The following is a 57671-nucleotide window of genomic DNA, read 5'->3' on the forward strand; positions in this document are numbered from 1 at the left end:
CGGCGTCGACGGCGGCGGCGACGTCCGGGTCCAGCTCGTGCAGGGGCGTGTTCAGAAGCGACATGCGTACGACCTCGTCATCTCAGCCGGCGGTGTGGGCGACGTACTCGTCGGCGGAGAGCAGATCGTCCGGCTCCTCCGCGACACGTACCTTGAACAGCCAGCCGCCCTCGAAGGGGGCGGTGTTCACCAGCGACGGGTCGTTGACGACATCCTCGTTGATCTCGGTGACCTCACCGGAGACCGGCGAGTACAGGTCGCTGACCGACTTCGTGGACTCCAGTTCGCCGCAGGTCTCGCCCGCGGTCACCGTGGAGCCCACCTCGGGGAGCTGGGCGTAGACGACATCACCGAGCGCGTTCGCCGCGAACTCCGTGATGCCGACCGTCGAGACGCCGTCCTCGGCGCCCGACAGCCACTCGTGCTCCTTGCTGTAGCGCAGCTGCTGGGGGTTGCTCATGGCCTGAATTCTCCTGTACGCGGGGGAGTGGTGATGAAAGGGGGGACTGCTGGAACCACTGTTGAGCAGCGCGGATGTGCCCAGTGTCACTCTCGGGGTCCGCACGGGTGCCGCTCGCGAACGACGGCCGTTCGAACGACTACGAAGGTGTCACTTCCGCCGCTTGTAGAACGGCAGCGCCACGACCTCGTACGGCTCGTGGCTGCCCCGGATGTCCACGCCCACTCCCGCCGTGCCCGGCGCGGAGTGCGCGGCGTCGACGTACGCCATGGCGATCGGCTTGCCCAGGGTGGGGGAGGGCGCCCCGGAGGTGACCTCGCCGATCACCTTGCCGTCGGCGACGACCGGATACCCGGCGCGCGGCACCCGGCGGCCCTGGGCGACCAGCCCGACGAGGACGCGCGGCGGGTTCGTCTCGGCCCTGGCGGCGGCCTCGGCGAGCGCCGTACGCCCGACGAAGTCGCCCTCCTTCTCGAACTTCACCACGCGGCCGAGCCCGGCGTCGAAGGGCGTCAGCGCGGTGGACAGCTCGTGCCCGTACAGCGGCATCCCCGCCTCCAGGCGCAGCGTGTCCCGGCAGGACAGCCCGCAGGGCACCAGGCCGACGCCCTCGCCCGTTTTGGTCAGCGCCTGCCACAGCTCGACGGCGTGCTCCGGCCGCACGAACAGCTCGAAGCCGTCCTCGCCGGTGTACCCGGTGCGCGCGATCAGCGCGGGGACCCCGGCGACCGTGCCGGGCAGCCCCGCGTAGTACTTCAGACCGTCGAGACCGGCGTCGGTCAGTGCTTTGACGATCCCCGGCGACTCGGGGCCCTGCACGGCGAGCAGCGCGTACGCGTCCCGGTCGTCCCGCACCTCGGCGTCGAACCCGGCGGACCGCTCGACGAGCGCGTCCAGCACCACCTGGGCGTTGGAGGCGTTCGCGACGACCATGTAGTGCGCGGACCCGGCCTCGGTCTCCGCCAGCCGGTAGACGATCAGGTCGTCGAGGATGCCGCCGTCCTCGCGGCAGATCATGGTGTAGCGGGCGCGGCCGGCCTTGACACCGCCGATGTCGCCGACGAGGGCGTAGTCCAGCAGCTCGGCCGCCTGCGGGCCGGTGACGGTGATCTCGCCCATGTGGGAGAGGTCGAAGAGGCCGGCCTTGGTGCGGACGGCGTTGTGCTCGTCGCGCTCGGAGCCGTAGCGCAGGGGCATGTCCCAGCCCGCGAAGTCGGTCATCGTCGCGCCGAGCGAACGATGCAGGGCATCGAGCGCGGTACGGCGCGGTTCGGCGAGGGGGCTACTGTTCATCGGTTCTGCTCCCAGGGCATGACGCATGACAGGCGAGGAAAGTCCTCCCCATCTGTCATCGGAACCTGAGAGGTTCACCACGACCGTACGTACCGGTGGTCGTGACTTGCACCGTGGGTGGAGCCGCCCCCTCCGGAGGAGAGGTGGGCCCGCTTTTCAGATGTGCCTCGCCCGCGCGGTATCTGGGCCTGAGAGATTCAAGGGAGGGACTTGCTCCTTCGGCGCCCCAGCGAACGACTGCTGAGAGCTCTCCCGCGCGGATTCAAGCGGCCGGTATGCAGTTGGCGCGCACATCATTGCACGCATCGACGCGGCACGGCAGGGGGACCTTTCTCAGGTGGGGGACAGCGACCACAGGGCGACACGGCGGTCCGTAGCACTCTTGTGGCAGTACGAGGACTGAACCAGGAGGGATCGGGCATTACCTTCTCTTTACAGTCTGTGGGGATGGGACCTCCATACCCTTGGGGAGGACGATCACGGTGAACAGGACCACGGCGTACGCGACGACCTCGGGCGTCGCGCTGCCCAAGCAGCCCGTCGTACCGGTGGGTGAGGCGTGCGGCCCGTTCCCGAGGGCGGTCGTCCGCGACCTCAGGGAGCGTGCCGGGCGCAGTCCCCACGAGCTGTCCTTCGGACCACGCGACCTGGTGGTGGTCACCGGGCTCCCCGGCAGCGGAAAGTCGACGCTGATGAGGCGCGCCGTGCCGGGTCCGAGGATCGACTCCCAGGACACGCGCGACCGCTTCGACGCGCGCTTCGCCCGTCATCTGCCGTACGCCGTCTACCGGCCCTTCGTGCGCCTCGCCCACTACGCGGGGCTGCGGCGCGCCCTCCGTTCGGGGGAGGGCGTCGTCGTGCACGACTGCGGGACGCAGGCGTGGGTGCGGGCGTGGCTCGCGCGCGAGGCCGAGCGGCGGGGCGGCACCCTGCATCTGCTGTTGCTCGACGTCACACCCGATGAGGCGCGCGACGGGCAGCGGGAGCGGGGGCGGGGGGTGTCGCGGTACGCGTTCGCCCGGCACAGAGGTGCCATGACGCGGCTGCTGCGGGCGGTGGAGAAGGGGCGGCTGCCGCAGGGGTGCGGGGCGGCGGTGCTCATCGATCGGGCCGCGGCCGATGTCCTGAAGCGGATCGACTTCGCGAAGTGAGATTTCGGGGATGAGCTCTGGGGGTGAGTTCTCGGGGGAGCGCGGGGGTGTGGTGTGTGGCGGGCCGCGGGCCCGTGGGGGTCGCTCGCGCGGTTCCCCCTGCCTCTGAAGGGGCGCGCCCCTGCCCCGGAAGCAATTAAGGTGCAGGGACAACAGCATCACGGAGCAAAGCGGTAGGCAGCAGATGGACTTCCCGGCGGACTTTCCGGCACAGGCGTATCCCCAAGGGCACGGCGGGTGGCCCGGCAATGAGCTGGAGGAGGTGCTGTCCGCGTCTCTCGGGGTGCCCACGGCCGGGGCGCGGATCGTGGAGGTGCTGGCCCGCAGCTTCGTGTGGGTGCCGCTGCCGGAGGGCGGCGGTCCGCAGAGCGGTCAGCTCGATCTGCCCACGATGGAGCTCGGCGGGCAGGCGTACGTGCCGGTCTTCAGCTCCGAGGAGCAGTTCCGCCAGGTCGTCGGCAACCACATGTCGTACACGATCGCGCCGGCCGTCGAGTTCGCGCGCGGGCTGCCCCCGCAGATCGGCCTCGCCCTGAACCCGGACGGTGTCGTGGGCATCCCGCTGCCGCCGCCCGCCGTGGCCGAGCTGTGCCGGGCCGGGCGGACCCCGCTGGACGGGTCGGCGAACGGCGCCCGGGTGCGGCTCTTCGAGCCGGACTGGCAGGACGACCCCGTGGACTTCCTCGCCGCCGCCTCGGCCGAGTTCGCCGGGACCGGAGTGGTCCTGTCCGCCCGGCGCTGCCTCGCCGCCATCGAGACCGCCGACCCCGTGCTGTTCATCGGCGTCGACCTGGCCTCCTGGGAGGCCGACCGCGCCCTCCCCCTCGCCGCCCTCGGCCGGGCGCTCGCCAAGAGCCCCGTGCCCTGGCCGGTCAACATGGTCTTCCTCGACGTGGCCCAGGACCCGGTCGGAGACTGGCTCCGCGAAAAGGTACGGCCCTTCTACCAACAGGGCTACTGACCCGCCCCGCAAGGGGCGCGGGCTGTGTCGATATGCGGCTCCGCCGTGTGGGCGCGACCAGCCACAACGAACCCCCGGCCCGCCACGCACGACAACCTCCGAGCCCTGACCGGCTCGACCCGCACACCACCTAAGCTGTCTCCTATAACCAGGGTCCAACACCGAAGGGCGGCCAACGTGAGCGCGAGCGGCAGCCGCATCGCCACCGGGCAGGTCGAGCACATGCTGCGCCAGGTGACGCCCGGGCGTTACGACGCCTACGAGGCGCTGCTGCGTGCCCTCGCCACCCCGTCCTCCGGCCAGATCTGGATGCTGCTCTGGCACGGTCAGGCCGGCTCCCCGGACGCCCAGTACGGGAACATGGAGGTCGACGGGTTCAACTACGCCCCGTGCGTGACCTCCGCCCAGGAGCTCTCCGCCAGCGGCTGGAACCGCAGCTACGAGGTGGTCGACGGCCTCGACGTGGCCCGCACCCTCTACCCCGACCACTACGGCCTCTGGCTCAACCCGCACGCGCCGGGCGGCGGCGTCGGCATCCCCTGGCTCGACCTGCGCCGGATCGCCACGGGCCTGGAGCGGCAGCCCGCGGGCCCGCTGCGGCTGTCCGAGCCGGCCATCGAGATCCCCCAGTTCTACGCCCTGCTGACGCAGAACGCCCACCGCACGCCCGCCGTGCGCTCGCTGCGCCGCGCCTGGGTGCAGCCCGCGCTCGGCGCGCCGTACCTGGCCATCGGCCTCGACGTGTACGACACCTCACCGCCGGCCGTCGATTCGGTGCGCGCGATGATGCAGCAGTCCATCGGCGCGGTCCCGGACGGTCTGCCGGTCTCGACCGTCGCCATGTCCGACGAGTACGACCCGGTCGCCATGTGGCTGCGCGCCGCCGCCCGCCCCTTCTACGACCGCGAGGCCCACGCGGCTCCCGCGCAGGCCCCGGCGGCGGGCGGATACGGGTACCCGGGCGGCTACTGAGCCGTGTGACGGTGGTATCCACCGCTCAACAGAGCGTCACGTCCGGATAGCGGAACCCTGCTGGCCACATCACGGTTGCGCATACATTCGCCGCCAAGTCTGGTGCCTGATCGCGCGACCGTTGAAGACTCCCCCAGAGCGATGGGGGGATCCGGCGAACGCGCTGTTCATACGGTGAAGTTCAGTGCCGTGCCTCCTCTCGTACCCATCAGTAGTCACAGAGCAAGAGAGCAGCAGTGGTGACGGACCGCACCGCAGACCCGGGCGGCCGTCAGGCACAGTCGGCAACCACCGGCACGGGCAAGCACGAGGGACGATGACCGCACCCATTGAGACGACCGGATCGCAGGCAGAGGCGCAGCCCGAAGCCGTGCTGGAAGGTGTCGAGGCCAAGAAGATCGAGGGCCGTTCGCTCGGCCAGATCGCCTGGACCCGCTTCAAGCGCGACAAGGTGGCGGTCGCCGGCGGTGTCGTCGTCGTGCTGCTGATCCTGATCGCGGCCCTCTCCCGGCCGCTGCAGTCGATGCTGGGGCTCGACCCCAACGCCTTCAACCAGGATCTGATCGACCCCAACACCTCCCTCCCCAAGGGCGACTTCGGCGGGATGAGCTGGGACCACCCACTCGGTGTCGAGCCCAAGTTCGGCCGCGACATCCTCGCCCGCATCCTGGAGGGCTCCTGGGTCTCCCTGGTGGTGGCCTTCGGCGCGACGCTCCTGTCCAACGCCATCGGTGTGGTGCTCGGACTGGTCGCCGGCTACTACGGCGGCCGGGTCGACACGGTCGTCAGCCGGCTGATGGACACCTTCCTGGCGTTCCCGCTGCTGCTGTTCGCCATCGCCATCTCCGCGACGCTCCAGGGCGGCGCCTTCGGCCTCGAAGGACTGCCGCTGCACATCACGGTGCTCATCTTCGTCATCGGTTTCTTCAACTGGCCGTACATGGGACGCATCGTGCGCGGTCAGACCCTGGCGCTGCGCGAGCGGGAGTTCATCGACGCCTCGCGCGGGATGGGGGCGGGCGGCCCGTACGTCCTGTTCAAGGAGCTGCTGCCCAACCTCGTCGCGCCGATCATCGTCTACTCGACGCTGCTCATCCCGACGAACATCATCTTCGAGGCGTCGCTCAGCTTCCTCGGCGTCGGGATCCAGCCGCCGCAGGCCTCCTGGGGCGGGATGCTCAACCAGGCGGTCGACTTCTTCGAGGTCGACCCGCAGTACATGATCGTTCCCGGCCTCGCGATCTTCATCACGGTGCTGGCCTTCAACCTCCTCGGTGACGGCCTCCGGGACGCCCTCGACCCCCGCAGCCGCTGACGTCTGCGGTCGCGGCCCGGTTGTGGCCCGAAGTCCCACTCAACTGTCCAACTACGAAGGGGAAACCGACCATCATGCGAAGGTCAGCAATGGCCGCTGTCGCGGTTGTCAGCAGCGCCGGTCTGCTTCTGTCCGCCTGCAGCAAGGCGGAAGACGGCTCGGACACTCCCAAGGGCGCCGGCGCCAACGCCGCGACCAAGGGTGTCGTGAACGAGTCCACGGCGAAGGGCGGCACGGTCACCTACGCCAGCTCCGACGCCCCCGAGTCCCTCGACCCGGGCAACATGTACTACGCGTACGGCTTCAACTTCAGCCGCCTCTACGCGCGTCCGCTCATGACGTTCAAGCCCGGCGCGGGTGAGGCGGGCAACGAGCTGGTCCCGGACCTCGCCGAGAGCGCGGGCACCCCGAGCGACGGCGGCAAGACCTGGACGTACAAGATCCGCCAGGGCGTCAAGTACGAGGACGGCACCGCGGTCACCTCCAAGGACGTCAAGTACGCCGTGGAGCGCTCGAACTTCGCGCGTGACGTGCTCTCCCTCGGGCCCAACTACTTCCAGCAGATGCTGGACGACCCGAAGAAGTACAAGGGTCCCTACGCGGACAAGAGCGACAAGGGCATCTCGTCCATCGAGACCCCGGACGACCACACCATCGTCTTCAAGCTGAACAAGCCGTTCTCCGAGTTCGACTACCTGGCGAGCATGCCGCAGACGGCTCCGGTGCCGAAGGCCAAGGACACCGGCGTCGACTACACCAAGAAGGTCGTCTCCTCCGGCTCGTACAAGTTCGAGAAGTACGAGGAGGGCAAGCAGATCGTCCTCGTGCGCAACGACCAGTGGGACGCCAAGACCGACCCGCTGCGCAAGCAGTACCCGGACAAGATCGTGGTGAACCTCAAGGTCAACAAGGCCACCATCGACAAGGACGTGATGGCCGGCGACACCATGATCGACATCCAGGGCACCGGTGTCGACGCCCAGACCCAGGCCCAGGTCCTGAAGGACAAGGACCAGATGGCCAACACCGACAACGCGCCCGGTGGCCGTCTCGTCTACACGGCGATCAACACCAAGGTGGCGCCGTTCGACAACGTCGAGTGCCGCAAGGCCGTCGAGTACGCGATCGACAAGACCGCCGTGCAGACCGCCATGGGTGGCCCGATCCGCGGTGACATCGCCTCCACCGTCCTGCCGACCGACGTCACGGGCTACGAGAAGGCCGACCTGTACGCCACCGAGGGCAACAAGGGTGACGTCACCAAGGCCAAGGAGCACCTGAAGGCCTGCGGCAAGGAGGGCGGCTTCAAGACCTCCATCTCCGCCCGCACCGACCGTCAGGGCGAGGTCGACGCGGCCACCGCGATCGTCGAGGCGCTGAAGAAGATCGGCATCGAGGCCGACATCAAGCAGTACCCCTCCGGCAAGTACTTCTCCGACTACGCGGGTGTGCCGGCGTTCAACAAGAAGAACAACATCGGTCTCATCATGATGCAGTGGGGTGCCGACTGGCCGACCGGCTACGGCTTCCTGCAGCAGATCGTGCACGGCAAGGCCATCGGTCAGTCCGGCAACACCAACCTGTCCGAGCTGGACGACCCCGCGATCAACAAGCTGCTGGACGACGCGATCGGCAACACCGATGAGGCCGCCCGCACCGCCGCGTACACCGAGGTCGACAAGAAGGTCATGGAGCAGGCCGCCATCGTCCCGCTGACCTACTTCAAGGTGCTGCTGTACCGCTCGCCGTACGCCACCAACCTGGTGTCGTCCTCGGCCTTCAGCGGTCAGTACGACTACCTCAACGTCGGTACCACGGAAAAGAAGTAGCCCCGGAAGGCAGGTGAAGGCATTGGCGCCCGCGGGTGACACACCCGCGGGCGCCGGCGCCGGTCCTCGTGATCTCGTACATCATCCGCCGGACGATCGCGGCGGTGATCCTGCTGCTCGTCGTCACCGCGGTCACCTTCGGCATCTTCTTCATCCTGCCGAAACTCGCCGGACAGACAACCGACCAGCTCGCACAGCAGTACATCGGCAAGAACCCCACGCCCGAGGACATCGCGGCGGTCAAGCGGAACCTCGGCCTGGACCAGCCGGTCTACGAGCAGTACTGGAACTTCCTCAAGGGGATCGTCTCCGGTGCCACGTACGACCTCGGCCCCACCACGGTCCGCTGCGACGCGCCCTGCTTCGGTTACTCCTTCAAGGACCACCTGGAGGTCTGGCCGCAGCTCACCAGCCGCCTGCCGGTGACCATCTCGCTCGCCGCCGGTGCCGCCGTGCTGTGGCTGGTCGGCGGGATCACGGCCGGTGTCATCTCGGCCCTGAAGCCCGGCTCGATCTTCGACCGGTCCGCGATGGGTGTGGCCCTCGCGGGCGTCTCCCTGCCCATGTTCTTCACCGGACAGCTGGCCCTGCTGCTGTTCAGCTACCAGCTGGAGATCTTCGGCAGGACGTACGTCCCCTTCACCGAGAACCCCTCGCAGTGGGCCAACACCCTCTTCCTGCCCTGGTGTTCGCTGGCGCTGCTCTACTCGGCCATCTACGCCCGGCTCACCCGCTCGGGCATGCTGGAGACGATGAACGAGGACTACATCCGCACCGCGCGGGCCAAGGGCCTGCGCGAGCGCAACGTGGTCGTGAAGCACGGCCTGCGCGCCGCGCTCACCCCGCTGGTGACGGTCTTCGGCATGGACGTCGGACTGCTCCTCGGCGGCGCCCTCATCACCGAGACCGTGTTCTCCCTGCACGGCATCGGCGAGTACGCGGTCCAGTCGATCACCACCAACGACCTGCCCCCGATCCTCGGGGTGACCCTGCTCGCGGCGTTCTTCGTCGTCTTCATGAACCTTGTGGTGGACCTGCTGTACGCCACGATCGACCCGCGGGTGAGGCTCTCGTGACCGAACTGTCCAAGACCGGGGCCGCCGTCGGCGAGCCCGCACGCGCCGGGGACGCCCCGCAGGCGTTCCTCGAAGTGCGCGACCTCAAGGTGCACTTCCCGACCGACGACGGTCTGGTCAAGTCCGTCGACGGTCTCTCCTTCCAGCTGGAGAAGGGCAAGACCCTCGGCATCGTGGGCGAGTCCGGCTCCGGCAAGTCGGTGACCTCGCTGGCGATCATGGGCCTGCACCGGCTCGGCGCCCGCGGCAAGAACGTGAAGATGTCCGGCGAGATCTGGCTGGACGGCAAGGAACTGGTCGGCGCCGACCCGGACGAGGTGCGCCGGCTGCGCGGTCGCGACATGGCGATGATCTTCCAGGACCCGCTGTCCGCGATGCACCCGTACTACAAGGTCGGCAGCCAGATCGTCGAGGCGTACCGCGTCCACCACGACGTCAGCAAGAAGGTCGCCCGCAAGCGCGCCGTCGAACTCCTCGACCGCGTCGGCATCCCGGAGCCCGACAAGCGCGTCGACAGCTACCCGCACGAGTTCTCCGGCGGTATGCGCCAGCGCGCCATGATCGCCATGGCCCTGGTCAACAACCCCGAACTGCTGATCGCCGACGAGCCCACCACCGCGCTCGACGTGACCGTGCAGGCGCAGATCCTCGACCTCATCCGGGACCTGCAGAAGGAGTTCGGCTCCGCGGTCATCATCATCACGCACGACCTCGGCGTGGTCGCCGAGATCGCCGACGACATCCTCGTGATGTACGGCGGCCGCTGCGTGGAGCGCGGCCCGGTCGACGACATCTTCTACGGGCCGCAGCACCCCTACACCTGGGGCCTGCTCGGCTCGATGCCGCGCATCGACCGCGCCCAGACCGACCGGCTCATCCCGGTCAAGGGCCAGCCGCCGAGCCTCATCAACGTCCCCTCGGGCTGCGCCTTCAACCCGCGCTGCCCCTACGCGGACGTCCCCAAGGACAACATCACCCGCACCGAGCGCCCCGAGCTGCGCGAGGTCGGCGGCCGGCACTTCACCGCCTGCCACCTGTCGCAGGAGGACCGCACGCGGATCTGGACCGAAGAGATTGCGCCGAAGCTGTGAGCGAGACTGAGACCCGGGACGGGGCGACGGCTGTGAAGAAGGCGTCGGCCGACGACGAGAAACCGCTGCTCAGGGTCGAGGGCCTGGTCAAGCACTTCCCCATCAAGAAGGGCCTGCTCCAGCGGCAGGTCGGGGCGGTCAAGGCCGTCGACGGCATCGACTTCGAGGTGCGCCGGGGCGAGACCCTCGGCGTCGTCGGCGAGTCCGGCTGCGGCAAGTCGACCATGGGCCGGCTCATCACCCGCCTCCTGGAACCCTCCGGCGGGAGGATCGAGTTCGACGGCACGGACATCACGCACCTCAAGACCGCCGGCATGCGCCCCCTGCGCCGCGACGTGCAGATGATCTTCCAGGACCCGTACGGCTCCCTGAACCCCCGGCACACCATCGGCACCATCGTCTCGGCGCCCTTCAAGCTCCAGGGCGTCGAGCCCGAGGGCGGCGTGAAGAAGGAGGTCCAGCGCCTCCTGGAGCTGGTGGGGCTGAGCCCCGAGCACTACAACCGCTACCCCCACGAGTTCTCCGGCGGCCAGCGCCAGCGCATCGGCATCGCGCGCGCGCTCGCCCTCAAGCCCCGGATGGTCATCGCGGACGAGCCGGTCTCCGCGCTCGACGTGTCCATCCAGGCCCAGGTCGTCAACCTGATGGACGACCTCCAGGACGAGCTCGGCCTGACGTATGTGATCATCGCGCACGACCTGTCGGTGGTCCGCCACGTCTCCGACCGCATCGCGGTGATGTACCTCGGCAAGATCGTCGAGCTGGCCGACCGGGACTCGCTGTACGCGGCGCCGATGCACCCGTACACCAAGGCGCTGCTCTCGGCCGTGCCGATCCCGGACCCCAAGCGCCGGAACGCCAAGAGCGAGCGCATCCTGCTCAAGGGTGACGTCCCCTCGCCGATCGCGCCGCCGAGCGGCTGCCGCTTCCACACCCGGTGCTGGAAGGCCACGCAGGTCTGCAAGACCACCGAGCCGCCCCTCGCCGAGCTGAAGCCAGGGCAGCGGGTCGCCTGCCACCACCCGGAGAACTTCGAGGACCAGCAGCCCCAGGACGTCGTCCTGCTGACGGCCGCGAAGGAGGCGGGCGAGCTGGTGCCGGACGCGGTGAAGAAGGTGGAGCAGCCCGCGAAGCCGGAGGTCCCCGCGAAGCCGGAGGTGCCCGAGGCCCCCGAGGAGCCGGAGGCGCCCAAGAAGCCCGAGGAGCCGGAGAAGCCCGGCAAAGAATGACGCCAGACGGTGTGCGCCTTGCATTGCAAGGCGCACACCTGTTTGCGGGGCAGAATATACGGGTGTCTCCCTACCCGCTCGATCTGATCGGCATCTTCGTCTTCGCCATCTCCGGCGCGCTGCTGGCCGTCCGCAAGAACTTCGACGTCTTCGGCATCGCCGTCCTCGCCGAGGTCACCGCGCTGGGCGGCGGGCTGTTCCGGGATCTGATCATCGGCGCCGTGCCGCCCGCCGCCTTCACCGACCTGGGCTACTTCCTCACCCCGCTGCTCGCCGCGCTCCTCGTCTTCTTCCTCCACCCGCAGGTGGAGCGCATCCAGACGGGCGTGAACGTCTTCGACGCCGCCGGGCTCGGCCTCTTCTGTGTCGCGGGCACGACGAAGGCGTACGAGTACGGCCTCGGCCTGACCGCCTCCGCCACCCTGGGCCTCGCCACGGCGGTCGGCGGCGGTGTGCTGCGCGACGTCCTGGCCAACGAGGTGCCCTCGCTGCTGCGCTGGGACCGCGACCTGTACGCCGTGCCCGCGATGGTCGGCGCCGGAATGGTCGTCCTCTGCATCCAGCTCGACGCCCTGAACCCCCTCACCTCCGCGCTCGCCGCGGTCACGGCCTTCGTGCTGCGGCTGCTGGCGATGCGGTACCACTGGCGGGCGCCGCGGGCGTGGAACCGGCGGTCGGCGGCGGTCGAGGAGGGCTGACGGGCTGGCCGCGTCTTTTCCTGGTGAAACGTCACCGCAACGCATAAAGCTACCGCTTAGTAATGGCTTGTTGTAGCGTACCGGCATGGCTCAGGCATCCCAGGCGATCATCGGCGACAGCGAGTTCGACCGCGACACCGCGGTCACCCGACGCGAACCCGGCGTCTACGACATCGACCTCTCCGCCGGTTGGACGATCATCAGCGCCGTCAACGGCGGCTACCTCCTGGCGGTCCTCGGCCGCGCCCTCGCCGACGCGCTCCCGCACGCCGACCCGTTCACCATCTCCGCGCACTACCTGACCGCCTCCCAGCCGGGCCCCGCGGTCGTCCGCACGGACGTCGTACGCACCGGACGGACCCTGTCGACCGGTCAGGCCTCGCTCTTCCAGTACGACGACGAGGGCCGCGAGATCGAACGCATCCGCGTCCTCGCCTCCTACGGCGACCTGGACACCCTCCCGGACGACGTCCGTACGACGGCGAAGCCGCCCGCGATCCCGCCGATCGACCAGTGCTTCGGCCCGCAGGACGCCCCCGGCCCCATCCCCGGCAGCTCCGCGATCGCCGACCGGCTGTTCCTCAAGCTGGACCCCGCGACCCTCGGCTGGGCGCTCGGCGCGCCGTCCGGCAAGGGCGAGATGCGGTCCTGGTTCGGGCTCGCCGACGGCCGGGACGCCGATCCGTTCTCCCTGCTCCTCGCGGTGGACGCACTGCCGCCGACCGCTTTCGAGCTGGGCATCAGGGGCTGGGTCCCGACGGTCGAGCTGACCGTCCACATCCGCTGCCGCCCGGCGCCGGGACCGCTCCGGGTCGCCATCGCCACCCGCAACCTCGCCGGCGGCTTCCTGGAGGAGGACGCCGAGGTCTGGGACAGCGCCGACCGGCTGGTCGCACAGTCACGGCAGCTGGCCCGGGTCAGGCTGTCGGACTGAGGCGCGGGGCAGGCCGCCGGGAGCGAGTGGCCGTTCAACTGCTCGGGAGGGCGCACCGCCGCTTCTGTCACGGGCCTGTACCAGGGGCGAGTTACGGGGAGGCGTGAAAGGCCAGGTCGGGCGGGGTGGGTCGGTGAGCGTTTTGCTGTTCGCACAGGTTTGGCACAGCGCGAACCCAAGGGAGCCCCAAGCTGCGTTGATTCGATGCCGCCCACGAACTCTTTCATCGCTCTTGGAGTTGTTCCTCATGAAGCGTGCACGTCTCGTCCCCGCCGCCGCCCTGCTGGCGGCCGCACCCCTCTTCCTTGTGGCGTGCGGCTCCGGTGACACGTCGTCGTCCACCTCGAACAACGGCGGCTCCGGCGGGCAGCAGAGCTGTCAGGCCCCGTCGGGCGCGCCGTCCGGGGCTCCCTCGGGCGGCCCCTCCGGCGCACCCTCCGCGAACGGGCAGGCGCCTTCCGGTGCTCCCTCGGGCGCCCCGTCCGGCGCGCCGAGCGGCGCCCCCGGCGGTGGTGGCCAGAACGGTGGCCCCGGTGGCGGTGGCGGCTGCGGTGGCCCCGGCGGCGGTCAGCCGGGCCAAGGCGGCCAGGCCTCGAGTGGAGCCCCGAGCCAGGAGGCCACGGCGTCGGCGTCGGCGTCCAAGGACAGCTGACCGGCACATACGCGAGGAGGAGGGCGCGCCGGCGAAGGGGCGCGCCCTCCCGCGCGTTCGAACCGCCCGGTGGGAGGCGGCCGGCGCGGGACGACCCGGTTCAGTCGAGCCAGTGACGGCAGCCGATGCTGATCAGCCGCATACGGCGGCTCGCCAGCCGGGTCACCCGGCCGCGCTCCTCCTCCGGCTCGTCCACCGCCTGGAGGAACAGGGAGGCGGTCACCAGCATCTGATCGACGTAGAGACCCGCCAGCATCAGCCGGTCGTCGTCGGTCCACCCGTCCGTCTCGGGCCGTCTGGCCAGCTCGCTGCGCACCTCCTCGGCGAACCGGGCCAGCTGCCCCTGGATGGCGTCCCGCACCGGCTGGACACCGCCGTGCCGCTCGCGTGCGATGAAACGGACGTGCGCGGGGTATGCGTCCACATGGCGGGCGATCAGATCGACGGCGCGATCGATGAGTTCGTCACTGTCGCCGACCGCCGACATCAGATCCCCGAGGACGGGGTGCAGACTGCCCAGCGCCTCCTCGACCAGCGCGACACCGAGGTCCGCGGTCGACCGGAAGTGGCGGTAGAACGCGGTCGGGGCGACGCCCACGGCCCGGGTGACCTCGCGAAGTCCCAGGCTGCTGAGGCTCTGCTCCTCCAGCAGACCGAGCGCGGCGTCCATGAGCGCCTGCCGGGTCTTCTGCTTCTGGACCTGCCGGACACCGAGAGTGTGACTCATGCCATGCAGTTAACAACTGTTCTCCGTAATTGCAAAGCCGGGCGACGCGCTAGACTTGGCAGTCAGTGAACAACTGTAACTACAACCGTTCACCGACCTGTAACGAGAGGCGTTCCCACGATGTTGTTCCTCGTCGCCGCACTTCTGCTGCTGGGTGTCGTCCTGGGCACCGTGGCCCATGTGCCGCTGGCCGTCTCGTCCGCCCTCGGCGCCGGCATCGCCCTCTGGCTGGCGGTCTTCGCCTACCGCGAGCGTCACGGTCGTCGCAGCCGCACCACCGACTGACCGGCCACCGACTGACCGGCCACTGCCCAGCGCCGATCGACCATCCACGAGAGCCTGTTGGGAGCAGACCGACCATGCAACTCACCGCCGCACGCCGGACCGGAACCCCCACCACCGCCCGCCCCCGAGGCCGCGACGCCGACGGCATGGCCGTCGCCTCCTTCGTCCTCGGCCTCCTCGGCCTCCTCGTCCTGAACCTCTTCCTCGGCCCCATCGCCATCGTCCTGGCAGCGGTCGCCCTGAAGCGCGGCACGACGAGGCGAGGCCGCGCCTTCCTCGGTCTCGGCCTCGGCATCGCGGACCTCGTGGTCCTGGCCACGCTGATGCAGACGACGAACACAGTGTCCTGGAGCTTCTGAGGGCCGAATTCCCCGGCCCGGCCGTCCCGTGGCCAAGTCCGGGTGCACCCGCCGAGGCCACCGGAACAGGGCCCGTAGAATCGGGCTCACCATGGCTTACCTCGACCACGCGGCGACCACCCCGATGCTCCCCGAGGCGGCAGAGGCCCTGACCGCCCAGCTGAGCGTCACCGGCAACGCCTCCTCGCTGCACGCATCCGGCCGCCGAGCGCGGCGCACCGTCGAGGAGGCCCGCGAAACCCTCGGCGAGGCCCTCGGGGCGCGCCCCAGCGAGGTGGTCCTCACCTCCGGCGGCACCGAGGCCGACAACCTCGCCGTGAAGGGCCTGTACTGGTCCCGCCGCGACGCCGACCCGGCCCGCACCCGGGTCCTCGCGAGCCCCGTCGAACACCACGCCGTCCTCGACGCGGTCCACTGGCTCGGCGAACACGAGGGCGCCACCGTCGAGTACCTCCCGGTCGACCCGTACGGCCGAATCCACCCGGACGCCCTCCGCGAGGCCATCGCCCGCAACCCCGACGACGTCGCCCTGGCCACCGTGATGTGGGCCAACAACGAGATCGGCACGATCATGCCGGTCCGCGAACTCGCCGATGTCGCAGCGGAGTTCGGCGTCCCGCTGCACGCCGACGCGGTCCAGGCCTTCGGTCAGGTTCCGGTCGACTTCGAAGCCTCCGGCCTCGCCGCCATGACCGTCTCCGGCCACAAGATCGGCGGCCCGTACGGCATCGGCGCGCTGCTGCTGGGCCGCGAGTACAGCCCCGTGCCCGTCCTGCACGGCGGTGGCCAGGAGCGCCACGTCCGCTCCGGCACCCTCGACGTGCCGGCCGTCGCCTCCTTCGCGGTCGCCGGACGGCTCGCCGCCGAGCAGCGCGAGTGGTTCGCCCGGGAGATCGGCGCCCTGCGCGACGGCCTGGTCGAGGCCGTCCTCGCGGCCGTGCCGGACGCCATCCTGGGCGGGGACCCCTCCGCGGAGGGGCGCCTCCCGGCCAACGCGCACTTCACCTTTCCCGGCTGCGAGGGCGATTCCCTGCTCCTCCTCCTCGACGCCCAGGGCATCGAGTGCTCCACCGGCTCCGCCTGCACCGCCGGTATCGCCCAGCCCAGCCATGTCCTCCTCGCCACCGGCACCGACCCCGACCTGGCCCGCGGCACCCTGCGCTTCTCCCTCGGCCACACCTCCACGGAGGCGGATGTCGAGGCGGTCGCGAAGGCCATCGGCCCGGCGGTGGAACGCGCCCGCACGGCCGGCCTGAGCTGAACGCGATGTCCGGCACCCGTCGAGGTCAGGCGGGCGTCGACGCCCCGGCCTTCGCCGCCTCGCGCACCAGCTTCATGTACCGGTCCCAGTCCCAGCCCTCGCCGGGGTCGGTGTGGTCCGTGCCCGGGACCTCCACATGGCCGAGGATGTGCTCGCGGTCGAGGGGGATGTCGTACCGCGCGCAGATCCGGGCGGTCAGCCGCGCCGACGCCTCGTACATCTCGTCGGTGAAGTCCTCGGGCTTCTCGACGAAGCCCTCGTGCTCGATGCCGACGCTGCGCTCGTTGTAGTCGCGGTTGCCCGCGTGGTAGGCCACGTCCAGTTCGCGGATCATCTGGGTGACATGGCCGTCCTTGCGGACGATGTAGTGCGCCGCCGCGCCGTGCGCCGGGTCCTGGAAGACCCGCACGGCACTGTCGAAGCTGCCCTGGGTGACATGGATGATCACCATGTCTATGCCGAAGTCGTCCGGCCGGTCCGCCAGCCGCCAGTTCGCGTCCGACGCCGCGACCCACTTCGCACCGGTGTAGTCGACCTCGCCGTCCTTGCGCGGCTTCTCGACGCCGGGCACCCGCCACCACGCGCGCGTCAACTCGTCCCGGGCCACCAGGGCGGTGCCGGCGGCGGCCACGGCCGTGCCGATGAGCAGGGCCCGGCGACCGATGCGCCGCCCCGCGTCCTTGCCGCCGGACGGACCCCCGCCGATGTCCCCGGAACTGTTCTTCGAAGCCCGTCTTGTTCCCACGAGACCGTCAACGGATACTCGCGGGCTCCGGTTCCCGGCGCCCCGTACCCTGGAAGGGTTATGACTGAGATCTCGCAGCGCCCCCGCCCCCTCCGTGTCCTCGCCGCCATGTCCGGCGGGGTCGACTCCGCCGTGGCCGCCGCCCGCGCGGCGGAAGCCGGGCACGACGTGACGGGCGTCCACCTGGCGCTGTCCGCGAACCCGCAGTCCTTCCGGACCGGCGCGCGCGGCTGCTGCACCATCGAGGACTCACGCGACGCCCGGCGCGCCGCGGACGTCATCGGCATCCCCTTCTACGTGTGGGACCTCGCCGAGCGTTTCCGCGAGGACGTCGTCGAGGACTTCATCGCCGAGTACGAGGCCGGGCGCACCCCGAACCCGTGCCTGCGCTGCAACGAGAAGATCAAGTTCGCGGCCCTGCTCGACAAGGCCCTCGCCCTGGGCTTCGACGCCGTCTGCACGGGCCACTACGCCCAGGTGATCGTGCGCGAGGACGGCACGCGCGAGCTGCACCGCGCCTCCGACATGGCCAAGGACCAGTCGTACGTCCTCGGCGTGCTCGACGACAGGCAGCTCGCCCATGCCATGTTCCCCCTCGGCGACACGGTGACGACGAAGGACGAGATCCGCGCGGAGGCCGAGCGCCGGGGCCTCGCGGTCGCCAAGAAGCCCGACTCCCACGACATCTGCTTCATCGCCGACGGCGACACGCAGGGCTTCCTCGCCCACCGGCTGGGCCGGTCCGAGGGCGACATCGTCGACGAGTCCGGCAACGTCCTGGGCACCCACGAGGGCGCGTACGGCTACACCATCGGCCAGCGCAAGGGCCTGCGCATCGGCACCCCCGCCCCGGACGGCAAGCCGCGCTACGTCCTCGACATCTCCCCGGTGAACAACACGGTCACGGTCGGCCCCGCCGCCGCCCTCGACGTCGACGCCCTGACCGCGATCAGGCCCCGCTGGTGCGGTGCCGCCCCGACCGGCCCCGGCACCTACACGGCCCAGCTCCGTGCGCACGGCGGCGAGACGGAGGTCCGGGCGGAGCTGGTCGACAGCGAACTCCAGGTCCGCTTCACCGAGCCGGTGCGCGGAGTCGCCCCCGGCCAGGCGATCGTGCTGTACGACGGCACCCGTGTGGTGGGGTCGGCGACGATCGCGTCCACCACGCGCGTGCGGGAGGGCGTCGCGTAGGGCTCCGCGTCACGATCGTCGCTCCCCGGGTAGCCGTCCGCCCGTCCACGGCGCAGGCTGCTGGTAGCGCTCCCTCCGGGCGCCGTGACGGCCCATGGCGGCCACAACGGGCCACGGCGGGCCCGTAGGGGACGTATGGGGGACGTAGGAGGTCGCGATGACAGCCACAGATCCGGCCCGGCAGCCCGGAAACCGGTCGGGGCCGACCGGGGACCCGTCAGGGCCGACCGGGAACCCGACCGGGCCGTCCGGGCCGACGGGGAGCCCGCCCGGGCAGGCCGGAAACCCGTTCGGGGGTACTTCCGCTCCCGCGTCCAGGGACCGCCGGAGTCTCACTCACCGGGTCCGTTACGTACTGCGTCATCCCCGGCGCGTGCCCGCGCACGCCCGGCGGGTGGCGCGGGACACCTGGCTGCAGCTGAAGCACCGCGACCACATCTCCTACTACCGGGCCGTCATGGCCGCCGACACGGCGCGCAGCCCGGAGGCCGCCGTCGGGCACAACCCCTCCGTCGAGAAGTGGGAACGCATCGGCCGGATGCAGTTCGAATACCTCCTGCGGCACGGGCTGGAGCCCCGGCACCGGATGCTGGAGATCGGCTGCGGGAACCTGCGGGCCGGGCGCCTGTTCATCGACCACCTGGACCCCGGGAACTACTACGGGATCGACATCTCGCCGGCCATCCTCATGGAGGCCCAGCGCACCCTCGCGCGCGAGGGCCTGCAGTACAAGGTCCCGCACCTGACGCTCGTCGCCGACCTCACTTTCGCCTTCCTGCCGGCCGGTCACTTCGACGTCGTCCACGCCCACAGCGTGTTCTCGCACTCCCCGCCGCACGTCATCGAGCAGTGCCTCGCCCACGTCGGCCGCGTCCTCGCCCCCGGCGGCTTCTTCGACTTCACCTTCGGCCGCACCGAGGGCACCGAACACCAGGTGCTCCACGAGGACTTCTACTACCGGACCGACACCCTGATCGAACTCGCCCGGAAACACGGCCTGTCCGCCCGCTTCATGGACGACTGGGAGAAACTGCCGCACCGCCAGTCGAAGATCCGGGTGACCGTGGCGAAGGAGGGCGACGAGCGACCGGCCCCCGATGTCGGTGGCACGTCCTAACGTGGACCCATGAACATCTGCGTCTTCCTCTCCGCCGCCGATCTCGCCGACCGCTACACACGCCCCGCGAAGGAGTTCGCCACGCTGATCGGCAAGGGCGGGCACACGCTGGTGTGGGGCGGTTCGGACGTCGGGCTGATGAAGGTGGTCGCCGACGGTGTGCAGGAGGCGGGCGGCAGACTCCTGGGCGTCTCGGTCGAGTTCCTGTCGGCGAAGGCGCGGCCCGGCACCGACGAGATGGTGGTCGCGCGGGACCTCGCCGAGCGAAAGCGGCTGCTGCTGGAGAAGGCCGACGCGGTCGTCATCATGGTCGGCGGGACCGGCACGCTCGACGAGGCGACCGAGATCCTGGAGCTGAAGAAGCACGGCCACACCGAAAAGCCTGTGGTCCTCCTCAACACGGCGGGCTTCTACGACGGTCTGAAGGAACAGTTCCGGCGCATGGAGGACGAGGGTTTCCTGCCCCGCCCGCTCACCGACCTGGTGTTCTTCGCGGAGGAGCCGGTGGGGGCGATGGCGTACCTGGAGGAGAGCCGGGGAGTCGCCTGAGCCGTTTCTCGTCCCGCTCCGGTGATGCGAGCATGACGGCATGGCTACTCATGTGATCACCGGGGCGGGTTCCGGCATCGGCGCGGCCGTCGCCCGACGGCTGCACGAGCGCGGGGACGACCTCGTGCTGCACGCGCGCGACGCGGGCCGGGCGAAGGAGCTGGCGGCGGAGTTTCCCGGGGCGAGGACGCTGGTCGGAGACTTGGCGGACCCGGACAAGCTGTCCTGGGCCTTCTCCCACCAGACCCTGCCCGACCGCGTGGACTCCCTGCTGCACATCGCGGGCGTGGTCGACCTCGGGCCGGTCGGCGAGCTGACGCCCAAGACCTGGCGCCACCAGCTCAACGTCAACCTCATCGCTCCCGCCGAGCTGACCCGGCACTTCCTGCCCCAACTCCGGGCCGCCCGTGGGCACGTGGTGTTCGTCAACTCCGGCGCGGGGCTCAACGCGCACGCGGACTGGTCCGCTTACGCGGCCTCCAAGCACGGGCTCAAGGCACTCGCCGACTCCCTGCGGTGGGAGGAGCACGGGAACGGGGTGCGGGTGACCACGGTCTACCCGGGCCGCACGGCCAGCCCCATGCAGGCCAAGGTGCACCAGCAGGAGGGCAAGGAGTACGACCCCGCGCGGTGGATCGCCCCGGAGTCGGTCGCCACGACGATCCTCATGGCCCTGGACCTCCCCCGCGACGCGGAGGTGAACGACCTGACGGTCCGCCCTGGGAGCGCCTAGGAACTCGGGGGTTCGGGTTCGTTGGCAGCTGCCGGCCCGGTGGGGCTTCTCGCGCAGTTCCCGCGCCCCTGAAAGATCAGGCCCTGCGGGCCTGAAGGGCGACGGGCCGTGGGCCGAAAAGCACGGGGCGCAGCCCCTGCTTTTCAGGGGCGCGGGGAACTGCGAGACCAGCCCCCACCGGAGCCGCGGATGGGGGTCGAAGGGGCGCAGCCCCTGGGGGACGGGTAGGGGCGGCGGGGGCGGAAAACGTAGGCTTCGGCACGTGACAAAAGACCTCAGCTTCGGCCCAGCCACCGGCATCGGCTCCATGCCCGGCGGCGACGCCAGAGAGGCCGCCAAGACCGTCACCGGCACCTTCGAGTGGCCGGAGACCGGCATGGCGTACCTCCCCGAACTCCCCGCCAGAGGCCCCGGCGCCGACATGATCGGCAGAACCGCCGGCATGCTCGTCGAGCTGTACGCGCGCGTGGAACCCAGCGGCTGGCGGATCGGCGACCGGCCGGGCCGGGACACCAAGCGGGCCAGGTCATGGCTGGGCGAGGACCTGGACGCGCTGGAGGAGTTCACCCAGGGCTACCAGGGCCCACTGAAGGTGCAGGCCGTCGGACCGTGGACGCTCGCCACCGCCCTGGAGCTGAAGAACGGCGAGGCCGCCCTCTCCGACCCCGGCGCCTGCCGGGACCTCGCCGGCTCGCTCGCCGAGGGGCTGCGCCAGCACCTCGCCGAGGTGCGGCGGCGCGTCCCCGGCGCCCGGATCGTGCTCCAGCTCGACGAGCCGTCCCTCGTCGCCGTCCTGCGCGGCCAGGTGAAGAGCGCGAGCGGCTACCGGACCCACCGCGCCGTCGACCGCCAGCTCGTCGAGGCAACGCTCAGGGACGTCATCGGCGTCCACGCCCCGAGCGGGGACACTGAAGGGGGCGAGACCGCGAAGGGCCCGGTCATCGTGCACTCCTGCGCCCCCGACGTACCCTTCGCGCTCCTCCGCCGCGCCGGTGCCGACGGCATCTCCTTCGACTTCACCTTGCTCACTGAGCGTGACGACGACATCATCGGGGAAGCGGTGGAAGGAGGCACGAAGCTGCTCGCCGGTGTCGTGCCGACCACCGAGGGGGCATTGTCAGACCCTGCCGGTAGCGTCATGGGTGTCAGGACGCTGTGGCGCAGGCTGGGACTGCATCCGGGGCTTCTCGCGGAGGCGGTCACGGTCACTCCGACGTGCGGGCTCGCGGGGGTCTCCCCGGCGTACGCGCGCCGGGCGCTCGCCCACTGCGTCAAGGCGGCGAGATCTCTCGCGGACAACCCAGAGTGACGGAGGACAAGACGGTGGCCGGCGACAAGGACGCACAGCCCACATCGGTACCCAGCGAGGCATCGGTACCCGCCGAGGCGCGCGAGAAGCACGCGCGGCTCGCCGGAGAGATCGAGGAGCACCGCTTCCGGTACTACGTGAAGGACGCTCCCGTCGTCAGTGACGCGGAGTTCGACGAACTCCTGCGCACCCTGGAGGCGTTGGAGGAGGAGTACCCCGAGCTGCGCACCCCGGACTCGCCGACGCAGAAGGTCGCCGTCGAGTACGAGACCGACCTCGCCGAGGTGGAGCACCGCGAGCGCATGCTCTCCCTCGACAACGTCTTCGACGACGCGGGGCTCGCCGCCTGGGCCGACCGCGTCGCCAAGGACGTCGGCACATCCGACTACCACCTGCTGTGCGAGCTCAAGATCGACGGCCTCGCGGTGAACCTGACGTACGAGGACGGCAGGCTCACCCGCGCCGCCACCCGGGGCACCGGACGGACCGGCGAGGACATCACACCCAACGTCATGACGATCGCGGAGATCCCGCACCGGCTGAAGGGCGACCGCGTCCCGCGCCTCGTCGAGATCCGGGGCGAGGTCTACTTCCCCATGGAGGCCTTCCAGGGCCTCAACGCACGCCGTGTGGCGGCCGGTGAGAAGCCGTACGCCAACCCCCGCAACTCCGCCTCGGGTTCACTGCGCCAGAAGGACCCGAAGGTCACGGCCACCCTGCCCCTGCACATGGTCGTCCACGGCATCGGCGCCCTGGAGGGCTTCGACGGCGGTTTCACCCGCCTCTCCCAGGCCTACGACCTGCTCAAGTCCTGGGGCCTGCCCACCGCCCAGCACAACAGGGTGGTCGACGACCTCGACGGCGTACGGGAGTTCATCGCCTACTACGGCGAGCACCGCCACTCCGTGGCGCACGAGATCGACGGCGCGGTCGTCAAGCTCGACGAGATCCCCCTCCAGGGCCGCCTCGGCTCCACCTCGCGGGCGCCGCGCTGGGCCATCGCGTACAAGTACGCGCCGGAGGAAGTCAACACCAAGCTCGTCAACATCCGTGTGGGTGTGGGCCGTACGGGCAGGGTGACGCCGTACGCCCAGGTCGAGCCGGTGACGGTCGCGGGTTCGGAGGTCGAGTTCGCGACCCTGCACAACCAGGACGTGGTCAAGGCCAAGGGCGTCCTCATCGGCGACACGGTGGTGCTGCGCAAGGCCGGTGACGTCATCCCGGAGATCCTCGGCCCGGTCGCCGACCTGCGGGACGGCAGCGAGCGCGAGTTCGTGATGCCGGCCGAGTGCCCGGAGTGCGGTGAACCGCTGGCGCCCGCCAAAGAGGGCGACATCGACCTGCGATGCCCGAACTCCCGCAGCTGCCCTGCCCAGTTGCGCGAGCGGCTCTTCTACCTCGCCGGGCGCAAGTGCCTCGACATCGAGAACTTCGGATACGTCGCCGCCGCCGCGCTCACCAAGCCGCTGGAGCCGCCCCAGCCGCCGCTCCTGGACGAGGGCGACCTCTTCGACCTGACCATCGAGAACCTGCTGCCCATCAAGGCGTACGTCCTCGACCAGGACAGCGGTCTGCCCAAGCGCGACCCGAAGACCGGTGAGGAGAAGATCGCCACGGTCTTCGCCAACCAGGAGGGCGCGCCGAAGAAGAACGCGATCGCGATGCTGGAGAACATCCGGGCGGCCAAGGAGCGGCCGCTCGCCCGCATCCTGACCGGCCTGTCGATCCGGCACGTCGGACCGGTGGCCGCCGAGGCGCTCGCGCGTGAGTTCCGTTCGATCGAGCGTATTGAGCAGGCGACCCAGGAGGAGCTGGCGACCACCGACGGCGTCGGGCCGATCATCGCGGCCTCGCTCAAGGAGTGGTTCGCGGTGGACTGGCACCAGGAGATCCTCCGCAAGTGGCGGGCTGCCGGGGTCCGTATGGAGGAAGAGAGCTCCGGGGAGGACCAGGGCCCCCGGCCGCTCGAAGGGCTCACCGTCGTCGTGACCGGCACACTCGAACACCACACCCGCGACGGGGCCAAGGAGGCGCTGCAGAGCCGGGGCGCCAAGGTGACCGGGTCGGTGTCGAAGAAGACCTCCTTCGTGGTGGTCGGTGAGAACCCGGGCTCCAAGTACGACAAGGCGATGCAGCTCAAGGTGCCCGTCCTGAACGAGGACGGCTTCGCCGTGCTGCTCGAACAGGGGCCCGACGCGGCGACGGAAGTCGCGCTTCCGCCCGAGGAGTAGGGGTTGAAGGCCACCCGTTCGGCGCATACCAGATGCATACGGGTGGCCGGTCGCATTCGGGTAACCGACGTCGACCGCTGCCCGTGGAAGCCTTGTGCGGCCTACTGTTGAGATGTGCGCCTGCCGTGCCCGGACGCGTGGTGGGTTTTCGGACGCGGTGCCGTTGAGGGTTGTCGGGAGCAACGGGCCGCGTGGCGTGGGCACCGCCGGCTGTGAGAGGGACGGGAATGGAACCGACCGAGAGCGTCGCCCCGGACTCACGGCTGCGCCTGCGCCGGGTGTCCGGGGCCTGGCGACGGGGGCGCTCCCTGCTCATGGGGGTACGCCCGTTCGAGGGAAGCCGGGAGCGGGTTCTCGGGCAGGCGACGGCGGACCCCGTGGTCGGGACGTCATGGCCGCCGGGCCGTGCGGGCGCGCGCGCCCACGGCTCCCTCGTACCCGGCCCGGCACAGCTCACCGTCGGCACCGCGGTCGGCACGGGCGGCGGCCCTTCCATCACCGGTGCGCTCAGCGAGGACCGGGGACACGAACTGCCGGGCCACGACGCCGAGCGGCACATGTCCTGGCCCGCGCTGCCCGCCGTGATCGTGGGTCTCGCGGGCGCCATCCTGGGCGCCGGTTTCTACCGGGCGTTCGTCGGCCAGCACGCGCTCTTCCCGTCCGGCGCCGTCGGCTGGTCCCTCGCCCTGCTGACCGGCATCATCGTCGGCCACCTCGTCGCCATGGGCCGCGCCCGCTGGTGGGGCGGCACCGGCTCCGGCGCCGCCCTCACCCTCGCCGTCCTGCTGCTGTACGGGTGGGTGGCCGCCGGGATGGTCAGCCTCACCGTCGTCGTCCTCGTCGGCGTCGCCCGCCGGGGCCGCTGGCGCCAGGGCGTGCTGCACGGCGCGGTCGACATCCTCGGCATCGGCGCCAGCGCCCTCGTCCTGAGGGTCTTCGGCCGTGTCCCCTCGGTCGAGCGGCCCTGGGACCCCGAAAGCTGGAACCTCTACTCGGCGCCCCAGGTGGCGCTGGTCGCCATCGCCTATCTCGCCGTCACCCGCGCTCTGCTCTGGTATCTGGCCGCGCCGCGCGGCGGTGTTCCCACCGTCGCGCGTACGGCCCTGGTCAGACAGGGGCTCGTCGCCGTCGCGCTGCTCGGTATCGCCCCGCTCGTCTGTGTCGTCGCCCTCGCGCAGCCCCTGCTGCTGCCGCTCTTCGCCATCCCCCTCATCGCGCTCGACTCCACCCTGTGGATAGCCCGCGCCCGCGCCGAGGAGCAGCTGCGCGACCCGCTCACCGGACTGCCGAACCGCCAATGGCTGCTCGAACGCACCTGGACCGCTCTGGACGACGCCGAACGCATCGGGGCCAGGTCGGCGCTGATGCTGATCGACCTAGACCGCTTCCGGTCCGTCAACGACACGCTCGGCCATCTCGCGGGCGACCGTCTGCTGTTGCAGATAGCCGATCGGTTGCGGGTCGCCCTGCCACGCGGAGCGGAGGCCGCGCGGCTCGGCGGCGACGAGTTCGCCGTCCTGCTGCCCGTCGCCGACTCCACGACGTCCGCGTCGCGCGTCGCACGCAACCTCGTCGCCGCGCTCGGCTCGCCGCTCGACCTCGACGGGCTCACCCTCGTCCTGGAGGCCAGCGCCGGGGTCGCCGTCTTCCCCGACCACGCCCTCGACGCGGAGGGGCTGCTGCGGCGGGCGGACGTGGCGATGTACCAGGCCAAACGCGACCGGACGGGCGTCGAGGTCTACGAGTCCAAGCGGGACTCGAACACCCCGGACCGGCTCGGTCTGCTGGGCGACCTGCGCCGCGCGCTCGACGCGCAGGAGGTCGAGCTGCACTACCAGCCGAAGGTCCGCTTCGACGGGCAGGTCGCCGGCCTGGAAGCGCTGGTGCGGTGGGTGCATCCGGAGCGCGGGAAGGTGCCGCCGGACGAGTTCATAGCGATCGCCGAGTCGTCCGGGCTGATGCCGCATCTCACGGAGTACGTCCTGGAGACGGCGCTCGGGCAGGTGGCCAGGTGGCGGGCGCAGGGGCTGCATGTGCCGGTCGCCGTGAACGTCTCCCCGCGCGATGTCCACACCCCCGGCTTCGCGGGCGCGGTGGCCGCGCGGCTCGCCCGCCACGGGGTGCCGGCCGGGTCGTTGCAGCTGGAGATAACGGAGCATGTGCTGCTCGAAGACCCGCAGCGGGCCGCGGACACCCTGGCCGGGCTGACCGGGCACGGGGTGAAGATGTCGCTCGACGACTTCGGCACGGGGTATTCGTCGCTGGTGCATCTGCGGCGGCTGCCGGTGAGCGAGCTGAAGATCGACCGGTCGTTCGTGGCCCGGCTGGCGATCGACAACGAGGACGCGGAGATCGTGCGCTGCACGGTCGATCTCGCGCATTCGCTGGGACTGCTCGTCGTCGCGGAGGGCGTCGAGGACGACGAGACGTGGGAGCGGTTGCGGGATCTGGGGTGTGACGCGGTGCAGGGGTGGCTGGTCGCGGCCGCGATGCCGCCGGAGGAGACCACGGCGTGGCTTCGGGCGCGGGGGTCTCGGGGGTGGCAGCGGCCGGCCGCGGCGTTGCCGGCGGCTACCGCCGAGGAGTGACGAGGGCGCCTGACCGCTCGGGGGGTGCGGGTTCGGTTGGCGGGTGCGGCTCCGGTGGGGCTTCTCGCGCAGTTCCCCGCGCCCCTGAAAAGCCCGGGCTGCGCCCCGAGCTTTCGGCCCCACCCGCCCGTCTTCTTGCAGCCCGCCCGCCCGTCGCCTTTCTGGTCCGCGCGGCTGTGGGTCTTCCAGGCCCGCAACGGCCTGGTCTTTTGGGGGCGCGGGGAACTGCGCGAGAAGCCCGACTTACCCGCACTCGCCGACGCTCAAGTACCCCCGAGCTATGCGGCGCCCCGGCCCAGCGGCGCGGCAAGCGCCCCGCGCCCCATAGGATTGGCGCCAAACCACACACACTCACCCCAGAGGATCGCTGCATGCCTGGCATTACGCGCGAGGAGGTCGCCCACCTCGCCCGGCTGGCGCGTCTGGAGCTGAAGCCCGAAGAGCTCGAACACTTCGCAGGCCAGCTGGACGACATCATCGGCGCGGTCGCCCGCGTCAGCGAGGTCGCCGACCAAGATGTACCGCCGACCTCGCACCCGCTGCCGCTGACGAACGTCATGCGCGCGGACGAGGTCCGTCCGTCGCTCACCCCCGAGCAGGCGCTTTCCGCCGCCCCGGCCCAGGAGCAGCAGCGTTTCAAGGTGCCGCAGATCCTGGGGGAGGACTGATCACGTCATGACCGACAGCATCATCAAGCTCACCGCGGCGGAGATCGCCGCGAAGATCGCCGCCGGCGAGCTCACCGCCGTGGAGGTCACCGAGGCCCACCTGGCCCGGATCGAGGCCGTCGACGAGAAGGTGCACGCCTTCCTGCACGTCGACCGCGAGGGCGCCCTCGCGCAGGCCCGCGCCGTCGACGAGAAGAAGGCCAGGGGCGAGAAGCTCGGGCCGCTCGCCGGTGTCCCGCTCGCGCTCAAGGACATCTTCACCACGGTCGGTATTCCCACCACCGTGGGGTCGAAGATCCTCGAAGGGTGGATCCCGCCCTACGACGCGACGCTCACCAAGAGGCTCAAGGACGCCGACGTCGTCATTCTCGGCAAGACCAACATGGACGAGTTCGCCATGGGGTCCTCCACCGAGAACAGCGCGTACGGGCCCACCGGCAACCCGTGGGACCTCACTCGCATCCCCGGCGGCTCCGGCGGCGGTTCCTCCGCCTCCCTCGCCTCCTACCAGGCGCCCCTCGCCATCGGCACCGACACCGGCGGTTCCATCCGTCAGCCGGCCGCCGTCACGGGCACGGTGGGCGTGAAGCCGACGTACGGGGCGGTCTCCCGCTACGGCATGGTGGCGTTCTCCTCCTCCCTCGACCAGGGCGGACCCTGCGCCCGTACGGTCCTGGACGCGGCGCTGCTGCACGAGGTGATCGCCGGACACGACCCGCTCGACTCCACCTCCATCGACGCCCCGGTCCCGCCGGTCGTCGAGGCCGCCCGCAACGGCAGCGTCGCCGGGATGCGCGTCGGTGTCGTCAAGCAGTTCCGCGGCGAGGGCTACCAGGCCGGTGTGGTGCAGCGGTTCGACGAGTCGGTCGAGCTGCTGAAGGAGCTGGGCGCCGAGATCGTCGAGCTGGACTGCCCGTCCTTCGACCTGGCGCTGGCCGCGTACTACCTCATCGCGCCGAGCGAGTGTTCGAGCAACCTCGCCCGCTTCGACGGTCTGCGCTACGGCCTGCGTACCGGCGACGACGGCACCCGTTCCGCCGAGGACGTCACCTCCCTCACCCGTGAGGCGGGCTTCGGCCCCGAGGTGAAGCGCCGCATCATGCTCGGCACGTACGCGCTCAGCTCCGGCTACTACGACGCGTACTACGGCAGCGCCCAGAAGGTCCGTACGCTCATCACGCGGGACTTCGAGAAGTCGTTCGAGAAGGTCGACGTCATCGTCTCGCCGACCACGCCGACCACCGCCTTCCCGATCGGCGAGCGTGCCGACGACCCGATGGCGATGTACCTCGCGGACCTGTGCACCATCCCGACCAACCTCGCGGGCAACGCCGCGATGTCCCTGCCCTGCGGTCTCGCACCGGAGGACGGGCTGCCGGTCGGGCTGCAGATCATCGCCCCGGCACTGAAGGACGACCGTCTTTACAAGGTCGGCGCCGCCGTCGAGGCCGCCTTCGTGGAAAAGTGGGGGCACCCGCTCCTGGAGGAGGCTCCGTCGCTGTGAGCAACGCACTGTCCAAGGCCAAGGACTTCCAGAAGTCCAAGTCCGGTACGTACGTGTCCATCGCCACCACCGCCTTCGGCGCGTGGGGCATCGCCAAGCGGATCAAGAAGGCCCGCGCCGAGCAGGACACACTGCGGCTGATCGACGCGTCCGTGGCCGCCGTCGGCATCGTCACCGGCCTCGCCATCCTGTACCGCGAACTGAAGCGGCTGGGCGACGACGACGTCCTGCTGGGCTGAGAGGGAAGTTAGACCGTGACCACCACGACCGACCTGGTGTCGTACGAGGACGCTCTCGCGTCGTACGACCCCGTCATGGGCCTCGAGGTCCATGTCGAACTCGGCACCAAGACCAAGATGTTCTGCGGCTGTTCGACCGAACTCGGTCAGGACGCCAACACGCAGACCTGCCCCACCTGCCTCGGTCTGCCCGGCGCGCTCCCGGTCGTCAACGCGATCGGCGTCGAGTCCGCGATCAAGATCGGTCTCGCGCTGAACTGCGAGATCGCCGAGTGGTGCCGCTTCGCCCGGAAGAACTACTTCTATCCGGACATGCCGAAGAACTTCCAGACCTCCCAGTACGACGAGCCGATCGCCTTCAACGGCTACCTCGACGTGCAGCTGGAGGACGGCGAGACCTTCCGCGTGGAGATCGAGCGCGCCCACATGGAGGAGGACACCGGCAAGTCGACGCACGTCGGCGGTGCCACCGGCCGCATCCACGGCGCCTCGCACTCGCTGCTCGACTACAACCGCGCGGGCATCCCGCTCATCGAGATCGTCACCAAGCCGATCGAAGGCGCGGGCGAGCGGGCTCCCGAGGTCGCCAAGGCGTACGTCCGTGAGCTGCGCGAGGTCATCAAGGCGCTCGGCGTCTCGGAGGCCCGTATGGAGATGGGCCAGATGCGCTGCGACGTGAACCTGTCGCTGCGCCCGAACGGCACCGAGAAGTTCGGTACGCGTTCCGAGACGAAGAACGTGAACTCGCTGCGGTCCGTGGAGCGGGCGGCCCGCTTCGAGATCCAGCGGCACGCGGCCGTGCTGAGCGGCGGCGGGACGATCATCCAGGAGACCCGGCACTTCCACGAGGACACGGGGTCCACGACCTCGGGCCGCGTGAAGGAGGAGGCCGAGGACTACCGGTACTTCCCCGAGCCGGACCTGGTGCCGGTCGCCCCCTCCCGCGAGTGGGTCGAGGAGATCCGGTCCGGGCTGCCCGAGCTGCCGCTGGTCCGCCGCAACCGGCTCCGCGAGGAGTGGGGCATCAGCGGCACCGACATGCAGGCCATCCTCAACGCCGGTGCGCTGGACCTGATCGTCGCCACCATCGAGGCCGGGGCGGACGCCGCCTCCGCCCGCAAGTGGTGGATGGGTGAGCTGGCCCGCAGCGCCAACGAGTCGGGCAAGGCGCTGGACGAGCTGGCGATCACGCCGCAGCAGGTCGCCCGGGTCACCGAGCTGGTCGCGAAGGGCGACCTGAACGACAAGCTGGCGCGCCAGGTCATCGAGGGTGTCCTCGCGGGCGAAGGCACCCCGGACGAGGTCGTCGACAAGCGCGGTCTGAAGGTCGTCTCCGACGAGGGCGCCCTGACGACGGCCGTCGAGGAGGCCATCGTCGGCAACCCGGCCATCGCGGACAAGATCCGCGGCGGCAAGGTCGCCGCGGCCGGTGCCCTGGTCGGCGCGGTCATGAAGGCCACGCGTGGTCAGGCGGACGCGGCACGCGTCAAGGAGCTGATCCTGGAGAAGCTGGGCGTCAGCGAGGGCTGAACGACCGGCGGTTCCGCCACGTATCCCTGAGGGCGGCGCATCACTGCGATGGGCCGCCCTCAGGCGTGCGCACGGCGGTGACCCAGGGCGACAGAGTGCCGCCGTTTGTCCTGTGAGGTGGCTCCCATCCCCTGTGAGGAGACCCTCAAACGGGCCAAACGATCACATTGTGGTGCGACAGTTGCCTGGAACCCCTCATGTCTCCCCTCCCCAGGAGCCCGCTCCGTGGCAGCCCTTGCGCGCTGGTGTGTCCGGCACCGTCTCGTCACCGTAGTTCTGTGGCTTCTCGCCTTCGCCGGCGCGGCCGCCGGCGCCGCCGTCGCGGGAGCCGCGTACTCGAACGACTACAAGACCCCCGGAACCGAGTCCAGCCGCGCCACCGACCTCCTGAGCAAGGGCTTCCCGGGCGTCAGCGGCGACAGCGCCACCGTCGTCTGGCACAGCGATGACGGCTCCGTGCGCGCCGCCGCCGTCGAGCAGACGATGACCCGGACCCTCGACGAGATCGCCGAGCTGCCGGGCATCGCCGCCGTGACCGACCCGTACGACGGCGCCGACGGTGGCCGGATCAGCGAGGACGGCCGTACGGCGTACGCCACCGTCACCTTCGACGAGCCCGCCGGGGACGTGGAGAAGGCGCGGGCCGAGGCCGTCGTCGACACGGCGAAGGCCGCCGAGGGCGACGGGCTCCAGGTGGAGCTGGGCGGCAGCGCCATCGGGCTCACCGAGACCTCCGGCGGACACCTCGCCGAGATCGTCGGCGTGCTCGTCGCCGCCGTGGTCCTCTTCCTGGCCTTCGGTTCACTCGCGGCCAGTCTGCTGCCGATCGCGACCGCCCTGGTCAGTGTGGGCACCGCCTACGCGGGGATCACCCTGCTCGGGCACGCCATGACGGTCGCCGACTTCGCGCCCATGCTGGGCACCCTGATCGGCCTCGGCGTCGGCATCGACTACGCGCTGTTCATCGTGACCCGCCATCGCCGGGGACTGAAACGGGGCCTGTCCGTCGAGGAGGCCGCGCGGAACGCGGTCGCGACCACCGGGCGGGCCGTCGTCTTCGCGGGCGCCACGGTCTGCATAGCGCTGCTCGGCATGCTGATCCTGCGGCTCGGTTTCCTCAACGGCGTCGCGATCGCCGCCTCCCTCACCGTGGTCCTCACCGTCGCCGCCTCCGTCACGCTGCTGCCGGCCCTGCTGTCGTTCATCGGCATGCGGGCGCTGAGCCGCCGCGAGCGCCGCCGCCTCGCCGAGCACGGCCCCGAACCCGAGCTGGCCACCGGCTTCGCCGCCCGCTGGTCCGCCTTCGTGGAGCGGCACCCCAAGAAGCTGGGCGCGATCGCCCTCGTCGTCATGACCCTGCTGGCCCTGCCCACGCTCGGACTGCGCCTGGGCACCTCCGACCAGGGAAACGACCCGAGGACGACGACCACACGCCAGGCGTACGACCTTCTGGCGGAGGGCTTCGGGCCCGGGGTGAACGGCCCGCTCACCCTGGTCACCAAGGTGGACGGCGCCGCCGACAAGCTCGCGCTCGACAGCCTGGACACCACGCTGCGGGCCACCGAGGGCGTCTCGGCGGTGACCCCGGTGACGTACAGCGGCGGCGACACCGCCTACCTCACCGTCGTACCGGAGTCGTCCCCGCAGTCCGAGAAGACCAGCGAGCTGGTCGAACGGCTGCGCGGCGAGGTACTGCCGCGCGCCGAGACCGGCACGACCCTCGATCTGCACGTCGGTGGTGTGACCGCCGGATACGACGATTTCGCGGACGTGATCGTCGGCAAGCTGCCGCTGTTCGTCGGTGTCGTCATCGGCCTGGGCTGTCTGCTGCTCCTGCTCGCCTTCCGCTCCATCGGGATACCCCTCAAAGCCGCCGCGATGAACGTGGCCGCCGTCGCCGCCGCGTTCGGCGTGGTCGTCGCGATCTTCCAGTGGGGCTGGGGGAGTGAGCTGCTGGGGCTGGGCAGCGCGGGCCCGATCGAACCCTTCCTCCCCGTGATCATGGTCTCGGTCCTCTTCGGGCTCTCGATGGACTACCAGGTCTTCCTGGTCAGCCGGATGTACGAGGAGTGGCTGGAGACCGGCGACAACCGGCGCGCGGTCCGCGTCGGCCTCGCCGAGACCGGCCGGGTGATCAACTCGGCGGCGGTCATCATGATCTCCGTCTTCCTCGCCTTCGTGCTGAGCGGCGACCGCGTGATCGCCATGTTCGGCATCGCGCTCGCCGCCGCCGTCGCCCTCGACGCCTTCGTCCTGCGTACGCTCCTCGTCCCCGCCCTGATGCACCTGCTCGGCGGCGCCAACTGGTGGCTGCCCCGCTGGCTCGACCGCCGCATGCCCCGCATCAGCATCGAACCGCCCGAATCCCGCGCCGCCCATGAGAGGCTGGCCGCCGCGACGGACGCCGAGGCGGCGGACGTACTGGCGGGGGACGCCGGGGACGGACCGGCGGGGGACCCCGAGGACGTACCGGCGCGGGACGCCGACGCGACGGATGTACGGGCGAAGGAGCGACAGCCGGATGTACGCGATATCCCTGGGTGACGACGGAGCCGAACTGCGGCCCCTGGAACCCTGGCACGCCGAGGAGTTCCTCACGCACCTGGAGCGGGGGCGGGACTTCATCAACCAGTACATCCCCTTCGGCCAGACCGCCACGGACATCGACGGCGCGCGCGCCGTCCTCCAGCGGTACGCCGACATGCGCGCCGCCGACACCGGCTCCCTGCACGGCATCTGGCTCGACGGCAAGCTCGTCGGCGGGGTCCTCTTCCTCGACTTCGACGCGGAGAACGCCAACTGCGAGGTCGGCTGCTGGCTGGAGCCCGCCGGCACGGGCCGGGGGCTGGTCACGCGCGCGATGCGCATCCTCATCGACTGGGCCGTCGACGTGCGAGGCGTCCACCGGGTCGAATGGATCGCGGCCTCCGGCAACACACCGAGCCTGAACGTGGCCCGGCGGCTCGGCATGGTCCGGGACGGTGTGCAGCGGGAGAGATATCCCCACCAGGGGGTCCGGCACGACTTGGAGATATGGTCCGTCCTGGCGCCCGAATGGCGAGCGGCACGCGCCCGCAGCGCTCACAGCGATCATTAAGAAACCTCTCAGACAACATTCGTACGGTGCGAGGTATGGGAACCAAGACAGCTGACGAGACCGGAGCCGAGACGGGCGCCGAGGCCAAGAAGAACGAGGAGTCGGTGAACGTCACCAAGGAGGACGCGGCGAAGGAGGAAGCCGCGACGGAAGCCCACGGCACGGTCGAGGCCGGCGACTCCGAGGTGGCCGGTGGCTCCGAGGAGGCCGGCGAGTTCGACGAGGGGTTCCCGCCGGTTGCCGCGAAGGCGTCTTCCGGCGTCGGGCAGGGTGCCGCCGGCATCGTGTCCGTGGTGCTCGGGCTGGTCTCGCTGACGGGCGGCTGGGTCGGCACGGTCGCCTCCGCACGCGAGGAGATCACCGGCCAGCTGGAGATGCAGGCCGCGTCGAACGCGACCGTCGCCACGCAGCTCCAGGCGGTCTACGGCGATGCCTGGCAGGCCTCCGCGCTGTGGGGCGGCGTCTTCGCGCTGATCGGGCTGATCGTCGGTGTCGCCGTGCTGGCGCGGCCCGCGTTCGGCGACCCCGACCAGGTCCAGGCGCCGTGGATCAAGTCGGCCGCCTGGGCCGGTGTCTCGGTCGGCTTCATCGGCCTGGTGCTGGCCGTTCTGAAGTACTCCGACATCCTGCTGGCACTGCCGAGCACCTGACATCCGCCCGTCCGGCAGGACGGCTTCTGAGGGGCCTTAGGCCCGTCGTAGGTATCCCTACGACGGGCCTAAGGCCCCTCCCCGCGTTCAAGATGCGGAACTCTCCCGATGTGGCCGCCCCACCTTGGAGACGAAGGTTGAGGCATCGCAGAAAGCGAGCCAGACCGACTCTTCACGAGGGGTACGAGATGTTCGAGTACGAGTTCCACCACATCCGTTCCGCGCGGCTGATCCGCGAGGCGGAGCAGCACCGCCAGGTACGAGAGGCCCGCCGCGCCCGCCGCGAGGCCGCACACGACTCCAGGACCACGGCGAGGTCCACGTCGAGGGAGGGCGACAAGGACACCGAGAGGCGGGTGCTCGGTGACCGCATGCGCCGGCTCCGCTTCCCGCGCGCGGCGTGAGAGGGCCGGCCTGCCCGGGGGCGGACGACCGCCTCCCGGCGCTCCGGGGCCTGCGGATAATCGGTGCCGAGGTGTCCGAGGGCCGTGCGATGCTCGGCGATGTGGAGACCAGGTCCGTCAGTCCGGTGTTCGTCGGTCGTGCCGACGAACTGGAGGTGTTGCGCGAGGCCTTGGCCCGCGCCGGTGGAGGAGCCGCGCGGGCGGCGGGGAGCGGGGGAGACGGGAGAGACGGGAGAGACGGGAGAGACGGGGGCGGGCCGCAGGCGCTGCTGCTCGGCGGTGAGGCCGGGGTGGGCAAGACCCGCCTGGTCGAGGAGTTCGCCGGCGAGGCCGCGCGCGGGGGCGCGGTCGTCGCGCTCGGCGGCTGCGTCGAGATCGGCGCCGACGGACTGCCCTTCGCACCCTTCTCCACCGCCCTGCGCGCCCTGCGCCGCGAGCTGCCCGACGAACTGGCCGCCGCGGCCGCCGGACAGGAACGGGAACTGGCCCGGCTGCTGCCCGAGTTGGGCGAGACCCCACGCGCACGGCACGACGAGGAGGGCACGGCCCGCCTCTTCGAACTCACCGCCCGCCTCCTGGAACGCCTCGCCGCCGACCGCACGATCGTCCTCGTCCTGGAAGACCTGCACTGGGCCGACGCCTCCACCCGCCACCTCCTCTCCTATCTCCTGCGTACGCTGCGCACCGGCCGCCTCGTCGTCCTCGCCACCTACCGCTCCGACGACATCCACCGCCGCCACCCGCTGCGCCCCCTCCTCGCCGAACTCGACCGCCTCCGCACGGTCCGCCGCATCGAGCTGCCCCGCTTCAACCGCGCCGAGGTCGGCCACCAGCTCGCCGGCATCCTCGCCGCCGAACCCGCACCGGAGCGTGCCGACGAAATCTTCGAACGCTCCGACGGCAACGCCTTCTTCGTCGAGGAACTCGCCGTAGCCGCCCCCGACAGCGGCTGCCCGGGCCTCACCGACTCCCTGCGCGACCTGCTCCTCGTCCGCGTCGAACGGCTCCCCGAGGACGCCCAGCGGATCGCCCGCATCGTCGCCGAGGGCGGCTCCACCGTGGAGTACGCCCTCCTCGCGGCCGTGGCCCGGCTCCCCGAGGACGACCTCATCGAGGCCCTGCGCGCGGCCGTCGGCGCCAACATCCTGCTCGCCGCGCCCGGCGGCGACGGCTACCGCTTCCGCCACTCCCTGGTCCGCGAAGCCGTCAGCGACGACCTGCTGCCCGGCGAACGCTCCCGCCTCAACCGCCGCTACGCCGAGGTCCTGGAGGCCGACCCGACCCTCGTCCCCGCCGACGGCCGCGCCACCCGCCTGGCCAGCTACTGGTACCACGCCCACGACGCCGCCAAGGCCCTGCCCGCCGTCCTCGACGCCTCCGCCGAAGCACGCTCCCGGCACGCCCACGCCGAACAACTCCGCCTCCTGGAACGGGCGATGGAGCTGTGGGACGCCGCCCCCGACGCCGTACGCGCCGCCCTGCGCCCCGTCGACCACACCGAGGTCTACCCTCCCTGCGGCTGCGACCCCGCCACCCCCCTGCGCTACCTCGACCTCATGGCCGAGGCCGCCGTCGCGGGACGCCTGTGCGGGGAGCGCGAGCGGGCCATGCGGATCACCCGGCGGGCCCTCGACCTGCTCGCCGACGGCGGCGACCCGCTGCGTGCGGCCTGGTTCTGGATCCAGCGCTCCATGCTGATCGAGAACCTCGGCCGGGGCGACGGCTGGAAGGAGATCGCCACCGCCCAGGAACTCGTACGCGGCCTGCCGCCCTCCGAGGTGCACGCCGAGGTGCTCTCCCGTGCGGCCTGCTGGTCCATGCTCCACTGCCCGGGCCCCGACGCCCTCTCCGACGCCCAGCGCGCCGTCGAGTACGCGCGCATGGTGGGCGCAGAGGAGATCGAACTGAACGCCCGCCTCACCGTCAGCGGTCTGATGGTCGACGCCGGCGACGTCGAGACGGGTGTCGCGGAGATGGAGAGGGTCCGCCGCCGGGCCCTCGAACGCGGACCCGCCGCCGTCGTGGGCCGCGCCTATGTCAACCTCCCGTCCTACCTGGAGGGCGTCGGCCGCTCCCACGAGGCGGTCCACCTCATGCACGAAGGCCTCGAAGTCACCCAGGGCATGGGCCTGTCGGTCTCCGAGGCCTGGATCCGGGGCAACCTCTCCGAGTCGCTCATCTCCCTCGGCCGCTGGGACGAGGCAATGGAAGCCGCCGGGCAGTCCCGGGACGGCGGCGGGAACCCCAAGCCGGGCGGCCTCAGTGCCATGTGCCTGGCCGCCATCGCGCTGGCCCGCGGCGACCTCGCCGAGGCCGGCCGTCGACTCGCCGCCGCGCACAGCTACTACGGCACCCACAACACCATGCCGCAGAGCAGCCTGCCGCTGTCCTCTCTCACCATCGGCATCGCCGCCGCCGAAGGCCGCCTCCCCGACGCCCGCACCGAACTGGCCCGCGTCCTCGCCACCGGCTTCCCCGTCGGCACCCAGCGTTACGCCTGGCCCCTGCTGCTCACCGCCGCCACCGCCGAGGCCGACGCCCGAGGTGTCCCGGCCACGGAGCGGGGCCGCGCCGAGGTCCTCGACCGGATCTTCACCGTGGTCAAGAAGCTCACCACCGGCTCACCGATCTGGCTCGCCCACGAACGCTGGGTACGGGCCGAACTCCAGCGTGCCGAGGGCATGATGGCCCCGGACACATGGTCCGACGTCGTCACCGCCTTCGAGCCCCTGGAACGGCCCTACGACCTCGCCCGCGTCCGGCACCGCCTCGCCGCGGCGCTGCTGGCGGGCGGCGCCGACGACGAGGCCCGAGACCGGGCGACGGAACTGCTGCGGCTGGCCGCCGCCGTAGCCGACCACCTCGGCGCCCGTCCGTTCGCCGACGAGGTCGCCCTCCTCGCCCGCCGGGCCCGCCTCACCCTCGGCCGGGCCCCCGAGCAGGCGCTCACCCCCGCCGACCCCGTTGCCGCGCTCGGTCTCACGGGCCGTGAACACGATGTCCTCCGCCTGGTGGCCCTTGGCCGCACCAACCGCCAGATAGCCGAGGAACTCTTCATCTCCCCGAAGACCGCCAGCGTCCACGTCTCCAACATCCTCGCCAAGCTCGGCGTCTCGGGCCGGGGCGAGGCGGCGGCTGTGGCGCATCGGGTCGGACTGTTCCCTGCGGGGGAGGGAGAGCGGCTGGTCGCGGGATAAGGAGGTCGGGTCGCGAACCGCGCAGGAGCTGTGTTCTGCCAGATCGAGTCACAGAGCGTGCTGGTGTCCGTGGCGATCCTCGACCAGTCGCTGATCGGCGACGAGTAGCCCCTATTTCACCTCCAGCTCCAGGATCTTGTCGTCGCCGCCCTCCGGGGAGCCCCGTCCGTCCGTCTCGCTCGTCACCAGCCAGAGCTTGTCGCCGCCGGCGGAGACGACCGTGCGGAGGCGGCCGTAGTCGCCTTCGAGGAAGGCTTGGGGGTCGGCGGAGGCCTTGGTGCCGTCGAGCGGGATGCGCCAGAGTCGCTGGCCGCGCAGGCCCGCCATCCAGACGGAGCCCTCCGCTATGGCGATGCCGCTCGGGGAGGCCTCCTCGGTACTCCACACGGCCACCGGGTCGATGTAACCGGACTTGTCGCCCATGCCCTCGACGTCCGGCCAGCCGTAGTTCCCGCCGGGCTGGATGTGGTTCAGCTCGTCCCAGGTGTTCTGGCCGAACTCCGACGCCCACAGGCGCTGTTTGCCGTCCCAGGCGAGACCCTGGACGTTGCGGTGGCCGTACGAGTACACGACGGAGTCGTCGAAGGGGTTGCCGGGGGCGGGCTCGCCCCCCGGGGTCATGCGGAGGATCTTGCCGCCGAGGGAGTCCTTGTCCTGGGCCAGCGGGCCCTCGTACCGCTCGCCGGTGCTCGCGTACAGCATCTGGTCGGGGCCGAAGGCGATCCGGCCGCCGTTGTGGTTCGTGCCCTTGGGGATGCCCCGGAGGATGGTGTCGGGGGCGCCGAGCTGTTGACCGGCGGGCTTCTCGGGGTCGTACAGCATGCGCACGATCCTGTTGTCGGACTCCGAGGTGAAGTAGGCGTAGATCATGTGGTCGGAGGCGTACTCCGGGGAGACGGCGATGCCCATGAGGCCGCCCTCACCGGCCGGGGCGACGCCCGGGACCTCGCCGAGCTCGGTCTTCTCGCCGGTCTTCTCGTCGATTCTGCTGATCGTGGCCTCGTCCCGGGAGGACACCAGGAGACCGCCCTCGGGGAGGGCCGCGAGGCCCCACGGGCTGTCGAGGTCCTCGGCGACGGTGCGGACCACCTTCACCGAGCCCTTGTCAGGGGGTGCCGCGTCCGCCGCCTGCTCGGTCGGGGACGCCTCGGCGCTGCTGCTCGGGGGTGAGCTGCCGGCCGCTTCCGGTTTCTCACCGTCGTCCGAGGAGCAGGCTGTCGTCACCAGGAGCACGGCTGCGGCCAACGCGGCCGTCACCACTCGACGTTGCACCATCACGATCCCTTCGGCGTGGAGCTTCTACCTGTCTTACACCGCGAGTGCCCCACAGGTTCCACCTCCGCCCGATCAAGAGGACTTTCCGGCCCGCGCCCCGCAGGCGTCCCCTCAGTCCCAGGATCCCCGAGCGGGCGGAAGACCCGCCACCTCCGCCAGATCCTCGGCGGTCAGGCGCAGCGCGTGGGCGGCCGCGTTCTCCGTCACCCACCGGGCCTGCTTCGTGCCCGGCACCGGGACGACATGGGGGCCCAAGGAGAGCACCCAGGCCAGGGCGACCTGGGCCGGGGTCACGTCGGCCCCGTGCCGGGCCGCGACCCGGCGGAGGCCGACGACGAGGGGCTGGTTGGCGGCCATCATCTCGGCGGTGAAGCGGGGGTGGCGGGCGCGGATGTCATCGGGTTCGAAGCCTCCGCCGGGCGTCAGGGTGCCCGTGAGGAAACCATTCCCCAGGGGCATGGCGGCGAGGAAGCCGATGCCCCGGGCCACGCACCAGGGGAGAAGGGAGCCCAGGGCCTCCCGCGACCAGACCGACAGTTCGGCCTGCACCGCGCTCACCGGGAAGACCTGCTGCACCCGCTGGAGCTGGTGGATCGTGGTGTCGTACATGCCCGCCCCCGGCCGGCGGCCCGCCCGCGCGCCCACCGCGCAAAGCCCCAACGCCCTTACCTTTCCGGCCTGTACGAGTTCCGCCATGGCCCCCCACGTCTCCTCGACGGGGACCTCGGGGTCAGCCCGGTGCAACTGGTAGAGGTCGATGACATCGGTCTGGAGCCGGCGCAGCGAGGCGTCGCAGGCACGTCTCACATAGCCGGGCCGGCCGTTGGCCACGATGTGCTGCTCGCCCACCAGCAGGCCCACCTTGGTGGAGAGGAACGCCTCCGCACGGCGTTCCCGCAGCACCCGGCCCACCAGCAACTCGTTGGTGAAGGGACCGTACATGTCGGCCGTGTCCAGGAGTGTGGAGCCGAGGTCGAGCGCCCGGTGCACCGTCCGCATCGACTCGTCGCCCCGTTGCCGCGACCCGGTGTACGCCCAGCTCATCGGCATGCACCCGAGTCCGACGGCCCCCACCTCGAGCGTCGCCGCGCCGATCGTCCTGCGCTCCACCTGGCCGTGACCCTCCCTCTCCTGACCCCCCAACCTAACCTCTGCCGTACCAGGTACCTGACATAGCCTCCGGAGCATGACTCCTGACGCGACCGCCGACCTGCCCCCGGACGTCACCGCCGACGTCTGGCTCCCCATCCCGCCGGACGAGATCGAGGGACTCCCGCAGGGCCCCAACTACCTGTTCTGGGACGGAGGTGACGACGGCGAGCAGCCGTATCCGGGCGACCCGGCGGACTGCGTCATGTACGTGGTGCCCTACATGAAGCGGTGGCCGGAGCGGAACCCGCTGGAGCCCATGCGGAACCTGCGGGTCGTCCAGACGCTCACCGCGGGTGTCGACGACGTCCTGGCCCGGCTGTCGGCGCTCGCGCCCGGCGTCCGGCTGTGCAACGCCCGCGGAGTGCACGAGGCCAGCACGGCCGAACTCGCGCTGACCCTGACCCTGGCCTCGCTGCGCGGCGTCCCGGACTTCGTACGGGCCCAGCAACAGGGGCGCTGGCTGGGCGACTTCCGGCCCGCGCTCGCCGACAAGTCCGTCCTGATCGTCGGCTACGGCGCGATCGGCGCCGCCATCGAGGACCGGCTCGTACCCTTCGAGGTGGCGCGGGTGGCGCGCGTCGCGCGCTCTGAGCGCACCACGGCGCGCGGACCGGTGCATTCGTTCACCGAACTGCCCTCCCTGCTGCCGCAGGCCGACGTCGTGATCCTCTCCACTCCCCTCACGGAACAGACGAAAGGCCTGGTCAACGCCTCTTTCCTGGCCCGTATGAAGGACGGGGCCCTCCTGGTGAATGTTGCCCGCGGAGGCGTCGTCGACACCAAGGCGCTGCTCGCGGAACTGGACGGAGGGCGCATCACCGCGGCGCTCGACGTCACCGACCCCGAGCCGCTGCCGCCCGGTCACCCGCTCTGGCACGCGCCCGGGGTGCTCATCAGCCCCCACGTCGGCGGCCCCACCTCGGCCTTCCTGCCGCGTGCGAAAAGGCTGTTGGTGGACCAGTTGGGACGTTTCGTGAACCGGGAGCCGTTGCGCAACGTGGTCCTTACGACAGGCGAGCCGGACGACGTGTAATCCACTTCGGGCACCCTCCGCATTCCTTCGGAAGCGGAACGTGCTCGTATTGCCGCAGATGGTCACGGAGCGTAGAGGAACTATGTCCCTGAGTGACGAGACTGGTGTATCGTCCCCGACAGGGGCTGCGCCGCGCACCGTTCGGCGCCGGGGACGGACTTGAGACAGCGAGGGGGGCGACGGGCGATGCACGGCCTATGGACGAACGATCCGACGCGGCGGAGCCGCCGACGGAGGCCCTGGCGAGCTGCGACGCAGAGGCACCCGCACGGGAGCCACGGCGGCCACAGCGGTCACGGTCAGCACCGCAGGCACAGCAGCCGCAGAAAACACACCCAGCCGACGCACCGGGATCGGCGGAACACGGGATCGGCGCTCACCGAGGAGACCCGGTGAGCCCCCGCCAGTCCTCCGCCCCCACGCTGAGCCCCGCACTCCGGGCGACCAAGCCACAACCCGGCCCGCCCCTGCCCGGCGGACCGGCGCCCGAGCGCACCGGCGCGAGCCCGCGGGCTCGAATCGTCCTCGTCCTGCTCTGCGCGGCCTACGCCGTCGGTGCCGCGTTCGGCTGGGGCAATGAGCAACTCGCCCTCATCATGGGCGACTTCGGGCTGAGCGCGGCCGCGGCCGCGGCCGCCGTCTCCTGCTTCCGCTACGCGCGCAGCCGCCGCAGCCGCTTTCGACCCGCCTGGCTGCTGTTCGCCCTCTCCTCCGCCATGGCCGCGCTGGGCAACGGCGTCTGGGGGTGGTACGAGGTCGTCCTGGAGCGGCCCGTACCCGAACCGAGCTACGCGGACCTGTTCTTCCTCTGCTTCGCCCCACCCGCCATCGTCGGCCTGCTGGTGCTCGCCAAGAGGCCCGTGACCAAGGCCGGCTGGGTCTGTCTGGCGCTGGACTCCTGGCTCATCGGCGGCTCCCTGGTCACCCTCTCCTGGAGCCTCGCGCTCGCCCAGAACGCCCAGCTCGAAGACTCCAACACCGCGCACACCGCGCTCTCGCTGGCCTATCCGCTGCTCGACATCGCCCTGGTCAGCATGGTGCTCGCGCTGCACTTCCGGCGCTCCGCCATGCACCGCTCCGCGGTCAATACCGCGATCGGCGCCCTCGCGCTCACCGTGATGTGCGACGCCCTGTTCACCTCACCCCTGCTGCACACCAGCTACCGCTCCGGCCAGCTCCTCGACGCCGGCTGGTTCGCGGGCTCCCTGCTTCTCGCCTACGCCCCCTGGGCCGGCCAGCGGCACGGACAGACCGACGAGGGCGGGCACGCGCGCGTGGTGCACGAACACATCCCGGGCCAGCGGCACGACACCCACCCCGGACACCGCCACGAGGTCCAGCCGACCCACCGGCACGACCACTCACAGGGAGGGCCCGTGCACGTGCTCCTCCAGGGGGGAGGTCACAGTCGGTATCCGGCCAACCGTCCCATCGCCGGGTCCCTGGCCGCGCTCACTCCCTACCTGGCCGCCGCCGTCTGCACCCTGGGCATCCTCTACAACGTCCTCAACGGCCGCAGCGTCGACCGCGTGGTGCTCATCACCGCCTGCACCGTCGTGCTCGCGCTCGTCGTGCGCCAGGGCATCATGCTCCTCGACAACATCACCCTCACCCAGGAACTGGCCCAGAAGGAGAACCACTTCCGCTCCCTGGTCCAGGGCTCCAGCGACGTCATCATGATCGCCGCCCCGAACGGCATCCTCCGCTACGTCAGCCCGGCCGCCGCCGGGGTCTACGGACGCCCCGCCGAGGACCTCGTGGGCAAGGAGCTGGCCTCGATCATCCACCCCGAGGACCTCGGCTGCGTCGTCCACGAGGTGCGCCGCTTCCTCGCCGCCGACCCCGCCGAGGAACCCACCACCCGCATCGAGTGCCGCTTCAAGGCCGGCGGTGGGGGCACCTCCCGCTCGAGCGCAGCCGAGAGTGGGGGAGGCTGGCTGAACGTGGAGTCCACGGTCAACCGCCACCACGGCGGCCTGATCTTCAACAGCCGGGACGTCACTGAAAGAGTGCGCCTGCAGGCCCAGCTGCAGCACAACGCCGAGCACGACCCGCTCACCGACCTGCCCAACCGCGCCCTGTTCACCAAGCGCGTCCAGCAGGCACTCTCCGGCCGCCGCTCCTCCGACCGAGGCATCGCCCTGCGCAACACGGCGGTCCTCTTCATCGACCTCGACGGCTTCAAGGCCGTCAACGACACGATCGGGCACCAGGCCGGGGACGAGCTGCTCGTCCAGGCCGCCCGCAGACTCCAGGACACCGTGAGGCAGGGGGACACCGCCTCCCGCCTCGGCGGTGACGAGTTCGCGGCGCTCATCGTCGGCGACGGCTCCCGTGACCGCGCCGCCCGCGAACAGCACATCCTGGAGCTCGCCGACCGGCTCCGGATCGCCCTCTCGCAGCCGTACACCATCGACGGCAACGAGGTCCGTGTGGCCGCCTCCATCGGCGTCTCCTTCGCCGAGCCCGGCCTCGGCGCGGGCGAGCTGCTGCGCAACGCCGACCTCGCCATGTACCGCGCCAAGGCGTCCGGAAAGGGCCGCGTCGAGCTGTACAAACCACAGATGCAGCAGGACGTCGTACGCAAGGCCGAGCTGGCCACCCGGCTGCGGGCCGCGCTGCACGACGGCGAGTTCATGCTGCTGAACCAGCCCGTGGTCGAGCTGGAGACCGGCCGGATCTCGTCGGTCGCGACGGCGGCCCGATGGCGCTCGTCCCAGGGGGTGCTCTTCACGCCCGCCGAGTTCCTGCGGGTCTCCGAGGACAGTGAGAAGACCGCCGAGCTGGGCCGCTGGATGCTGGAACAGGCCGTCGAGCAGGCCGCCGACCGGCTCACCAGCGGTCTGAACGTCCCGGTGTCCGTCCGGATGAGCGCACGGCGCCTGCTGGACCGCTCCCTGCCCCCCGGCTCCGTGGAGACGCTCCTGACCCGCCACGGGCTGCCCTCCGGCTCCCTGATCGTCGAGCTGTCCGACACCCAGCTGAAGGGCCCGCCGGACGACCTGGAGCGCCGGCTGAAGCACCTCCGGCGCCTTGGCGTCCGGATCGCCCTGGACGGCTTCGGCAGCGGCCACGCGGCGATCACGGAACTGCGCCGGCTCCCCGTCGACGTACTGAAGCTGGACCGGAGCCTCGTCGAAGGGATCGTGGAGTCCACCCGGCTCCACAAGATCACCAGTGGGCTGCTGCGTATCGCCAACGATCTGGGGCTGGAGTCCGTGGCCGACGGGGTGGATCTGCCCGAGCAGGTCGTCGCCCTGCGCGCGATGGGCTGCACCCACGGCCAGGGGGCCGCGTTCTCCGGACCGCTGGAGGAGTACCGGCTGCGCCGGGCCCTGTCCCTCGGGCACTACCCGGTGCCCTCGGGACCGGCGGAACCCGCGTTCGCGGGCGGCGCCGGGGGCGAGCGAGCATTGAGGGCCGCGGGGGTGTACACAAGTGGTGTACCCGCTGTCTACGGAGGCGGCAGTGCCCTTCGCTCACATAATGAGACTCCCGTCCCACCCGCTTGACACGTGGTGCGCGCGAGGGGGAGGGTCAGTGCCATGCGCACCCGAATCCTCGTACTTGGAAAGCGCGTCGGCTGAAGCTGGGACCCACCGGAGGACCTTCCGGAATTCCCGGCGACCGTACCCGACGCGCTCCCCTCGCTTGCCTCGTGGCAAGGAGGGGTTTTTTGTTGCACGGGCACCAGTCAGGCGCTAGCCGCACACCGCACGAACCTCGCAAAACACCCTCAGCATCGAGAAGAGAATGCCGATGACCGAGCAGGCCACCGGGGCCCACCATCCGCAGCCGCGGCCCCGATCCGGAGGACCGTCCACCCCCGTCGAGCACGTCACGGGTGCGCAGTCCCTCATCCGCTCTCTCGAGGAGGTCGGGGCCGACACGGTATTCGGCATCCCCGGCGGCACCATCCTGCCGGCGTACGACCCCCTGATGGACTCCAAGCGGGTGCGCCACGTGCTGGTCCGTCACGAGCAGGGCGCCGGCCACGCGGCCACCGGTTACGCGCAGGCCACCGGCAAGGTCGGGGTGTGCATGGCGACGTCCGGACCGGGCGCCACCAACCTGGTCACCCCGATCGCGGACGCGCACATGGACTCCGTGCCGCTGGTCGCGATCACCGGGCAGGTCGTGTCCAAGGCGATCGGTACGGACGCCTTCCAGGAGGCGGACATCGTCGGCATCACCATGCCGATCACCAAGCACAGCTTCCTGGTCACCAAGGCGGAGGACATCCCCCGGGCGATCGCGCAGGCCTTCCACATCGCCTCCACCGGCCGCCCGGGACCGGTCCTGGTCGACATCCCCAAGGACATCCTTCAGACGAAGACCACCTTCTCCTGGCCGCCGGTCATGGACCTGCCCGGCTACCGCCCGGTGACCAAGCCGCACGCCAAGCAGATCCGCGAGGCCGCCAAGCTGATCACCGCCGCGAAGCGGCCCGTGCTGTACGTCGGCGGCGGCGTCCTCAAGGCGCAGGCGACCGCCGAGCTGAAGGTGCTGGCCGAGCTGACCGGCGCGCCCGTCACCACCACGCTGATGGCGCTCGGCGCGTTCCCCGACAGCCACCCGCAGCACCTGGGCATGCCCGGTATGCACGGCTCCGTGGCCGCCGTCACCGGACTGCAGAAGGCCGACCTGATCGTCGCCCTCGGCGCCCGCTTCGACGACCGCGTCACCGGCAAGCTGGACAGCTTCGCCCCGCACGCCAAGATCGTCCACGCGGACATCGACCCGGCCGAGATCGGCAAGAACCGCGCCGCCGACGTGCCGATCGTCGGGGACGCCCGCGAGGTCATCGCCGACCTGATCCAGGCCGTGCAGAAGGAGCACAGCGAGGGCGGACAGGGCGACTACACCGCCTGGTGGAAGGACCTCAACCGCTGGCGCGAGACCTACCCGCTCGGCTACGACCAGCCGGCCGACGGCTCGCTCTCCCCGCAAGCGGTCATCGAGCGCATCGGACAGCTCGCCCCCGAGGGCACGATCTTCACGGCGGGCGTCGGTCAGCACCAGATGTGGGCCGCCCACTTCATCCAGTACGAGAAGCCCGCCACCTGGCTGAACTCCGGCGGCGCCGGAACGATGGGGTACGCGGTCCCGGCCGCCATGGGCGCCAAGGCCGGAGCTCCGGCGCAGACCGTCTGGGCGATCGACGGCGACGGCTGCTTCCAGATGACCAACCAGGAGCTCACCACCTGCGCCCTGAACAACATCCCGATCAAGGTCGCCATCATCAACAACGGCGCCCTCGGGATGGTCCGCCAGTGGCAGACCCTGTTCTACAACCAGCGCTACTCCAACACCGTCCTGCACAGCGGCCCGGACGACGTCAACCCCAACGCCCGCGGCACCCGCGTCCCCGACTTCGTGAAGCTGTCGGAGGCCATGGGCTGCTACGCCATCCGCTGTGAGTCCCCGGACGACCTCGACAAGGTCATCGAGGAGGCGAACTCGATCAACGACCGCCCGGTCGTCATCGACTTCGTCGTCCACGAGGACGCGATGGTGTGGCCGATGGTCGCCGCCGGCACCTCCAACGACACGATCATGGCCGCCCGGGACGTCCGCCCCGACTTCGGCGACAACGAAGACGACTGAGCGAGAGAGACTGAACGAGACATGTCCAAGCACACGCTCTCCGTCCTGGTGGAGAACACCCCGGGCATCCTGGCCCGGATCGCCGCCCTCTTCTCCCGTCGCGGCTTCAACATCGACTCGCTCGCGGTCGGTGTCACCGAGCACCCCGAGATCTCCCGCATCACCATCGTGGTGACGGTGGTCGAGGAACTGCCGCTGGAGCAGGTGACGAAGCAGCTCAACAAGCTCGTCAACGTCCTGAAGATCGTCGAACTGGAGCCGGGCTCCGCCGTTCAGCGGGAACTCGTTCTGGTGAAGGTGCGCGCCGACAACGAGACGCGCTCCCAGATCGTCGAGATCGTCCAGCTGTTCCGCGCCAAGACCGTCGACGTCTCCCCGGAGGCCGTCACCATCGAGGCCACCGGCTCCAGCGACAAGCTGTCCGCCATGCTCAAGATGCTGGAGCCGTTCGGCATCAAGGAGCTGGTCCAGTCCGGCACGATCGCGATCGGCCGCGGCGCCCGTTCGATCACGGACCGCTCGCTGCGGGCCCTGGACCGGTCGGCCTAGGCGAGAGTCCGGGCGGTCGGGGGAACCCGGCCGCCCGTATACCGAGACCCCGAGACTTCACTTCCCCCCGCCGTCATACGGTGGGACGCAACACCTGCACTCAAGGAGAGAACCCAAAGTGGCCGAGCTGTTCTACGACGCTGACGCCGACCTGTCCATCATCCAGGGCCGCAAGGTCGCGGTCATCGGCTACGGCAGCCAGGGCCACGCCCACGCGCTGTCCCTGCGCGACTCGGGTGTCGATGTCCGCGTCGGTCTGCACGAGGGCTCCAAGTCCAAGGCGAAGGCCGAGGAGCAGGGCCTGCGCGTGGTGACCCCCTCGGAGGCCGCCGCCGAGGCCGACGTCATCATGATCCTCGTCCCGGACCCGATCCAGGCCCAGGTCTACGAGGACCACATCAAGGACAACCTGAAGGACGGCGACGCGCTGTTCTTCGGCCACGGCCTGAACATCCGCTTCGGCTTCATCAAGCCCCCGGCCGGTGTCGACGTCTGCATGGTCGCCCCCAAGGGCCCGGGCCACCTGGTCCGCCGCCAGTACGAGGAGGGCCGCGGCGTTCCGTGTATCGCCGCCGTCGAGCAGGACGCCACGGGCAACGCCTTCGCGCTGGCCCTGTCGTACGCCAAGGGCATCGGTGGCACCCGCGCCGGCGTCATCAAGACGACCTTCACCGAGGAGACCGAGACCGACCTCTTCGGCGAGCAGGCCGTTCTCTGCGGTGGTACGGCCGCGCTGGTGAAGGCGGGCTTCGAGACGCTGACCGAGGCCGGCTACCAGCCGGAGATCGCGTACTTCGAGTGCCTGCACGAGCTGAAGCTGATCGTCGACCTCATGTACGAGGGCGGCCTGGAGAAGATGCGCTGGTCGATCTCCGAGACCGCCGAGTGGGGCGACTACGTCACCGGCCCCCGGATCATCACGGACGCCACCAAGGCCGAGATGAAGAAGGTCCTCGCCGAGATCCAGGACGGCACCTTCGCCCAGGCGTGGATGGACGAGTACCACGGCGGTCTGAAGAAGTACAACGAGTACAAGACCCAGGACTCCGAGCACCTGCTGGAGACCACGGGCAAGGAGCTGCGCAAGCTCATGAGCTGGGTCAACGACGAAGAGGCGTGATCGATCAGGGTCGGCCGTGGCGGGGTTCACCCGGTGCCGCGGCCGGCCTTGTTTCACGTCCGGGTGATCCTTCCGCAGTGGAGTGAGCCGACGCCCCCGGCGCCACTACACTGCTGCACTACATACGCGTCAGGCCCACAGCGTCGTGCGTCTTCCACGCGGCCACCACCCTCCACCGCCTGCGGCCGTCGGGACGGCCGTCCGCAGCATTGGACTTGTGAGGACTCACGTGAGCTCGAAACCAGTCGTACTGATCGCTGAAGAGCTGTCGCCCGCCACCGTGGACGCGCTCGGTCCGGACTTCGAGATCCGGCAGTGCAACGGAGCGGACCGAGCCGAACTGCTCCCGGCCATCGCCGACGTCGACGCGATCCTGATCCGCTCGGCCACCAAGGTCGACGCCGAGGCGATCGCCGCCGCGAAGAAGCTGAAGGTCGTCGCGCGGGCCGGCGTCGGCCTGGACAACGTGGACGTCTCCGCCGCCACCAAGGCCGGCGTGATGGTCGTCAACGCCCCCACCTCGAACATCGTGACCGCCGCCGAGCTGGCCTGCGGTCTGCTGCTGGCCACCGCCCGCCACATCCCGCAGGCGAACACGGCGCTGAAGAACGGCGAGTGGAAGCGCAGCAAGTACACGGGCGTGGAGCTGGCCGAGAAGACCCTCGGCGTCGTCGGCCTCGGCCGCATCGGTGCCCTGGTGGCCCAGCGCATGTCCGCCTTCGGCATGAAGGTCGTCGCCTTCGACCCCTACGTGCAGCCCGCGCGGGCCGCGCAGATGGGCGTCAAGGTGCTGTCCCTGGACGAGCTGCTCGAGGTCTCCGACTTCATCACCGTCCACCTGCCCAAGACCCCCGAGACGGTCGGCCTGATCGGCGCCGAGGCGCTGCACAAGGTCAAGCCGTCGGTGCGCATCGTCAACGCCGCGCGCGGTGGCATCGTCGACGAGGCCGCGCTGTACTCGGCGCTCAAGGAGGGCCGGGTCGCGGGCGCGGGCCTCGACGTGTACGCCAAGGAGCCCTGCACCGACTCGCCGCTGTTCGAGCTGGACGAGGTCGTCTGCACCCCGCACCTGGGCGCGTCGACCGACGAGGCCCAGGAGAAGGCCGGCGTCGCGGTCGCGCGGTCCGTGCGCCTCGCTCTCGCGGGTGAGCTGGTGCCGGACGCGGTGAACGTCCAGGGCGGTGTCATCGCCGAGGACGTCAAGCCGGGTCTGCCGCTCGCCGAGCGCCTCGGCCGGATCTTCACCGCGCTGGCCGGTGAGGTCGCGGTGCGGCTCGACGTCGAGGTGTACGGCGAGATCACCCAGCACGACGTGAAGGTGCTGGAGCTGTCCGCGCTCAAGGGTGTCTTCGAGGACGTCGTCGACGAGACGGTCTCCTACGTCAACGCTCCGCTGTTCGCGCAGGAGCGTGGCGTCGAGGTCCGGCTGACGACCAGCTCGGAGTCCCCGGACCACCGCAATGTCGTCACCGTGCGCGGCACGCTCGGCAGTGGTGAGGAGGTGTCGGTGTCCGGCACGCTGGCCGGGCCGAAGCACCACCAGAAGATCGTGGCCGTCGGCGACTACGACGTCGACCTCGCCCTCGCCGATCACATGGTCGTCTTCCGTTACGTCGACCGGCCCGGTGTCGTGGGTACGGTGGGGCGGATCTTCGGTGAGGCCGGGATCAACATCGCGGGCATGCAGGTGGCCCGCTCCGCGGCCGGCGGGGAGGCGCTCGCGGTTCTGACCGTCGACGACACGGTTCCCCAGCCGGTGCTCGCCGAGGTGGCGGAGGAGATCGGTGCGACGTCGGCGCGATCGGTGAACCTGGTCTGAGGATCGGTTCTCTTCGTTCTCGCGCCGAGGCGGGTCCTGGCCACCTGGGGGTGGCCGGGGCCCGCCTTCGCGTTGCCGGGTGCGGGTCCGGTGGGGGCTGGTCACGCAGTTCCCCGCGCCCCTGAAAAGCAGGGCTGCGCCCCGTGCTTTTCGGCCCGAAGGGGCCGTGTCTTTCAGGGGCGCGGGGAACTGCGGGAGAAGCCCCACCGGAGGCGCGGCTGGGGGTCGACGGGGCGCAGCCCCTGGTGGGGGCACCTCCCGCTCGAGCGAAGCCGAGAGTGGGGGAGGGACGGGTAGGGGCGGCGGGGGCGGAAATCCCGGCCGTGGGCGGCAGGGCTCCATGTCAGGATGACCGGGTGTCACAGAACATATTCCACGCACCGTTCATCGGGCGGGACGAAGAGTTCGCTCGGCTGAGGGACGTGCTGGACCGGGCCGGGCGCGGCGAACCCCGGGCCGTACTGGTCGCCGGGGACGCGGGCGTGGGCAAGAGCCGGACGCTCGCGGAGGCGTCGGCGTACGCGGCGCGCAACGGGACGGCCGTGCTCACCGGGCACTGCGTGGACCTGGGCGATGTCGGCCTGCCGTATCTTCCGTTCACGGAGATCCTGGGCGCTGTCGCCGCGGATGAACGATTCGCCCCGCTTCTCCAGGCGCACCCGGCCACCACCCGCCTCCTCGGCGGCAGCGCGGACGGCGGCGACCGGCTGCAGCTCTTCGAGGGCATCGCCGCGCTCCTGGCGGACCTCGCCGAGCGGACGCCCGTCCTGCTCGTGCTGGAGGACCTGCACTGGGCCGACCAGTCCTCACGGGATCTGCTGCGTTTCCTGCTCAGCCGGGCCGTGCTCCAGCGGCCCACCCCCGGCACCCCCGCCCATCGCCTCGCCGTCTTCGCCTCGTACCGCGCGGACGACCTGCACCGCCGCCACCCGCTGCGCCCCCTCCTCGCCGAGCTGGTGCGGCTGCCCGCCGTGGAGCGGCTGGAGCTGAAGCCGATGCCGGACACGGAGGTCGCGCGGCTGGTGCGGTCGCTGCGCGCCGAGCCGCTGCCCGAGGCCACGGTCGGCCGGATCGTCGAGCGGGCCGAGGGCAACGCGTTCTACGCGGAGGAGTTGCTGGCCGCGACGGCGGACGAGCCCGGGGCCGTGCTGCCGAGCGGTCTGGCCGACGTCCTGCTGATCCGGATCGAGCAACTGCCCGGCCCCGCCCAGCAGGTGCTGCGCACGGCGGCGGTGGCGGGCCGCAGGGTCGAGCACGACCTGCTGCGGGACGCCGTACAACTCCCGGACGACGAGTTGGAGTCGGCGCTGCGGGAGGCGGTCGGCCGGCAGTTGCTGCTGCCGGGCGAGGGGGCGACGTACGAGTTCCGGCACGCCCTCACCCGGGAGGCGGTCTACGCGGATCTGCTGCCGGGCGAACGGGTGCGGCTGCACGGCGTGTTCGCCAAGCTGCTGGCCCGGCGGGGCCGTGCGGGGGAGAGCGCCGAGCGCGCCCATCACTCACGCGAGAGCCATGATCTCACCGACGCGCTGACCGCGTCCGTCGAGGCCGCCGACCACGCGCACGGGATCGGGGCACCCGCCGAGGAGCTGCGGCATCTGGAGGGCGCCCTCGATCTGTGGTCGTCCGTGGAGGCCGGGGCCCGCCCCCGCGACCTCGACACGGTCACCCTGACCCTGCGCGCCTCGGCGGCGGCCGTGCGCGCCGGGGAGAACCATCGCGCGGTCTCCCTCACGCGGTCCGCGCTCGCCGGGGCCGGTCCGGACGCGGATTCGGAGCTGGCCGCCCGGTTGCGCTACACCCTCGCCGGCGACCTGATGCGCGTGGACCACCTGGACGCCGCGTTCCGGTACAGCAGCGAGGCACTGGCGATGATCCCCGCCGAGCCCCCGTCCCGTACCTGGGTGTGGGCGGCTGCCACGCATGTGATGGCGGCGCGGTACGTGGGGGAGAACGAGGAGGCCGGGCGGGTCGCGGGAGACGCGCTGCGCGTCGCCGAGCGGCTCGAACTGGCCGACGCCCAGGCCGACTTGATCATCTCCGTGGTCGGTCTGGCACCCCGGAGCAACCGGCGTACGCGGGAGGGCCGGGCGCGCCTGTGTCACGCCCGTGAGCTGGCCCGCCGTGCGGACAACGTCCCCGTGGAGATGCGAGCCCTGTTCAACCTCGCCATCGGCTGCTTCGAGTCCGGCGATCTCGACGAATGCCTCACCTGGCTCTCCGAGGGCCTGGAACGGGCGGGTCGCACCGGGCTCCTCTCCTCCCCGTACCCGGTGGAGATGCGCTACCTCCACTCCCTGTGCCTGTACACCCTGGGCCGCTGGGACGAGTGCGCCCGCTCGGCCGCCGACGCCGACCGGCTGCCCGCCGCGGGCGGTTACGCGGTAGGGCCCGCCCTGTACGTCGCCCTCGCGCGCGGCGACGAGACCGCCGTCGAGCGGGCACGGGCGCTCCTGGAGGGGCCGTACGACTGGATGGCCGGCCTCGTCGCGGGCGTCGCCCTCACCGAGGCGGCCGTTCTACGGCGCGATCCGGAGGCCGCGGTCGGGCAGTTCCGTACGACCGTCGCCGCCCTCTCCGACGAGGCGGGGTGCCGGCCCGATGTCACCGTCCGGCTCGCCGCGCTCACCCTCGGGGCGATCGCGGACGCGGTGGTGGAGCGGCGGTCCGCCGGGGACGAGGAGGCGGTGCTGCGCTGGGCCTCCACCGGGGAGGAACTGGTCGAGCTGGCTCGGGCCGACGCCACGAAGGGCGAGGACGGTATCGAGCAGGGACCGGAGGGGGCGGCCTGGCTGGCGCGGGCCGAGGCGGAGTGGGCGCGGGTGCGCACCGGCCCCGAGGTGGGAGCCTGGCGGCGGGCGGTGGACGCGTTCTCGTACGGCGATCCCTACGAGAGGGCCCGGTGCCGGCTGCGGCTGGCGGAGGCGTTGTTGGGGGAGGGGGCGCGGGAGGAGGCCCTGGCGGAGATCCGGGCGGCTGGGGAGACCGCCGACCGGCTGGGTGCGGCGGTGTTGCGTGCGGCTCTCGACGCGCTGGTCCGTCGGGGGCGGTTGGCGGAGAGGTCCGGCGACAGGGGTGTTCCCGCCCTGACCGCGCGGGAGAGTGATGTGCTGCGGTTGCTCGCGCTCGGGCGTACCAATCGGCAGATCGGCGACGAGCTGTTCATCACCGGGAAGACGGCCAGCGTGCATGTGTCCAACATCCTGGCCAAGTTGGGGGCGGCGAGTCGTACGGAGGCGGTGGCGATCGCGTATCGGGAAGGGCTGATCGCGGCGGCGGGGTCGTCGCCCTGATGGGGCTCGCCCCCGCCGCCCCTTCGACACTGTTGGCCAATTCAGTCCGTCGCGTTGTGTGTAGCACTGCACCGCCTCGTGCGGCTCTCCCAGATGAACTTTGCAGCCGGGGTGAGGGGCGGGCCTGACGGCCATGCTCACTGAGTGCATGACGGCATGGGTAGTGTCGTCGGGCGTGGCGGCGACGGAGGGGGAAGGCCGTGTCTGATGAGGTGACGAGTTGGTTGGCCCGGACCGCTTTACCTCTGAGCGGCCTGACCGCAGGCGTGTCCACTGCTGACCTCCAGCCGCTGAAGAGCATCCTCGACGGCGTGCGGATCGTGGGCTTGGGGGAGGCCACGCATGGGACGAGTGAGTTCTTCCAGCTCAAGCACCGCTTGCTGGAGTTCCTCGTCGAGGAGATGGGATTTTCGGTCCTGGCCATGGAGGCCAGCGCATCGGCTGGCCCGGCAGTGGACGCCTACGTCCGCCAAGGCGTCGGTGACGCCGCGGAGGTGCTTGCCGGGTTGGGGTTCTGGACCTGGCGGACCCGTGAGGTGCTCGGGATGATCGAGTGGATGCGCGAGTACAACCGGGGGCGCCCAGAAGATCAAAAGGTGCGTTTTGTGGGTATCGACCCGCAACAGTGCGGTGGCTCCCTGGCTGTGCTCGGCTCCTTCCTGCGCAAGGTGGCACCGGATCGCGAGGCCGGACTTCTCTCCCCGCTCCGCGTGCTGGCCAAGGCATATCCGGGATCGCAACCTGATCCTCAGCGGCGCCTGGTGCACGATGCAGAAGAACTGCTGGGGTTCCTCCATGGACGCGACCCCGGAGCGGCCGACGCTCTCCGGCATGCCCGAATTATGGTGCAGGCCGCCGACTTGGTGACGCGAGCCAGGCAGCACACCAACCCGGAGCAGACAGTCTTCGCCGCACGCGACCGGTACATGGCCGAGGCCGTCGGGGAACTCCTCGATGACCCAGCCACCAAGATCGCGCTCTGGGCTCACAACGGGCACATCACCAAGAGCCGTTACGGTGGCGCGGTACCGGCGATGGGGCAGCACCTGCATGCACGGTTCGGCGACGCCTACTACGCACTCGGTCTGCTGTTCGGCAGCGGCTCCTTCCGCGCCCGTCGGATGTGGCCTGGCCCTTGGTCTCGTCCCCGAGCCGGCGCCCTCGTCACCAACCGGATCGGCCCCGCCCGCCCGGACACCGTGGAAGCCCAGCTCGCCACCGCCAGTCCGGGAAACCATCTCGTGGACCTGCGCAGCGCAGCCAACGCGCCGACGGCAGTACGGGAATGGCTGAACGGTCGGCATCGCATGCGAAGTTTCGGCGCCGTGGTGCCGCGCTGGTTTTATCGCTTCAACCTGATCCCTGCCTCACTGGCCGAGGAGTACGACGGACTGGCCTACGTCGCAGTGTCGACAGGTTCCCACCCTCTCCCGACCTCCTAGACGCTCCCCATTCCCGGCCGGAGCAAGCTCAAGAGCAGTCTGCGGAGGCAACGCGGACCGCTGATCCACTGTCACAACGGCTACTCAGTAGGCCGGAGAGCCGCCAGGTGAGACATACGCGTGCGGGCTCGTGGGGTTTTTGTCCACCAGGCATTGAGGCGATGAAAGTTCATCGCGGTGGCGGTGAGCTGGTGCTGTAGCTGGGCCTTGGCGAGACCGTGATAGCGGCATCGCCGCAGGCCGAAGGCTCGCACGCCCTGGGAGATCGTGCCTTCGACACCGGCCCGGTGTGCGTACTGTTCCTTCCACTCCTGGGTGTCTTCCTGGGCTCGTGCGTGCTGGATCGCCTCATACTCCGCTTGGGGGCGGAGCGTGATCCGACGGCCCATGTCCGACTTGTTGTTGGAGCGGGTGCACTGCTCTCGGGCCTTGCAGGGAAGGCAGGCAGCCGTGGGGAACCGTGCCCGGACCACGGCTGTCCCCTCCTGGGAGCGGTCTTCGGTCCAACGGCTGCTGGTCGCGCCGTTGGGACAGGTCACCTGCCGGTTCTCCCAGTCGATGGCGAAGTCAGCCTGGGAGAAGCCACCGCCGTCCTTGGTCTGCCAGCTGGTGGACGCGAGGATTGGGCCCACCAGGTTGACTTTGTGATTCCGGCGGGCGGCGACCACTTCCCGCGCTGTCGCGTAGCCCGCGTCGACCAGGTGGCGCTCGGGCAGGAGGTCGCGCTCGGCGAGGTGGGTGTGGATCGGGGCGACCAGCCGCACGTCCTGGACAGTGGAGTCGGTCGTGGCGACGTGCGTGATCAGGTTCGGGCTGTCCGGCTCGCAGGTCTCGGTGAGGTGGACCTTGTAGCCGTCCCAGAAGATGCCGCGCTTCACGCTGCCCCGTGCGTCGGTGTCGTAGGGCGTGACCAGCCGCTCCGCGCCCGGCGGGCGGTCCTTGAGGTCCCGGCGACGGACCTGTCCGTCGTCGACGAAGTACTGCTGGATCCACATCTGCCGCAGGGCCTGAACCCGTGGAAGCTGACGCAGGGACGCAGGGGCCTCGGGTGCGTGCAGGGTCGCCAGCAGGCTCAGCCCGTCGGCGCCGATCTGCTCGATCAGCTCGGTCTGCTTGGCCTTCCCTTTGGGCAGCCGGGTGTCCTCGAACCGGATCGCGTACCGGTCGAACCATTCAGCCGGAGCCCATCCGGCCAGCCACTCCGGCTCATGGGCCGCCACGCTGTTCAACGCGGCACGCAGGGTCTCACCGAGCCGCACCAGTCCGTTGATCTGCCGGGCGGCGGACAGCACGATCGTGGAGTCCGTGCGCGCACGGCCACCGGCTTTGAGTAAACCGTGCTCCGCGGCTGCTTCAAGGACCCGATCCAGAAGCTCGATCCCGGCGCCTCCCGCGATCAGCCGGTCCCTGAACTCGGTGAATACTGAGTGGTCGAACCCCGGATCAGCCAGCTCCAGACCGAGGAGGTACTTCCAGTCCAGCCGTCCGCGCACCGCGTCCGCGGCCTGCCGATCCGACAGGCCCTCGGCGAACTGCATGACCGACACCAACGCCAGCCTGCCCGGCGACCAAGCCGGCTTTCCCCTGCTCGGATACAGCCCGGCGAAGTCCGCGTCCGAGAACAGCTCGCCCAACTCGTCACGGACCCGCATCGCCAGGCTGCCCTTCGGGAACGCGGCCCGCGCCACCCGGGCCGTCTCCTCAGGAACCCCGTCGATCTTCCTGGCGTGCAACGACACCGACACTCTCCCCAAACACAACGTCGGCCTTCACGACCACAACGGGTCGTGAAGGTTAACGTCACGTTCAGGCCCCGGATTCGCCAACAGTGTCTCGCAACTGCCGAGGGTCAGGGCGTTCTGCATCGTAGCCACCCCTGATCCCTGGCCGGGCAGGAGCGCTTAGCTATCTGTTCCGCTAGGGCCTGTGCGGAGTCGTGATCACGGCGCGGGCTGGAGGGTGCGGACCCAGATGACGGCACCGCGCAAGTGCAGGCCGGCAAGGTAGCTCTCGGGAGTCGTAGCGGGTGGCGATGCCGCGCCATGCCTTGAATTTGTTGATCACGGCAGGCATGCAGGTGGCCCCGGACGTCCTGGAAGCGCCCGGGCCGTAGCCGAGGGAAAAGGGCAGCAGCGAGGAACAAAGCGATCTCGTCTTCAGGGGCCGCCTCTTACGCTCCGTTACTCGACATCTCGAGGCGTGAAGGGTGGCCGCATCCAGTCGTCCCGGAAACCATATGGTGCAGCGCACCGCAGAGACGAAGGCGTACGCCCGGTGAAGTCCCGGGCGGTACGGGTGAGGTGAGCCTGATCGGCAAAGCCCGCGGTTGCTGCAGC

The 57671-nt window shown here is 70.6% G+C and carries 46 protein-coding genes and 1 riboswitch (1 of these 47 running past the window's edge); of the genes, 38 read left to right on the plus strand and 8 right to left on the minus strand.

Annotated features, from left to right (window positions below):
* Window positions 1-82: 82 nt before the first annotated feature.
* Together gcvH and gcvT are read right to left on the minus strand one after the other, a co-directional pair.
* The gene (gene gcvH, locus ACWD26_RS38710) at window positions 83-460 is read right to left on the minus strand and encodes a glycine cleavage system protein GcvH (protein WP_391005735.1); all 378 of its coding nucleotides are present in this window, start codon (window positions 458-460) and stop codon (window positions 83-85) included.
* Between the two features lie 150 nt (window positions 461-610).
* Window positions 611-1753 (minus strand): glycine cleavage system aminomethyltransferase GcvT, encoded by a 1143-nt coding sequence (gene gcvT, locus ACWD26_RS38715; RefSeq protein WP_451277525.1) that lies wholly within the window; start codon window positions 1751-1753, stop codon window positions 611-613.
* A 166-nt stretch (window positions 1754-1919) separates the two neighbouring features.
* Window positions 1920-2018: riboswitch (glycine riboswitch) on the minus strand.
* Between the two features lie 217 nt (window positions 2019-2235).
* Between gcvT and ACWD26_RS38720 the strand changes: the two genes are divergently transcribed.
* From ACWD26_RS38720 to ACWD26_RS38770, 11 genes are all read left to right on the plus strand, one after another.
* Window positions 2236-2904, plus strand: a complete 669-nt coding sequence (locus tag ACWD26_RS38720; protein ID WP_451277527.1) for an AAA family ATPase — start codon at window positions 2236-2238, stop codon at window positions 2902-2904.
* Between the two features lie 184 nt (window positions 2905-3088).
* Complete coding sequence (locus tag ACWD26_RS38725; RefSeq protein ID WP_451277529.1) at window positions 3089-3865, plus strand: enhanced serine sensitivity protein SseB; 777 nt, start codon at window positions 3089-3091, stop codon at window positions 3863-3865.
* 177 nt (window positions 3866-4042) lie between these two features.
* Entirely contained in the window at window positions 4043-4837 is a 795-nt protein-coding gene (locus tag ACWD26_RS38730; protein ID WP_451277531.1) for an enhanced serine sensitivity protein SseB C-terminal domain-containing protein, read from the plus strand.
* Between the two features lie 316 nt (window positions 4838-5153).
* Entirely contained in the window at window positions 5154-6152 is a 999-nt protein-coding gene (locus ACWD26_RS38735; protein WP_451277533.1) for an ABC transporter permease, read from the plus strand.
* A gap of 74 nt (window positions 6153-6226) precedes the next feature.
* A complete protein-coding gene (locus ACWD26_RS38740; RefSeq protein WP_451277535.1) occupies window positions 6227-7981 on the plus strand; it encodes an ABC transporter substrate-binding protein in 1755 nt (584 codons plus the stop codon).
* A 68-nt stretch (window positions 7982-8049) separates the two neighbouring features.
* A complete protein-coding gene (locus ACWD26_RS38745) occupies window positions 8050-9057 on the plus strand; it encodes an ABC transporter permease (RefSeq protein ID WP_451277537.1) in 1008 nt (335 codons plus the stop codon).
* Complete coding sequence (locus ACWD26_RS38750) at window positions 9054-10148, plus strand: ABC transporter ATP-binding protein (RefSeq protein WP_451277539.1); 1095 nt, start codon at window positions 9054-9056, stop codon at window positions 10146-10148. Before ACWD26_RS38745 ends, ACWD26_RS38750 begins: the two co-directional genes overlap by 4 nt.
* Entirely contained in the window at window positions 10145-11377 is a 1233-nt protein-coding gene (locus ACWD26_RS38755; protein WP_451277541.1) for an ABC transporter ATP-binding protein, read from the plus strand. The genes ACWD26_RS38750 and ACWD26_RS38755 overlap by 4 nt, the downstream gene beginning before the upstream one ends.
* Before the next feature lie 62 nt (window positions 11378-11439).
* The gene (locus tag ACWD26_RS38760; RefSeq protein ID WP_451277543.1) at window positions 11440-12075 is read left to right on the plus strand and encodes a trimeric intracellular cation channel family protein; all 636 of its coding nucleotides are present in this window, start codon (window positions 11440-11442) and stop codon (window positions 12073-12075) included.
* Between the two features lie 85 nt (window positions 12076-12160).
* Complete coding sequence (locus ACWD26_RS38765) at window positions 12161-13009, plus strand: thioesterase family protein (RefSeq protein ID WP_451277545.1); 849 nt, start codon at window positions 12161-12163, stop codon at window positions 13007-13009.
* 247 nt (window positions 13010-13256) lie between these two features.
* Complete coding sequence (locus ACWD26_RS38770) at window positions 13257-13661, plus strand: hypothetical protein (protein WP_451277547.1); 405 nt, start codon at window positions 13257-13259, stop codon at window positions 13659-13661.
* A gap of 100 nt (window positions 13662-13761) precedes the next feature.
* Here the strand turns inward: ACWD26_RS38770 and ACWD26_RS38775 are convergent, their stop codons facing one another.
* Window positions 13762-14388 carry a TetR family transcriptional regulator gene (locus ACWD26_RS38775; RefSeq protein ID WP_451277549.1) on the minus strand — a complete coding sequence of 209 codons (627 nt, stop codon included), beginning with the start codon at window positions 14386-14388 and terminating at the stop codon, window positions 13762-13764.
* A 120-nt stretch (window positions 14389-14508) separates the two neighbouring features.
* Here ACWD26_RS38775 and ACWD26_RS38780 point away from each other — a divergent pair, with 120 nt between their 5' ends.
* The 3 genes from ACWD26_RS38780 (at window position 14509) to ACWD26_RS38790 (ending at window position 16293) form a co-directional block, all read left to right on the plus strand.
* On the plus strand, window positions 14509-14673 hold the full coding sequence (locus ACWD26_RS38780; RefSeq protein WP_451277551.1) for a hypothetical protein: 165 nt from the start codon (window positions 14509-14511) through the stop codon (window positions 14671-14673).
* Window positions 14674-14747: 74 nt separating this feature from the next.
* Window positions 14748-15032 (plus strand): DUF4190 domain-containing protein, encoded by a 285-nt coding sequence (locus ACWD26_RS38785; protein ID WP_451277553.1) that lies wholly within the window; start codon window positions 14748-14750, stop codon window positions 15030-15032.
* Between the two features lie 91 nt (window positions 15033-15123).
* Entirely contained in the window at window positions 15124-16293 is a 1170-nt protein-coding gene (locus tag ACWD26_RS38790) for a cysteine desulfurase family protein (RefSeq protein WP_451277555.1), read from the plus strand.
* Between the two features lie 25 nt (window positions 16294-16318).
* On the opposite strand, the gene ACWD26_RS38795 is transcribed toward ACWD26_RS38790, so the two are convergent.
* Window positions 16319-17038 (minus strand): N-acetylmuramoyl-L-alanine amidase, encoded by a 720-nt coding sequence (locus ACWD26_RS38795; protein WP_451277557.1) that lies wholly within the window; start codon window positions 17036-17038, stop codon window positions 16319-16321.
* Between the two features lie 60 nt (window positions 17039-17098).
* On the opposite strand from ACWD26_RS38795, the gene mnmA reads away from it, so the two are divergent.
* The 16 genes from mnmA to ACWD26_RS38875 all read left to right on the plus strand — a co-directional run bounded on the left by mnmA (window position 17099) and on the right by ACWD26_RS38875 (window position 38045).
* The gene (gene mnmA, locus ACWD26_RS38800) at window positions 17099-18229 is read left to right on the plus strand and encodes a tRNA 2-thiouridine(34) synthase MnmA (RefSeq protein ID WP_451277559.1); all 1131 of its coding nucleotides are present in this window, start codon (window positions 17099-17101) and stop codon (window positions 18227-18229) included.
* A 373-nt stretch (window positions 18230-18602) separates the two neighbouring features.
* Entirely contained in the window at window positions 18603-19346 is a 744-nt protein-coding gene (locus tag ACWD26_RS38805) for a class I SAM-dependent methyltransferase (protein WP_451277561.1), read from the plus strand.
* A gap of 9 nt (window positions 19347-19355) precedes the next feature.
* Window positions 19356-19895 carry an LOG family protein gene (locus ACWD26_RS38810; protein WP_451277563.1) on the plus strand — a complete coding sequence of 180 codons (540 nt, stop codon included), beginning with the start codon at window positions 19356-19358 and terminating at the stop codon, window positions 19893-19895.
* A 40-nt stretch (window positions 19896-19935) separates the two neighbouring features.
* Window positions 19936-20628 (plus strand): SDR family oxidoreductase, encoded by a 693-nt coding sequence (locus ACWD26_RS38815; protein ID WP_451277564.1) that lies wholly within the window; start codon window positions 19936-19938, stop codon window positions 20626-20628.
* A gap of 262 nt (window positions 20629-20890) precedes the next feature.
* Window positions 20891-21937, plus strand: coding sequence for a methionine synthase (locus ACWD26_RS38820; RefSeq protein ID WP_451277565.1), 1047 nt, complete (start codon window positions 20891-20893; stop codon window positions 21935-21937).
* A 14-nt stretch (window positions 21938-21951) separates the two neighbouring features.
* Window positions 21952-24168, plus strand: coding sequence for an NAD-dependent DNA ligase LigA (gene ligA, locus ACWD26_RS38825; RefSeq protein ID WP_451277617.1), 2217 nt, complete (start codon window positions 21952-21954; stop codon window positions 24166-24168).
* A gap of 227 nt (window positions 24169-24395) precedes the next feature.
* On the plus strand, window positions 24396-26756 hold the full coding sequence (locus tag ACWD26_RS38830) for a putative bifunctional diguanylate cyclase/phosphodiesterase (protein ID WP_451277567.1): 2361 nt from the start codon (window positions 24396-24398) through the stop codon (window positions 26754-26756).
* Between the two features lie 371 nt (window positions 26757-27127).
* Window positions 27128-27424, plus strand: a complete 297-nt coding sequence (gatC, locus tag ACWD26_RS38835) for an Asp-tRNA(Asn)/Glu-tRNA(Gln) amidotransferase subunit GatC (protein WP_005480000.1) — start codon at window positions 27128-27130, stop codon at window positions 27422-27424.
* Between the two features lie 7 nt (window positions 27425-27431).
* A complete protein-coding gene (gene gatA, locus ACWD26_RS38840) occupies window positions 27432-28928 on the plus strand; it encodes an Asp-tRNA(Asn)/Glu-tRNA(Gln) amidotransferase subunit GatA (protein WP_451277570.1) in 1497 nt (498 codons plus the stop codon).
* Window positions 28925-29167 carry a hypothetical protein gene (locus ACWD26_RS38845; RefSeq protein WP_257540295.1) on the plus strand — a complete coding sequence of 81 codons (243 nt, stop codon included), beginning with the start codon at window positions 28925-28927 and terminating at the stop codon, window positions 29165-29167. Before gatA ends, ACWD26_RS38845 begins: the two co-directional genes overlap by 4 nt.
* 15 nt (window positions 29168-29182) lie before the next feature.
* Window positions 29183-30697, plus strand: coding sequence for an Asp-tRNA(Asn)/Glu-tRNA(Gln) amidotransferase subunit GatB (gene gatB / locus ACWD26_RS38850; protein ID WP_451277571.1), 1515 nt, complete (start codon window positions 29183-29185; stop codon window positions 30695-30697).
* Window positions 30698-30922: 225 nt separating this feature from the next.
* Window positions 30923-33241: an MMPL family transporter gene (locus ACWD26_RS38855; RefSeq protein WP_451277573.1), complete on the plus strand. Its 2319-nt coding sequence runs from the start codon at window positions 30923-30925 to the stop codon at window positions 33239-33241.
* On the plus strand, window positions 33219-33794 hold the full coding sequence (locus ACWD26_RS38860) for a GNAT family N-acetyltransferase (protein WP_451277575.1): 576 nt from the start codon (window positions 33219-33221) through the stop codon (window positions 33792-33794). Before ACWD26_RS38855 ends, ACWD26_RS38860 begins: the two co-directional genes overlap by 23 nt.
* Window positions 33795-33829: 35 nt before the next feature.
* A complete protein-coding gene (locus tag ACWD26_RS38865; protein ID WP_451277577.1) occupies window positions 33830-34444 on the plus strand; it encodes a hypothetical protein in 615 nt (204 codons plus the stop codon).
* A 188-nt stretch (window positions 34445-34632) separates the two neighbouring features.
* Complete coding sequence (locus tag ACWD26_RS38870) at window positions 34633-34848, plus strand: hypothetical protein (RefSeq protein ID WP_451277579.1); 216 nt, start codon at window positions 34633-34635, stop codon at window positions 34846-34848.
* Window positions 34849-34937: 89 nt separating this feature from the next.
* On the plus strand, window positions 34938-38045 hold the full coding sequence (locus tag ACWD26_RS38875; protein WP_451277619.1) for a helix-turn-helix transcriptional regulator: 3108 nt from the start codon (window positions 34938-34940) through the stop codon (window positions 38043-38045).
* A gap of 111 nt (window positions 38046-38156) precedes the next feature.
* Here the strand turns inward: ACWD26_RS38875 and ACWD26_RS38880 are convergent, their stop codons facing one another.
* Together ACWD26_RS38880 and ACWD26_RS38885 are read right to left on the minus strand one after the other, a co-directional pair.
* Window positions 38157-39320, minus strand: a complete 1164-nt coding sequence (locus ACWD26_RS38880; protein ID WP_451277581.1) for a PQQ-dependent sugar dehydrogenase — start codon at window positions 39318-39320, stop codon at window positions 38157-38159.
* A 111-nt stretch (window positions 39321-39431) separates the two neighbouring features.
* Complete coding sequence (locus ACWD26_RS38885) at window positions 39432-40430, minus strand: aldo/keto reductase (RefSeq protein WP_451277583.1); 999 nt, start codon at window positions 40428-40430, stop codon at window positions 39432-39434.
* Window positions 40431-40506: 76 nt separating this feature from the next.
* On the opposite strand from ACWD26_RS38885, the gene ACWD26_RS38890 reads away from it, so the two are divergent.
* The 8 genes from ACWD26_RS38890 (at window position 40507) to ACWD26_RS38925 (ending at window position 55335) form a co-directional block, all read left to right on the plus strand.
* Window positions 40507-41505, plus strand: a complete 999-nt coding sequence (locus ACWD26_RS38890; protein WP_451277585.1) for a 2-hydroxyacid dehydrogenase — start codon at window positions 40507-40509, stop codon at window positions 41503-41505.
* A gap of 392 nt (window positions 41506-41897) precedes the next feature.
* Window positions 41898-45017 (plus strand): putative bifunctional diguanylate cyclase/phosphodiesterase, encoded by a 3120-nt coding sequence (locus ACWD26_RS38895; protein ID WP_451277587.1) that lies wholly within the window; start codon window positions 41898-41900, stop codon window positions 45015-45017.
* A 247-nt stretch (window positions 45018-45264) separates the two neighbouring features.
* Window positions 45265-47112: an acetolactate synthase large subunit gene (locus ACWD26_RS38900; RefSeq protein WP_451277589.1), complete on the plus strand. Its 1848-nt coding sequence runs from the start codon at window positions 45265-45267 to the stop codon at window positions 47110-47112.
* 21 nt (window positions 47113-47133) lie between these two features.
* Window positions 47134-47661: an acetolactate synthase small subunit gene (ilvN, locus tag ACWD26_RS38905; RefSeq protein WP_033526862.1), complete on the plus strand. Its 528-nt coding sequence runs from the start codon at window positions 47134-47136 to the stop codon at window positions 47659-47661.
* Window positions 47662-47779: 118 nt separating this feature from the next.
* The gene (gene ilvC / locus ACWD26_RS38910; RefSeq protein WP_451277591.1) at window positions 47780-48781 is read left to right on the plus strand and encodes a ketol-acid reductoisomerase; all 1002 of its coding nucleotides are present in this window, start codon (window positions 47780-47782) and stop codon (window positions 48779-48781) included.
* A gap of 229 nt (window positions 48782-49010) precedes the next feature.
* Complete coding sequence (gene serA / locus ACWD26_RS38915; protein ID WP_451277593.1) at window positions 49011-50600, plus strand: phosphoglycerate dehydrogenase; 1590 nt, start codon at window positions 49011-49013, stop codon at window positions 50598-50600.
* A 356-nt stretch (window positions 50601-50956) separates the two neighbouring features.
* Window positions 50957-53893 carry a helix-turn-helix transcriptional regulator gene (locus ACWD26_RS38920; protein ID WP_451277595.1) on the plus strand — a complete coding sequence of 979 codons (2937 nt, stop codon included), beginning with the start codon at window positions 50957-50959 and terminating at the stop codon, window positions 53891-53893.
* A 200-nt stretch (window positions 53894-54093) separates the two neighbouring features.
* The gene (locus ACWD26_RS38925; RefSeq protein ID WP_451277597.1) at window positions 54094-55335 is read left to right on the plus strand and encodes an erythromycin esterase family protein; all 1242 of its coding nucleotides are present in this window, start codon (window positions 54094-54096) and stop codon (window positions 55333-55335) included.
* 80 nt (window positions 55336-55415) lie between these two features.
* On the opposite strand, the gene ACWD26_RS38930 is transcribed toward ACWD26_RS38925, so the two are convergent.
* Window positions 55416-57074 (minus strand): IS1182 family transposase, encoded by a 1659-nt coding sequence (locus ACWD26_RS38930; RefSeq protein WP_451277599.1) that lies wholly within the window; start codon window positions 57072-57074, stop codon window positions 55416-55418.
* Between the two features lie 441 nt (window positions 57075-57515).
* On the minus strand, window positions 57516-57671 hold the end of the coding sequence (locus tag ACWD26_RS38935) for a helix-turn-helix domain-containing protein (protein ID WP_451277601.1). It continues 648 nt past the right edge of the window; only the last 156 of its 804 coding nucleotides appear in the window; its start codon lies off the right edge, out of view — the gene reads right to left on this strand; its stop codon occupies window positions 57516-57518.

The organism is Streptomyces sp. NPDC002787, from assembly GCF_053592095.1.

Coding starts and splice junctions, on each gene's coding strand:
- gcvH (WP_391005735.1), bottom strand. CDS start 460: ATGAGCAACCCCCAGCAGCTGCGCTACAGCAAGGAGCACGAGTGGCTG.
- gcvT (WP_451277525.1), bottom strand. CDS start 1,753: ATGAACAGTAGCCCCCTCGCCGAACCGCGCCGTACCGCGCTCGATGCC.
- ACWD26_RS38725 (WP_451277529.1), top strand. CDS start 3,089: ATGGACTTCCCGGCGGACTTTCCGGCACAGGCGTATCCCCAAGGGCAC.
- ACWD26_RS38735 (WP_451277533.1), top strand. CDS start 5,154: ATGACCGCACCCATTGAGACGACCGGATCGCAGGCAGAGGCGCAGCCC.
- ACWD26_RS38740 (WP_451277535.1), top strand. CDS start 6,227: ATGCGAAGGTCAGCAATGGCCGCTGTCGCGGTTGTCAGCAGCGCCGGT.
- ACWD26_RS38765 (WP_451277545.1), top strand. CDS start 12,161: ATGGCTCAGGCATCCCAGGCGATCATCGGCGACAGCGAGTTCGACCGC.
- ACWD26_RS38770 (WP_451277547.1), top strand. CDS start 13,257: ATGAAGCGTGCACGTCTCGTCCCCGCCGCCGCCCTGCTGGCGGCCGCA.
- ACWD26_RS38775 (WP_451277549.1), bottom strand. CDS start 14,388: ATGAGTCACACTCTCGGTGTCCGGCAGGTCCAGAAGCAGAAGACCCGG.
- ACWD26_RS38780 (WP_451277551.1), top strand. CDS start 14,509: ATGTTGTTCCTCGTCGCCGCACTTCTGCTGCTGGGTGTCGTCCTGGGC.
- ACWD26_RS38785 (WP_451277553.1), top strand. CDS start 14,748: ATGCAACTCACCGCCGCACGCCGGACCGGAACCCCCACCACCGCCCGC.
- ACWD26_RS38790 (WP_451277555.1), top strand. CDS start 15,124: ATGGCTTACCTCGACCACGCGGCGACCACCCCGATGCTCCCCGAGGCG.
- mnmA (WP_451277559.1), top strand. CDS start 17,099: ATGACTGAGATCTCGCAGCGCCCCCGCCCCCTCCGTGTCCTCGCCGCC.
- ACWD26_RS38810 (WP_451277563.1), top strand. CDS start 19,356: ATGAACATCTGCGTCTTCCTCTCCGCCGCCGATCTCGCCGACCGCTAC.
- ACWD26_RS38815 (WP_451277564.1), top strand. CDS start 19,936: ATGGCTACTCATGTGATCACCGGGGCGGGTTCCGGCATCGGCGCGGCC.
- ACWD26_RS38830 (WP_451277567.1), top strand. CDS start 24,396: ATGGAACCGACCGAGAGCGTCGCCCCGGACTCACGGCTGCGCCTGCGC.
- gatC (WP_005480000.1), top strand. CDS start 27,128: ATGCCTGGCATTACGCGCGAGGAGGTCGCCCACCTCGCCCGGCTGGCG.
- gatA (WP_451277570.1), top strand. CDS start 27,432: ATGACCGACAGCATCATCAAGCTCACCGCGGCGGAGATCGCCGCGAAG.
- ACWD26_RS38860 (WP_451277575.1), top strand. CDS start 33,219: ATGTACGCGATATCCCTGGGTGACGACGGAGCCGAACTGCGGCCCCTG.
- ACWD26_RS38865 (WP_451277577.1), top strand. CDS start 33,830: ATGGGAACCAAGACAGCTGACGAGACCGGAGCCGAGACGGGCGCCGAG.
- ACWD26_RS38870 (WP_451277579.1), top strand. CDS start 34,633: ATGTTCGAGTACGAGTTCCACCACATCCGTTCCGCGCGGCTGATCCGC.
- ACWD26_RS38875 (WP_451277619.1), top strand. CDS start 34,938: ATGCTCGGCGATGTGGAGACCAGGTCCGTCAGTCCGGTGTTCGTCGGT.
- ACWD26_RS38880 (WP_451277581.1), bottom strand. CDS start 39,320: ATGGTGCAACGTCGAGTGGTGACGGCCGCGTTGGCCGCAGCCGTGCTC.
- ACWD26_RS38890 (WP_451277585.1), top strand. CDS start 40,507: ATGACTCCTGACGCGACCGCCGACCTGCCCCCGGACGTCACCGCCGAC.
- ACWD26_RS38900 (WP_451277589.1), top strand. CDS start 45,265: ATGACCGAGCAGGCCACCGGGGCCCACCATCCGCAGCCGCGGCCCCGA.
- ilvN (WP_033526862.1), top strand. CDS start 47,134: ATGTCCAAGCACACGCTCTCCGTCCTGGTGGAGAACACCCCGGGCATC.